Origin of the sequence: Legionella santicrucis (assembly GCF_001468135.1) — a bacterium.
Classification (GTDB): Bacteria; Pseudomonadota; Gammaproteobacteria; order Legionellales; family Legionellaceae; genus Legionella; species Legionella santicrucis.
The window spans coordinates 1-57,671 of sequence record NZ_LNYU01000006.1; the positions used below are offsets into that span (position 1 = coordinate 1).

The following is a 57,671-nucleotide window of genomic DNA, read 5'->3' on the forward strand; positions in this document are numbered from 1 at the left end:
ATGCCTTTGATGTTTGCTCGCAGATTTTGATGGATCATTTCTCCGGGAAAAAATCTTTGGTTTTTGCTAATCACCAGTGACCTATTACGAACGTAATTGTCCCCTGTTTCAAATAATCATTGAAACCTTGTTAGGATATTAAGCGGTTATACGTTTTTTATAATTTATCTTTTTCTTCCAAGGTGATAATTCGAGCTTCATGCTCCAACAGTACAGGAATATCATCATGAATAGGAAAAGCCAACCGATCAAACTTACATATTAGTTCTTGTTTTTTTAACTGTAATTTTCCTTTACATAAAGGACAAACTAATATTTCCAATAATTTTTTATCCATGGAAGACTCCTAAGTGACTTTATTTCGGATGTATATAGGGTGTGCCGCAGCTGCCGAAACAGATTTTAATGCAGAAAATTGAGCAAATTGAATCATAGCAGCGGCAGAAGGATTGAGAAACAATTTGTTACTGACTAGTGATTTAGTCTTGGGGGTAAAATCTTCCCAATATAAATCCACTCCTACTCCCGCAAGAATTACAGATTGCTCTTCAGGTATACTTATTTCATGTACTGGATTGACCTTTTCCTCTGCCATCCATTGATCTTTGGCAAAATACGCCCAATACATTTCATGCATGCGCGCGTCTAATACTGTTAATACAGGTAGATGTACCCCCTGAGTTTGTTGACGAGCTAACCAAGCTATAGCAGCTAAATTACTTACTGGAATTAATTCCAAGTCATGAGCATAAGCTAATCCTTTTGCAACACTGCAAGCAATACGCAAGCCAGTGAAACTCCCAGGCCCACGTCCAAATACAATGCCATCAAGCTGATTCATTTGCAAACCAACATTTACCATTAATTTATCAATCATAGGTAAAATAAATTGTGCATGTGTTTTAGGGTTGCTTTGTTCTTCACAAAGTAACTCTTTTCCAGTCAGCAATGCTATACTGGCTATTTCAGTCGATGTATCAATCGCTAATAGCTTCATTGGTCAACTCTAATTCTCTAATAAATTGAAGTACTTTCTGCTCATCTCGGGTTTTTGGTAATTGTGGTAAACTTGCTAATATTCGCCTACCATACTCTCTACCAGTAAGTCGTGGGTCGGCGATCATCAATACCCCTTTATCGGTGTTATCCCGAATTAAACGTCCCACTCCTTGTTTTAAAGCAATCACTGCACTTGGTAAAGATAACTCATCAAAACCAGATAATCCTTTTTCCTTCAAATAAGTCATTTTACCACGAATTACAGGATCTACAGGGCTAGAAAAAGGTATTTTATCAATAATAACGCAAGATAATGCCTCTCCTTTTACATCAACTCCTTCCCAAAATGTTGAAGTTCCTAACAAAACGGCATTTCCTAATTGTCTAAAACGTTCTAATAAAATAGGTTTTGCCTCTGTTCCTTGGATAAGTAAGGGATAATTCAAATTGTTGGATATAATTTGCGCAACTTGTTTTAAAGACCTGTGACTGGTAAATAAAAAAAAGCTGCGTCCACCTAATGCTTCGATAAGTGGAATAGCACGTTTGATTAATAATTCATTATAAGTAGCACTCTTAGGATCAGGCAATCCTCTTGGAAAATATAATAATGCTTGTTGCTGGTAATTAAAGGGACTAGGCAATACTAAAGTCTGAGCTCCATGTAGCCCTAAAGGCTTACAAAAGCAATCAAAAGAATCCGCCATGGTTAAGGTTGCAGATGTAAATATATAAGTACAAGATTGTCTTTTTAGTAATTCGCTAAACGACTTAGCAACATCATAGGGTGTAGCATGAAAAACTAAAGTATGTTTAAAACGTTCCAACCATCTAATTTTATCGTTAGTTTCTTCAGTGAAAATCAATAAAATCCTGGCAAAATCGACTAATCGCTCTTTACAACGTCCAAGGCCAGGAAACTCAGAAAGAGAGATCTTATTGAAACATTCCATTAACTCATCTTTCAATGCCAACCAACGAGACCATATGTTCATAAATGTTTTATTTCGCTTTATTTCCTCCCAGCTTACTCGCTCCTCCGAAGGTAAACTTGTTAATAATTCATCCATCAACTTATCTGCTTTATGGCTTAAAACTTTTAAGGGTTGATTTGCAAGATCTAAAACAGGCCATTCTCTAATAAGATCATCCAATAAATCATGAAATTGTCGCGTACCAACTCGCTCTCCATTAAAATGAGTCGCTATTTCAGCAAGTTGATGTGCCTCATCAAAAATAATGACATCAACTCCTGGTAATAACTCACCAAATCCCTCTTCTTTTAGACGTGAGTCAGCAAAAAAAAGATGATGATTAATCACTACTACATCTGCCTCTAGCGCTCTCTTACGTGCTTTAACCAGAAAGCATGTTTCATGATTAGGGCATTCAACACCTAAGCAATTATCTATTGTTGATGTTACATAGGGCCAAACTGGAGAGTCCTCACTAAGCTCGGGTAATTCAGAACGATCACCATTTTTCATTTGAGAGAGTTTGCTTCGGACATGGGCCACTTCATGCGCACACTGCGGGCTTTGAAATTGCCCTTCTTCAGAATAGAGCTCAAGACGATATTCACAGATGTAATTTGCTCTACCTTTAAGATTTTGTACGTGCACTGATAATCCTAATGCCCTGACTAAGGTCGGTAAATCTTTTTGATAGAGTTGATCTTGTAACGTTTTAGTGGCAGTAGAAATGAGTGTTTTTTTTCCGCTTAATAAACTGGGTAACAAATAAGCGAATGTTTTACCTGTTCCAGTTCCTGCTTCAGCTACCAGAGTAGATTTTTCCTCTATTGCTGCAGCAATCGCCACAGCCAAATCGGATTGTGGCGCACGCGCTATAAATCCAGGGATCGCTGTAGAAAGTCGACCTTTCTCTCCTAGAGCTCGCTGACATGATTGAATAAGTGAAGTGATTTCTACCACTCTTCTTGTAGATATTGAAGTTTATCCTTAACCTCTTCCCAATCTTTAGCATCCGAAGGAGCATCTTTTTTAGATGTAATATTAGGCCAGTTTCTAACAAGCTTCGCATTTAACTCTTTAAATTGCTGCTGTTCGGGCGTTAAATCATCTTCGGAAACGATTGCATTCACAGGGCATTCCGGTTCACACAAAGCACAATCAATACATTCTTCAGGATGAATAACCAAAAAATTAGGCCCTTCATAAAAACAGTCAACAGGACAAACTTCAACACAATCAGTATACTTACATTTAATGCAACTTTCTGTTACTACAAAAGTCATGACGAACCTTTTTGAGCTGGTAATAATAGCTATTAAAGCATAAAACAAGCTGTTTAAGTAGTAATTTTCTCAGTAATTAACTAAAACCATTGCTCCTTTATTTTTTATGTTGTAATAAATCTTAATCTTAAAGCAATTTTTAATTCTTTTTGACCAAAAGCATCAAAATTGTCTATATTTATAAGCAAGTTGGATTAATTTTTTCACAAGGATACAGGCAAATGGAGTTGGGGCAAAAAAATAGGATTATAAAACGCTTTTTAACCGAAAAAAGCGAAAATCCTGTTACAACAGATCTAAAAGATCAAGATTTAGCAAATTACGCTGATCTGAATGTTTTATTAGAACATATTGAACGCTATCAAAATGGCCTATTTAATTTTGAAACGCTCGAAACAGATCCAAACCAATGGCGAGAATTTTGTGGCATCATTAAATACTCCACTACTTTTAAACCAGGCTTTCCTCCTATATTAAAAAGAATTAGTCTTAAAAAAGCTGAAGAAGGTATACGTTACACATTAAATGCACATGATATCGTTGCATTACCAAATGATAATTATTATGCGCGATCAGCTAAAGTGCTTACTGAAATAGAGCCAGAATTAAATAAATTAATTTTAAACAGCAGGGCAAAATTATATACTTTAGTACAAGATTTTCCTGAAACGATAACTTTTGATGCATCAAGCACCTCGCAAATCAGCGTACACATGTCACAATTACAAGCAGAAATACTCTTACTTGATAACAACTCAAAAAAAGAACAAATACGAAAAAAATTAACAGTGCTACACGATCTGAAGAACATTAATGAATTAAAACAAATGTGTATCTCTCGAGACGATGGCTCTATGCTCAATTACTGTACGCTAGCAGAAGATATAGGTGGCGTTACAGAAAAAATCCCTTTAGTCAGCTTAAAGAGAGTAAAAAAGCAATTACGCAATCTCTGTGAATGCTCAGAGCACTTTCTTATAGAGAATTATTATGCTGAAAGAGAGCGATATAAGCTTTGTACTGAGGCTATAATCAAATTGCCTAAGCGCGATGATATTAGAGAGGTTCAACATGAAGCCATAGCACTTAATATTTCTCGCCTATTGGGACTAGACACGGCTATTACGACATCAATTAGTTATAATAATTATCCAGCACTATTTATTCTTTTTTCCGATATACGCTTATTAAGCGATTTCGCTTCAGGAAAAACATTTACATCGTGGCTAAGTGGTAAAACTTACACCCATTATTCAACGATTAAACCTATAGGTGAGGGACTAGAGGCTGATTGTTTCGTTGATGACTTCAGCAAAGCACTCCCCTTATTTTATATATGTAGTGATCCTGATACGATAGGCGGTAATTGTCAAAACAAAGCATTAAAGGAAGGAAAATCCCTTTTTATTTTTGATCAATCAGTGATGAGTACTGACAAATTCATTCTTGATTCACGCCTTTGCTTAATACCAGGCGAATTTCTTCGCAAACATACCCGCCATGGCATAGGGCGTAATCGTACTCTTATCGAAGATTCATCATTCAATTCCAAATTTGAAAGCATCATGCAACTCAAAAATCTAAAGGACAAACTCATTCAGTATGTGAATCATGTTGCATGGCAACATCATCAGAAAATAACTAAAATTCAATGCAAACTTAAAAAAAATCTGAATTATGAAAAAAATAACCAACTCACTACTCAGTTAAACAATTTAATAATTCTTGAAAAAGATGCTGAGATACTTAAAGAAAGAATACAAGAACGTATAAAAACAATTGAAAATTTGTTTCCTCAAACAACCGGAGAAGTGAGTTCTATAGAGATAAGACAAGCATTAATTTTCGAAAAACTGATACATAATCCAATCTTATTTAGCGATGATGGGCGTCCCTATAAAAACCCATGGACATACAGACAATTCAACACGCTTAAAAAAGTAGATGATTTGGACAATGGCTATATTCAACTTACTTTTGATGACAAAATTCCTACAGCTATGGTTGAGTTTATTAAACGCCGAAGCAAAAGTGACTCGCTAGTTCTTAATTCAGTTAAAAGCATACTGATTAGTAAAGAACAATTGATGGGTTTAACTGAAAGTCTACTTCATCCTGAACATCAATTAGCTCTAGATTCATCCACTAACTACATAGATCTTATGGATTTAACCCTCATTAAAGAAGCTTATAATGCGGGAAACAGAACTCGCGTGATAAATGCTATTACTTCCTATAGTACAAAAATGAATTGTGGCACGAGTTCTAAGGATGAAAAAATAGTACTCATTACTGAAACAGAAAATCAACTCAAAACATACCTCGCAACAGCTTATGATAAAGGATTTTGCAAACACGTACTAAAAAAATTCTACTTTGACGCCCAACAACAATTGCAGAAACTTATGCCTGTATTAGAAATTCCAGCTCAATTAAATGATGCATTTATTGCTGCATTGCAATTGGATAGAGTATCGGGATTTAATGCTGTAGTTATAGAAGCAATAAAACATGACAAGATTAGTGATTCTCAATTTATATGCTTTCTGGATGAGTGCATTCAAAGAATCAATAACACAAAAAATTATATTGAAGCATTACAAGAAAGTCGCGAATTATCAAATACAGTAGAAAAAACAATATATAAATTACGTACCCCTAAATCTTTTACAGTTTTATTAGCACTACAAATACAATATGGTGAATTAAATCAAGTTGATCCTATAATTATTAATAAACCTGAAAAAGGACTTGATACTTTTATAAAAGAACCGTTTGTAGCCAATACTGAGGAAATTAATGAACAAGAACAAATTATGCTCTCTCTTTAGTTTAAGTAAGCTAATTTGTACTTTAAAAGGTAGTAAATGGAGCTATTATGCCTATACATGAAAGACGTCAGCATTTCCGGGTAGAAGATCATATCTACTTTAATTATCAAATTATGGAGCCGGGAGAGTTATGTCCCGATCGAGCAGTTGTGGAGCAACTCTTAGGGAAAAATGGACAACGGTACCTAGAAGCAGCCCATTATTTTCAAGAAATTGATTATGAAATGGCAGAGCTAACCCAAATTATAGCGCTCAAAGAGCCAACCATAGCTCATTATCTTAATCTACTCAATGCAAAAATCGATTATTTATCGCGACAAATGCTCATGACAAATACAATTCATTTACGTAAAGTCAATATAAGTTTAGGAGGGATGGCATTTAAAACTCCTGATCTTATTAAAGAGAAAACACGTTTAAAATTAGTGATTTATACCAAACCTAAAATGATACCCATCATTATTGAAAGCACTGTAGTTTACAGTCAATATCAAACTGAACATACCTACCGTACTGCAGTATCATTTAATGAGTTAACAAGTGAGCAGGAACAAATTCTTTCACAACATATTTTATTAGCCCAGGCGAAACATCGTTCTGACTAAAAATAAAAAGTAATTTTCAGTACAAAATTGCCAAATAACACGTAAACTATAACACGTTGTTATGAACAAGAGACAAATATGAGCAGAATAGTGCATTGTTGTAAATTGAAACAAGATGCTGAAGGCATGTTAAAACCTCCCTTCCCAGGACCATTAGGAGAACGAATTTATAATGAGGTATCAAAACAAGCCTGGAATATGTGGCTAAGTCATCAAACCATGCTTATTAATGAATATCGCTTGAATTTAATGGAAGCCAAGGCACGTGATTTTTTAAAAGAAGAAATGCAAAAATACTTTTTTGGAGAAGGTTCAGAAACGCCTGCAGGCTATACGCCTAAATCATCATCTTAAAAACGACCATGAAGCGCTCAATGATCCCGTAAAATCCCTTATCAAAGATAGGGATATATCGCAGTAAGCGTTCACGCCCCATGCACCGAAAGGCTGAATCTCGCGCAATATGCGCCAAATAAAGCCTTTCACCAAATGCCCTGAACAAATACATATTGCATTGGTATAAGGGTATGGGATCAGTGCTCAATAAAACAGTTCGACATAAAAAATATCATTATTTATATCGAATCCACATTAACTACCGAAACCCTAAAGCCAAAAGTGTACCACCTATTCCAAGGGCAGTAATTGTTGCACCTACGAAAAAAGTACACCAAGATGATGATTTTTGTTTAGAACTTGAACCCTCATGTCCCATCTCAGATTTTATACTAAGCTCTCTTCCAGGTGTTGTTTTAACCTTATTTTCTATGAAAAAAGTATTTCTATTTTTACTTGGTGCATTGTACGCTCTTTGCTTCGCTTTAAGATATGGACAAACAAACAATTTAGGAGTTACAGGTTTTTTGTCTATTTCTAGATCGGTTTTAAGAGCTAAGCTCACCGCGTGAATTTCATTAATCTTGAGCGACTTTGCCAGCTCAGGGAAAAGTTTTGCAATAATTAACGACGTTCCCAAAACCGCTCCTCCTGAACCTACCTTGGCAGCAGATATCCCTGATAAGTTCTGTAAGTCTGAACATATTATATGCAATTTTTCTAAGCTTTTTATCAGCGCGTCTTGAACATGAAGAGGAATATTTTCCACTATTTTTTCTGGGGTTGAATGTCCTTCTGTACCTAGTTGTGATGCCAAATCAATTAAAATATCTGTTCCTATATAAGAACGTAGCGCGGTGATTAATTCAGCACAATGCTCATATTGTAATCCCAACAGTGGCATACCTTCATCTGTCTTTTTGCATTTGGATGCTAGGCAATATAAATTTTCATAAGCATTCAGACTATTTTCGCCTTGACATGTCTTAAGTAACGATTTAAGGGCCTGAGCATATTCCTCATTACCCTCTTGGAAAAGAGAAGTGAGTAATTTGCTCAGCAACAAGTATTGCAGTAGAAAGTAATGCAGCGCAGTGTCTACTGTCTGTTAAACTTGGTGCTAATAACTCCCCTTTGATTCCTAAATCAGGAAGCTCTTTATCCTGATAAAAACACTCTTTTTCATTAGGATGCAGAACAGGTACTCCATTTCCATCTTTCATATTAAATGCATAGGCCAGCGCTTTAGCATTATTTTCAATTGTCTTGAAACTTAACTGAGACGCCACAGGAAGTTCTGTTCTTTTACTTTTTCCTTGAGTGACTACTAAATGTTGAATCATAGCTGTCTGTATAATACCAGTGAGAAAATCATCCAGGACATTTGTTTCTTCAATGGATTTCCGAGTAGCTTTTGCAATTTGTTTCAAAACATTGCTCATTAACGAAGTTGGATCAAAATCAAATTCTTTTTCTAAGGTAGCAAAGATTGAGAGCATGACGTTGAGTTGGCGATTTTGGATCACACGCACACGCTCATTATCTTCTAATCGCCCAGACATTAATATCTTTTGCTGGAAAGGAGTAAGTTGATGAAACTTGCCTTCAGCTAAACGAATAAGCTTCATCAAGTCTTCCGTATCAACCTGTGTTAATGCCTTTTTGCTGGGAAAATGAACTATCCATCCAAGTGGGGCAGACTCTGCTTTGGATTTTTTAGAAGTCACTAATAATCCATTATTTTGAAAAGTTAATCCCTCCTCCAATTGAGGCTGAATTTTAATATCTGAAAGAGAGCTAAGATCAATAGTACGCTTTTTTACAATGAGTTTTGTGTTACCTTCATCCAATGAAAAATCACCTTTTTGAAGAGCCTCTGAAATTTCTTTGTATTCTGTTGGACTTATATCTAGTAAACAAGGAACATAGACAAAACTATTTTTTGTCAACAAACCTGGTAATGATAGAACTGGCTGCCAAACTGCTGTATGAATGGTACCAAATAATCCCTGCTCCCCACAAATCATGGAATTTCGCTCATAAACCGCCTGAGTTAAACGGTTAAGTATTTTGGCTTCGCCCAAAGGGTAAGAAGAAAGTTGATGAAGTTTTAAATTATCTTTTATAACCTTAGAAACATCTTTAGGGACATCAAAAAAATCAGTTTGATCAGCCCCTTCTCCTACTTTATCAATTGCATAATCTTTATAATTACTACGAACTACTTGAGTCAAGGAAGCACTACGTTGTGATTGACCAAAATGAAAACGCATGATTAATGCACCTACATTATTAAAATCTTCACAAAATTGGAACGTTTTTGGTGGTATCCCGTCTTCATGCTCTATTATTTTACTTAAAGGTTTATCACTATATTGAATTCCTTCCTCCGTAAATTGCACCCCCTCATAAGTTAAAGTAAATCCAGTACCATATTCTACTTTCGTTTTCATAATAACCACCAAGAAAAATGAATTCTTATTTTACGAATTAATTATTAAGAAAACATTAAGCAAAAATAATGTTCTTTATGGGGTATTATTAACAATAGAATATTCATTTTTCTTATTAGAAATAAATGTAAACGAAATAATTTTTATCTTTATTCACATTTACGCGTAGACTAAAAAATCGGTTTCTTTTGATTATCAAAATAAATATTTTATTTTCTTCAATACTTTTCTTTAATTTTTTAAATTATTCATATAATAATAGAAACTTGACGATGTCATTTTTGTCAATTTAATTTATTATTTTAAATATACATACCGTAAAAGAAGATACTAAATGAAATTTTTTAAAGGTTTATTATTTTTACTCTTTTATTTCAGTGCTACCGTTCAAGCACAAGATCAACCTTTGAGAGTAGGAATAGGACATTTTTATCCTCCTTTCATCATGCAAGGAGCGGATAATGATCTCTTTGGTTTTGATATCGAAACAGCAACAGCACTCTGTAATATCATGCATCGCACTTGCACTTTTCATGCCATGAGATTCAATGAATTACTTCCAGCAATAAATAAACAAGAGATTGATATGGCAATTAATGCGATTTCGATCACTCCGGAACGTTTAAAATTGGTTAATTTCAGTAATCCCTACTTATTAAGCTATTCTAGATTTCTTACAAACCATATTTATGCTCATCAACCATTTCGTTTAGCTCTTTTAAATAGTAAACGGATTGGAGTAGATGCTGATTCTATCTTTGAAAGCGAATTGAAAGAAATGGATATAAAAGATCCCACCATTGTTCCATTTTACGGTGTTCATAGCACTGAAGAGATGTTAGAAGCATTGGAGAATGAAAAAATTGATTTTGTGATTATGGATAATCCTTCCGCACTTTACTGGGCAGCAAACTCATCAAGTGAAGTCCAAACTGTAGGTAGCCCTATACCCTATGGCTATGGTTTGGGCATCGCGGTGAATCTAAATAACAATACATTATTACAGTCAATTAATCACGCCTTATTGCAATATGAACTCTCGAATCAATACATCAAAAATTATAATAAATATATCTTACAGTTTTAATATTACTACCGTTATAAACATCCTCGCCTATACCAAAAGGATGCATCTGACGTTTTTACACTCAAATCATCAAGAATCGAGCTACAATAGAGACAGCGCTCACGCAGGACGGCATTCTTTCGAACACTGAGAATTATTCCCAAAACTTCACCCCTACCTCCGCTACCATTGTCTGAGCAGATACAAAGGAGATCCTGGATATATGGCAAAGACGAGGTATTTATAAGTACGCCACAAATTCAAGAAATCCTTAGTCGTAAACTCCAGAATGACTCGATTAATTTACCTAGTATTCTGTATTATAACAAAAAGAGTACTATTCATGCTTATTGCTGATACACTTCATTAATGGGTTGGGCGCTGGTTTGGTTTTGACTGACCTTGAGCGCAACTTCATCATCTTCAGTCATCAATTGAGTTTCCTTACATAATTTGACGTATTCTTTATGTGTAATCAGTGCATAAAAAAGAGCTGATGTTAATAGAATGTAATAAATATTTTGATAAAAATAAATTAACCACAAATAAGTCAGAAATGGTGTTGATAATACTAATAATGTGGTTACTTTCATTCTCCTTGTGATCTGTATTATTCCGTAAATTACCATCAAAACAGAGATAGATAGATTCATTTTTAGAAAATCAGCAGCAGGCAAAGTACTCATCATGAGCCCAAGGATACAAAAGACGATTATCCCAAATATTCTGGTATTGGGTTTTATAGCCCCCATGCTAATTGGTGCTGCCATATATCCAATTAGATGATAACCTGTAACAATTACCATTAATGAAGCCCAACTGTCTGAATTCCAAAGAAAGATTGCCGTTAAAGTAAAATTGATCAGTAACGAGCGACGACATAGATTATATCGCGGATGTAATTTAGTAATCGTTCTTTTGGGCATTTGACCTTCTTTGGCCATAGCGTAGAACATTCGAGAAGCCCCACCTAAATAAGAATACCCTGTACCTGATGGACTCACTATACTATCTGCGATTAGGATCATTGCTAAAAAGTTCACGCCTAATAGCATTGCTAAATTAATCAGGGGCGAATGAAAATTCAGGCTGCTCCAGCCACTAGCTAACACATCATGAGGCACAGCCCCCATAAAAGCTAATTGCAATAGCATATAAACAAACATCACAATAACAATTGAAAGTACAATTGATAAAGGAATATTCCGTTTGGGGTTCTCTATTTCACTCGCAAAAGCCACCGCTAATTGGAAGCCATTATAAGAATAAATTAAACCCGCTGAAATGATCGCAGTAATTGCAGAACCTACTCCATATTGGGAATTTGTATCCAAACTAAAGTTACTCGTATCAAAACGCATAATTAAAAAAACAATAATAGTAAAAATCGGACTAAGAATTTTAATTACTGTAACCGTATTATTGATTTTGGCGAGTAATTTAATACCAAAGTAATTAATTAATAAATAAATTACTAAGATACTCAATGCAAATAATTTACCGTAAAGAGTTAATGAATGTTCCGTCATTAAAACATCACTTTTGATTGCGGCAGCTAAGTATTGTGTAGTCGCTTGAGCTTCTGTACCAATAGTCACCATTAACCCAAACCAATTGGCAAAAGCAAAAGGCATGCCAAAAATATTATTATGAGACAATGCACTAGAACGAGCAGTTGCTCCACGAACTGGATAAATTGATGCAACTTGTGCAAGGCATAATCCAACCGCCATAACTAATAATGCCGCCAAAATCCATGCAACAAAAGAATAATTTCCTGCAATTTTAGCGTTTAATTGAGCGCTAAAAAGCCACCCTGATCCAACCATAGCGGTAGCAGAAAGTGCTGTTGCGCTAAACAATGAAATTTTGGCATGTTGACCCATAACAAACGACCCTTGAAAATACTTATTTTAAAATAATTGAAAATTAAATACCTATATTGCATATTATTATAACATCGTCAATAGATATGGCGCACAGTGATCTAAAAAAATATATTCTCTAGAATTAGATTCACAAAAAAGCAACCCTACTTTTTTATAAACAAATTATCAAGTAAGTTATTGTTTTTATTTTTTTTATATAAACACAATTATCCGCTAATTGCAGTATTATTGCGCTTATTTATTCTTATAAAGTCAATAATTGAAAAATTCCAAAATAAATTGTTTTTTTAAAGTAACCATAGAGTTTCTTGAAAAGGTTTCAGTAATCTCTTAGTTTTTTATTTCATTTAAAAATCGGATTTACTGAAGAAATCAGAGAAAATATAAATATGCTACAATTAAAATGAAAATTCGTTACCAATAATTGACGCTAATTTTGCTTCAAAAGGTGAAATGGGCTTTTTCCAGAATCAGCTCGAATTTTCTGTTAACATTTCATTCATGAAAACGCCGTTTTAAAGCATAGAAACAAATAGTTAACAGCTCTTAATTAATGAAAGGATTGAATCATGTTAGCACGACTCTTTATTTTTACTCTAAGCTTCATTTCTTCCTCCCCATTGTGGGCTTTTACTTGCTACTATACGTTAGTCAAGGATAATTGTTGGACTAAATATAATGTAACTGTAGAAGTAATAGATGCGGCAACAGAAAAAGTTTTATTAACACCAACCGTACCTGCTGGAAAATCTTGGGTACGTGAAACTTTTACCTGTTCGGCAGCTGAGAGTTTAATGTTTCGTGCACGGTTTTCTCCCGTTTTTTGGGAAAGTGATAAAGATAAGACATATAATTCTAAACGTTTTTGGCCTATGCCAAGTGCTATCAATCCTGGTGATTCAGCTTGGAATGTCTCAGTATGTTATTCTTCTGATTTCGCCCAAGTACCACTTCCTCCAGAATCAACGGGTGATTGTAAATGTGATTTTGACAATATTCCTGCCATACCGCCGAAACAAATAGGACAGTAGCGCATCGCTCATGATTCATATGCAAAGATGTCAAAACAGTGGCTTTTCTTTTCTAGACTTATTAAGAATTTCAAACTAAGCTTATTAAAGTGTCACTTGCTCTAGAGCCACTGTTTGAAATACTTTGGGATCCAAAGACATTAACTCCCAGCGTTTGTATTGATTAACTTACCACTAACCTATTAAGAATCTCAATGCAGAGCATATATGAAAACTTAATTCATGCGTTAGCGCCCTACTCACAATTAATATTGATTATGACAGCAATTTTATTTGCTATAATGGTTAGTCAGTTACTTTTAGCTAAGTATTTTTCAAAATCTATATACTATTGGAGAAATATACCTTGCCTGTCACTCTGGGTCTACACATTAGCACATAACCGTTTGATAAAATATCCCTTAAGTTTAGCGATTATACTTTCTGTAATGCGTTTATATCCTAGAGATTATTGGTTAATTTTTCGGAAAGCTTTGTACTTTTACCGTTTAAAAAAACTTTTCAGCAAATTAGATGATATTATAGATACTGCATCACCTGAAATGATCATCGCCTTAGGGGATGCGTCTTTGGGCATTAGCTTAAATTCCTTTTTGAAAAAACTATTAGATCAGGATGATTTATTAGTGCTTAATCAATTTATTGAGCACAGGTTAATTACAAAAAAAGAATTACATGCATTCTGCAATTTATTTGCCAATAGATTAGCATTACAAGCTCGATTAACGCTGCACTACAATTCCAAACAGAATACGAAGCTAAGAGAAAAAATTGCGGCCGCTAATATTGAGATATCCGGCGCTTACCTGGCTTTGTTAGTACATTTTATAAAAAAAGATCCAAGAATTATTGATTTTATTGCTCAAAATAAAGGGTTAACTTATTCGGCACTAAAACTCATATATCCTAAAGCCACTCAAGGTGGTGAACTTATTCAGATTGCTCATGACATCATAGATTTTCGATATGATTTAATTCAACAACCAAAAATTGGCAAAATTTGCGCAAATGTATTTTTAGCAAAACTCGCTAAAAATTACGATTCTGAGACTATATTCCCGTTAATTCTAAGTTTACCGCCTAGACCCGTTAATATTTATGAACTATCAGATACCATCAGGTTCCAATTATATATCATGGAACGTGACTTCAAGATAAAATCGTTTAAAATTAATATAATTTTTGGCCTATTTTATACCTTGTTCTGGGAATATATTAAAAGAGCAGGCTTTACTGGCGATAAGCTAAAATATCAAAAAACAACCTATAGTGTAAACAAGTCAATTACTCATGATTCACTGATCTAATTCATGCTTTTTCAGATGATAGACAAATCAAAAGAGAATTTAAGAAAACCCTTTTGGCTCCAAATGTAAGTCTTTTCAGTATCATAGCTTTGAGATCAATTTATTATTGGAATAATCATCATTAAACATCGCAACACGATTAATAATCGGAGATTTTATTGGGGTAGTAGTATACCCTATTATCTTAGATTTAGCGGTATAATGAGTTACAAGCTCTAACAGCTTAAAGGCTACATCCCTGATACTGCCTTCATAAACTCCTTTATTCGGATCAAATAACTCAAATACACCATGGCCAGTCTTTTTAATTCCCAACATATGGGTAGGATAGGGTGATTGCGGCATGGGAGCTGCAACTTTTTCAGCCCCTATTTTTAATACAACACCTTGATTCAGCTCTAACATCTTAAGTAAAGCAATTAAATTGTTCCAATCAACAGAACAATAAAATTGTCTTGGCTCTCTACCTGATAACTCATAAGTATTGTACTCCGGACTTTCAGACCCGTACTCACGATAAGCTTCACCATTGAGTTGAAAGCTAAGCCGACAAACAATAGGTAAAATCACTTTTAAATTATTTTCCTTAAGTGCAGCCCGTGTATTATCGTCTCTTAAAAATGCCAAAACAAGCGCGTGACATTCACCAGCTGCATCAAGCCCTCTATTTCCTCGTTGTTTGGCAAATTCTAATAGATCATACTGGCGAAAGGGATAAATAGTTAGCGGATTAGCAAATAAGGTTTGTGATTGATTTTTGACAGAGAACATAATAATTTATTTTCAAAGTGAGTCATTATAATGCATATCGAATCATCTGCATAATTAAAATTAAGAGATATGCCTAAAATTGTTTTATCGAATATTTAATTTTTGTTTACAGCGTTTAATGAAGAGTAGTGCAACCGTATCTTTGGGGAAAATAGCAAAACAGCGCTGAAAATGGAGCATGGCCTCCTGCCACTGATTGTTTGTATAAGCAGTAAATCCTTGAGCAAATTCTGCTTGATACGCTTTTACATCAAATGGAATAGAAACAAAATCATCCCCCAATAACTCATAAATAAAAATAGCAGTAGTACGTCCTTTTACCACCACACGATCTAGCATTCGCAAAACAAATCTATCTTTGATTTCTTCATAAACAACATCACTCACAATAATATGGGTTTGATAAACTTTGTTAATATTCTCAAGACGACTACTAATGTTGATTGTATCTCCTACCGCAGTATAGTTTAACCGTTCTAACGAACCTAAATTGCCTACAATAGCTTCACCTTTATGAATACCAATGCGCGTAACAAATTTAGACTTGCCTTGTTGTACCCATTTAGCATTCAACTCCGCTATTTTTGCTTGACATTGTAACGCGGCCAGAGCTGCATGCTCACAAGGCGCTTCCTCGGGAAAGGGTGCCCCCCAGAATGCCATAATAGAATCACCAATATATTTATCAATCGTACCTTTTTGCGAAAGAATCACTTGAGTTAATACTTCAAAATATTCGCATATTTGTGCCATCAATTCGGTCGGATCCATTTTTTCTGCGATGGAAGTAAAGTTTTCTATATCTGAGAACAGTACAACTAATTGCTTCCTAACCCCCCCTATACGAATATCTTCACCCGATTCAATTAATTGCCGTACTAATAATTTCGGCACATAGCGTTGAAATTGTCGTAATCCTCGCTTCATAGAGATAATTGCATTACGCAGAACAACCACTTCTCTCAAGCGTGAAGATAAGTTAATAGGACCCTCTAGTTCAAATTGACGAATTTTTTCTGTTTCACGTACAAGATAGTCAATTGGCTTAACAATTCGTGTGCTTAAGCGCGACACAATTACAATACTTAACAGCAAGGCGACTATACTAATCAGTAAAGTTACAAAATTAATTTGTTGCAAAAACCCCACAAAATCGCTTTTGGGTGCGATGATACCAATGAGCCAGCCTTGTTCGGCAAATCTAAAAATGGGTTCGTAATTAATGAGATAAGTATCATCTTTGTAGGTTAAATTAAATTGTTTTAAGTGAGCCTTATTGTAAAATCTCATGGATTTATCAATTAACGGTCGTGAAATAACAGGTATATTCATTAATGGCTGCAAACTGGATGAAGGCTGTTTAACAAGTGATGACAACGGATAAGCGACAAAATCCCCCGATTTTGTAATGATGAATGCATAACCATGTTTGCTTACTTTTTGATGGGTAATAAACTGCGTTAAATACCCTAGACTCATATCCAAACCAAATACACCCATTAATTTTCCATCTTTATTATAGGCTGGTGCAGCAACTGAAATGCCCTTCTCATGAGCAGAATAATAGTGCTTGTCAGGATAATACATATAAATATCTGTCCATATTGATTCGTGCCGCTGCTTCGCTTTTAAATACCAGGGCCTTGTACGTGGATCATAAGAGGTAGGAGGTAATGTTATTTGTTTCACAATACGACCTTGTATATCCCGATATATCATCGTATGTAACATTGGTTTATGATGTCGAAGAACAAATTCAGTGCTAATAGTTCCATCAGGCTGTCGTTGTGAATAAATAAAATCGCCTTGTTCATTTCCCCAATAAGCACTTGGCACTAACTTAGTTGTGCTAACAATATAATAAATATAAGGGACAAGTTGTGTTGTATCATCTTTTAACACACCCCCTTCAAGCAGCTTCGCAGAAAACCGCCCTGCATGTTCTACAGGCCTGAACTCTACATCTACTTCACGCGAAACAACGTTTGAAATCTTCTGCATCAGTGAAAAGGAGGTATAAGTCAACTCATCTGAAAATGCAATAGAACGCACTACTGCAATAACAATAGTAGTAATGACAAATAACATAATGAAAATAAAAAGAATACTAAATCGAAGGCTAAAAAGGATGCGTTTATTTCTTTTAAGAAAAAATTTAATCATACCATTCCTTTGTGCGTTCATGTATAACTATAGAACAGCTCTATTTATTGAACAAGTTAAAGGCTTAGAAGTAAAATCGCCAGAAAGGATCCTTTGTCCCAATAAACAAATTAATATTAGCGAATTTTGCCTAAACTTTAATAAAAAGACAGTGATTCATCCCTAGACGTTTACAAGCTCAAGGAAAACTACTTAATGCGTCATTCAGCCCAAGAAACAATTCAAAAATTAATTAATGAACGTTACTCTGAAGCTCTGGCTGTTTTTTGGGCCGGCTCCGTTTCTCGAAGAGAGGGAACGCAATTTTCGGATTTAGATTTGGTTATCATCTATGAAAAACTTCCCAATGCTTATCGTGAAGCTTTTATTTATGAAGATTGGCCCATTGATGCATTTGTACATGATCGAGAATCTATCCGCTATTTTTTTGAAGAATCAAGAAAAAATTCCGGTATTTCGGGCACAATTCAGATGATTTTATCTGGGAAAGAGATGATGCCAAGCTCTGATTTTTCAAATGGAATTAGAAAAGAAGCCTATCATTACTTAAAACAAGGTCCAGCTGCTTGGGATAAAAGTCAGATTGATAAGGAGCGTTTTTTAATGACTGATGCCTTAGAAGATATTTTATATCCTAAATCTTACGAGGAACAAATCGCCTCCGCATCCTGGCTTTTTGAAGCATTGTCACAGTTTTATTTTAGAGCTCAAAATAAATGGTGTGCCAGCGGTAAATCAATCATTCATTATTTGCATCAAGCCAATCCTGATTTAGCACGAGAGTTTTCCGAAAGCTTTAAACATGTCTTTAAAGGAGGAGATGCAGCTCATTTGAAAAGATTAGTTGAAAAAATACTACAGCCTTATGGAGGATTTTTGTGGGAAGGCTATTATTCGGATGCATCACAAGATGCAAAAATGCCAGAGCCCATAACCTTAGCAGAAAATAATGACTATATGATATGTTTAGGAGAGCACACGCATTCTGAAATCACGGCTATTTTACCTGATAGGCAAAAGGATAAGGAACAAATGAAAAAACTGGATACTTATCAAAATCTCTGCACTGAAGTGTACGATTTAAGTAAGCCCAACGCACCTCAAAATGAATATGAATTTTACCGAAGTTATGTTATTGAAGCTAAAGGGGCAATTTTAGAACCTATGTGTGGTACTGGTCGATTTTTATTACCTTTAATTGAAGAAGGCTTTGATGTGCATGGATTTGATGCAAGTCAATCTATGCTCCAAAAATTGTATGCGAAAGCAAGAGCTAAAAATCTTAAGCCAAACGTGTGGTATGATTTTATTGAAAATTTGAATCAATCCGATCGATATCAATTGATTTTTATACCTACCGGTTCTTTTGGTCTCATTACAGAAAAAAAGAATATACAAAAGGCATTGAAAACCATTTATGCACACTTGGGAGATAAAGGACTTTTTGTATTCGAAACAGAAACACTCCATGCGGTTCCTAAAGAATTAGGGATCTGGAGAGGCTCTAGATGGCCAAAAGAAGATGGAACACTCCTATTACTAAGCCAATTAGCAATCCTTAATGAAGAAGTGTGTTACTCAATAGGCAAATACGAACTCATTGACAACAATAGTGTTCTGCAAACAGAGGTTGAGGAATACAAAATTCGTATTTATCAAGACCCTTCTTTTCTGCTCCACTTGCTCGCTGAAGTTGGTTTTAGTGAAGTTCGTTTGATTAAAGCATTTAACAGACAGGCATCACCTGATGAAACTGATGCAAGCATCGTTTTTGAATGCAGAAAATAATTAAAAATTTAAGATCTGTTAACAATTGGTTTCCATTGGCAAACTCCAAATGAATATAAAAAAACCACCTAAAATTCATCAGCCGCCTTAGACAATCAACCTAAAGTCGCTGATTGTTGTATCCAAGTTCTTAATTTGGAACTAAATCTCCCTTGACGGCAAAGAGATTCTGCTGCTGTAGATGCAATACTTTTAATTAAGCGATACTCTCCTAGCACTGCATGTATCGTCCAACATTGATTAATAATGGCGATAATCTTAAATAGATGAACTGACGACTCTATGGAAAGCCAATTTTTAAAACAAGCCTTTTGTAACTGTTGGTATTGAGTCACTGGAAGTTTTAGATGTTCTGTGGCTCGATATAAGCAGTTAACGAATGAGAAAAAAGGATGAGTAACGACAACTTCTCCTAAATCAATTAGAGTTGTTTGCTGCGTGTGTGGATTAACTAAGATATTTTTATCATGGAAATCTGCATGACCAAACGTATCAGGAATTTTAAAACAGGCTAATTGTTCACAAAGAAATTGTAATTTTCCATCTAAACTTTTTAAGTGTTTTAATTCCTGTTGAGTTAATCCATCTCCAACCAATAATTCCTCTTCAGCCATTAATTGGTGATAAAGTTTTGGCAATTTTGCCAAGCGCCAATCAGGGACACCTAAGTCAATAAATAAATGTACTTTATCAGCTGAGTTCAATTGAAGCAGTGTGTAATCGTGCATAGTATTAATTAAAAGATTAGACCTAAACTCCTGTTTAAAAACGTCATGCAAAGGGATGCCTGCATCTTGCATTAAAAAACAGTTAAGCTCCTGATTATGAGCCAGTATATGGGGAACAGGAGCATTAAATTGCTCCTGGAGTAATCGAATCACATTCACTTCTAATGACAATGCAGCTGGGACCTCTTTCAAATAAACCGACCCAAACTTCGTTTGAAAACGACACACCTGTGACCATGCTGTATCAAGTATTATTTCAGTTTTTATGGGTTCATGAGCATATCCTAAATCGTTTAAGATACCGATAGCCCATTCTATATGAGAATTTTTCATATCAAATACCGATGATCCACGATGATTTTTAATTAATAGTCCACAATGCTCTTTTTGTCTCAAAATTATATCGGTTTGTTAACAAGATACATCACCGCTGCAATAGACCAACCAATTTTATTCATGGTCATTTTTTTGAAAAAAAGCGAATGCGATGACCATCTGGATCACAGGTTACAAAAGTGTAACCAAAATCCATATGTGTTGGTGCTTGTATTATCGTAAAATCTTTATTTTGATAGTGTACAAACAGTTCATCAATAGTTGGCTCAGAATCAACCAAAAATGCAAGCTCGCTACCTCCACCAAGCATCGTAGGTTTTGGTTCAGCAGAAGTTTGAGACCATAAACCCAGTCGTAATCCAGATTTTAATAAAAACATAACATAATCGGACTCGGTATGTATAGGATGTGTATTGAGTAACTCCGAATAAAAATTCGTACTACTCTCTACACTGCGCACATAAAATAGAACTAAATTTGGGTCAAACAACATGATTTCTCCTGGTTATTATTCTTTAAACTCCTGGAGAATATAAAGCAGAGACATGTCAGTTTTTGTCAGCATCATTCAATAAGCTTGAGAAATATGATGGATAGTACGCCATTTTTTTAAAAGGGATTGCCTGCGTTCTGGATATTTTTGGTCTGTAATCGACAATCGAAGTATCCTATCCGTTCTGAAATGACGAAAATCTTGCCTTAACTCACACCATGCAACCATAAGCCGCAGCTCATCAAAAAAGCCTATAGCGACAGGCCACAGTATTCGTAACGAATAATTATTTTGTAAATCCTGGTATTCTAATTCTACTTTTCGCTCTAACCGAATGGCTTTACGAATGAGAATAAGATCAACATCTTTACTTTCAATACATTTTCCCGGAGGGACTAAGAGTCCCGAAGTTTCCAGTTGTCGTTTTAACTCATCAGGAAGAATGGCTGAAATTTTCGCAAGCACATTTTGGGCAGCAAGTTTAAGTTGTGTATCAGCACGTTGGACAACCCACCGTGCTCCTAATACCATTGCTTCAATCTCATCATCTGAAAACATTAAGGGCGGTAACATAAACCCTGGTTTAAGCACGTAACCAATACCAGGTTCTCCTTCAATCGGTGCACCAAAGGATTGCAAAGTAACAATATCTCTGTAAAGAGTACGCAGGCTAATACCTAATTCTTCAGAAAGACTCTTACCACTAACTGGCAGTCGATGGCGTCGTAATATTTGAATTAAATCGAATAGGCGTTCTGTTCGTGACATTATTGCGCTACATACTACTGCTAAATTATGGCGGTAGTATAACATAAGAACTCATTTTAATTTTTTGGTAAACCATAAAATAAGCTCATCATCTAAAGGATAAACTTCCCCAGGCACAGTTGGTTTATAGCCATAAGTAACTCCTAAACCATCGGGACAATAGCCGCATTTCACATAAAGCCGCTGTGCCTGCCCGTATCCTCCATCAAAACCCGCATATAAACCAACCCCAATACCTACGATGTCATGTTGTACAGCAGCTTTTTCTTCAGCTACTTTTAGCAAAGTACTCCCTACACCTTGTTTCCTAAAAGAAGGCAATACATTTAAATCCATAATTTCAGGAATTTTTTGATGAGCAAACGGTTCATATTGAGACATCCATTTTAGAGTCACGTACCCCCCAATTTGGTCTTGAAAATAAGCTAACCATATTACCCGTTCAGACCGCTGCTGTTCTTGATAATAAGTTTCAAACAGTGACGCATGTTTTTGCCAGTTTGCTTTCTGAAACGCATCGACAAGAATGGGAATATCAATTAATTCTAATGACTTAATAACTATTTCATGCTGAATCATAATCTTTTCCCCACAGCGGTATCTCGATCATCACCTTTATAGCCATCAGGATCATCAAATGGCATATCAATATATCCATTATTTCTATAAAATTTAAGCGCATCAGGCGAGGATTCTACATGCACACTTTGATAACCTTGATTTTTGAGCCATTTTTCGCATAAAGATAAAAATTGGCTACCGTATAAATGATTTCTTTTTACCTTATCAATAACAATAATGCGTAAAGCAGCCCGCTCTTTTGACCATAATTGCACATGGGCGTAACCTATGATTTCAATCCCTTGATATAAAACAAAATGAACATGAGCATCATGTGTAAAAGTCCAAGTATAAGGATCAGAAAGCCCTGCTTTATCAAAAAAATAAAATTGTCTTAAATGGCGTGCCGTATTCCATTCGCGCGTTGTTAACGCCTGAACCATTCTTAATCCATTAAAACCTGCTTTTTCATCTATTGTTGTAATAAAATCCTCTTTACCCAAACAATAGGCGGTGATGTCATTAGGATATTGGTGTGCCAAATCTTGTTTTAAACACGCATAGGCATTCCTATCCTCTGGATGTGTCCTCATCCAATCCCTAAATTTTAAATGCCGTTCGATTTCAGGATTGCCAAGCTCAAAAACATGGGCGTGATGTGTTCTTTGATTGCCTCCTTTTTGGAAATAACGGCGAAAAGGAATACCGTATTCTCCCTTTGCTTCATAGCCAAGCATTTCCATACTGGGATTGGCACTATCCACTTTGTTAATATCCAAAACAACAGGAATCATATCGATGACTGGTTTTGCAGCTAAACCAGGCACTGATGTTGACCCTATATGATAAATTTCAATACAATTATCACCTAAAACTTTTTTAATCCGCTCTGCTTCCTGTAAAAAATGCATAGGCCAATGAGCATCATAAGAACGCACTTCGATGAGTCGTTGCTCTTGCTTATCTGACATAGTTTACTCTCTCTTGAATAGGCTGAACTATTTCATGAACAAATTACAGTGAGTTCTTAATAGGTATCGTCAATGAATACATTGTTTTCCAAGTTCAGCTTTAGTTAGTGTTCACTCCCCATTACTTAAAGATTCTTTATCATCATCCTCTTTATCCGGCAAAAAACCACCTACCTGGGCATCCCATAAAGTTTTGTATAAACCACCAAGCTTTAGTAATTCAGTATGTGTACCGTCTTCAACAATATGTCCCTTATCAAATACTAAAATACGATCCATATGGAGAAGGGTTGATAAACGATGAGCAATAACCAAAGTTGTTTTTCCCTGCATTAACTCCCAAAGACTCTCTTGAATATTAGATTCAGTGATGGAATCCAGCTGTGAGGTAGCTTCATCCAACATTAAAATCGGAGCATTTTTTAATAGTGCGCGAGCAATTGCAATGCGTTGGCGCTGCCCCCCTGAAAGCTTAATTCCGCGCTCGCCGACCAAAGTATCATAACCTTCTGACAAAAGACTTATGAACTCATGAGCATGTGCTTTTTGGGAAGCAATAATCACTTCTTCATCAGCAGCCTCCAATCTTCCATAACGTAGATTATCCATTAAGCTGCGATGAAAAAGCGTTGGGTCTTGTGGAATCATCGCAATGGTTCGTCTTAGACTTTCTTGAGTCACTGCGGATATGTCTTGATCATCAATCAGAATTTGACCGTCCACGACATCATAAAGTCGTAAAATCAAATTCACAAACGTTGATTTGCCACTCCCTGAATACCCTACCAAACCAACCTTCTGACCTGCTTCAATCGTCACGGACTTATTTTGAAAAAGAGAATACCCACCGTGGTAATGAAATTTAACCTTGGAAAACTCAATTTTCCCCTGAGTCACTATTAATTGAGAAGCCTTATTGTTATCTTTAATTTCATGGGGTATCACTAATGCCTTTAAACTTTGTCTAGCCTTACCCAATGCTTGGTTAAACTGATCTACTTGATACATGGTGTACCACATCATATGGCCTAACTCCATAGACAGCCCAAGAATCAAAGCAAAATCACCTATACTCACAAGACCTTTGCCATACAAGTGGATTAAAGCAAAAGAAGCAAACCCCATCATCACCGCAATCATTCCACCTTGTGCACAACATAACAAAACAATAAAAAGTTCCTTTTTTTGAAATGCCTGTTGCACCAAATGAAAAAAGCGATTCATCCGCCCTATTTCATATTTTCTTTGGGAAAAAATACGTACGTTGGACTGGTTAGCTAAGCTATCTACTAATTGTCCAGATAGCTGGGATTCAGAACTTGCATGGTCATCAGACAATTGGACTAACCGTGCTGACATCCAAATACTAAATGAAGCAAAAGTAATAAACCAAAATAATAAAATATAAAAGAACCATGCATTCACAGAATAAGCTGTAATAAATGACACAACCAACAGTGAGGCGCCACGAAGAAAATCCACAGACACTCGATGCAAAATAATCTCGAGATTCTCAGCAAGTGTTTTAATTTGATCAGCGATCCGTCCTGATAAATTATCTTGAAAAAATTGCGTACTTCCTCCCAACACATACTCAAAAGTTTGGCTAATAATTTGGTTTTTAATACGTGCTTCATATTTATAGTTCAAAAAACCAAGCGTTCGCCAGGTCACGTTGTCAAAAACAATAAAGTTCAACACCAATAATCCTGCTATCCAATATAAAGAAGACATGTCTGTATTCGTTTTTACTGCTAAAGTATTGATGAACGATTTAATTAACAAGCTATTAAATGGCCCCCAAAATCCCGCGAATAAGGCAACCAAGATAAATAAAATAACTACAGCTTTATACGGTCTTAAAAAATGCCAAATAAAACTGCCTAAATGATTTGGCAAATAATTAGTATTCATAGTTCATTACCTCTATGTGTATCATTAAAACGATGTATTTTGCCTTGATAAATTTGATACTTAGTTTCAATGTGAATGGATTCTAAAAAGTCATGATCATGGGATATAACGAGCATTGCCCCTGGGAAGTCATGTAATACCTCAATAATATGAGTGCGTGTTTCTAGATCTACATTGTTAGTAATCTCATCTAAAATAAGTAATTTAGGAGGACTTGCAGCAATTAATGCCAAAGAGAGCCTTGCCTTTTCACCTCCTGAAAGATTTTTGACCTTGATTTCTACCTCTTCATTTTTGCGAAATAAAAAATCATTTAAATGTACCCGAATTTCAGTATGAGAAGCATGCGGCATTTTGCATCTCGTTAAATCTAATACAGTTTCTTCGGAATTTAAATGCTGATAATGCTGATCGAGGTATCCTAAAATTGTGCAGTTAGGCACAACCCACTCACCCGTTCTATTAATTTGAGGAGATCCCAATATCGCTTTGACAAAAGTTGACTTACCTGACGCATTATCCCCATACAATGCAACCCGTTCACAGCCACTAAGATGAAAATTAATATCATCCAGAATCCTATTCCCATCCTCATAGCCAATAGAAGCGTCTTGGATTCTTATTAAAGGTTTATGATACTCCAAACCGTTTAATTTAAATTTGTGCTTAATCAGCTCAGGTTGATAAAGTGAGGAACGTTCTTCTAGCAAGTGTTGTTTCTTATGGTTAATATGACTTAGCCTTTTATCTCCAGTCGTAATGGCCTTAGCTAATTTAGTATGAGAACGAATCGTTGGCCATTTACGTTGCGCTATTTTCTTTTCACCTTGAATACGCGAACGTTTAGTACGTTCTTGTTCTTTCATTAATGCAAGATGCATTTCCTTCTTTTGGCACACAAGTTTTGCTAATTCTTGATCGATGGATGTTTTTCGCTCAGTAAGCAAGCGCTGATAATCCAAATAATCGCCTTTAAAGGCAGTGATTTTTCCTGGCTCAATATGCCATAGGGTATTTGTAACCGCATTGATTAACTCTATATCATGAGAAGCAATAATGAGTGTTCCAGGATAATGTGCGAGCATGCGCATTAAAGAGCGACGATTGCGATAATCAAGATGATTTGTGGGTTCATCTAACAAAAGTACATTAGCATTTTCGGATAAAATTCTTGTCAATAACTGGTTTAGCTTTTGGCCGCCACTTAAGGTTGGAAAACTTTCAATCACTTGCGGTAAATAGCCGAAATGAACATCTTGTGGCACCTTAATGTCACCTTGAGAAGGCAAACAAAGACCACAAAGCATCTTTAATAATGTTGATTTCCCTGATCCATTACGACCAATCAATGTAATGCGATCACCAAAATGGATTTCATCACTAAAGGCTTCAAAACAGGTTTTGTGTGGATAGATAAGACTTATGTCTTTAAGTTGAATCGATTTATGGTGCATGATTTACTCTTAAGCATGTCTTTTAGGACAGTAAAAAAAACAGAAAGTCAAAAATGACTTAGTGCACTTTGCCCTATAGATGGGCTACTTAAGATGTAATTTTCATGACGTTATAACCTACTTTTATGATGGGTAAAAAAATACAATTATTATTTTAAATTAAAACAATACAAAATATCAAGATTATAATCCAATTTTTTTATCTCGACTTACTCTTTACATCACAAAAATTTAATTACAAAAATTATTTGTTATTGATGCGATAAAATTTGCACATAACGCCATGACCTAATTCCTCCTTATAATAAGTCATATTACATTTTTCCATGACTCGTTGAGACGCTTTATGCTCTAAAGGTGCAAATGCGATAATATATTCTGAATCAATATGATTCTTGCTCCAATCAAGTAAGGCATTCAGTACTTCAGAAGCATATCCCTTCCCCCAAAACTTGCGGGCAAGCAAATAACCTACTTCTATTTCTCCCGTTTCCAGGGGACCAAAACCACATCTTCCCATAAACTCTTGGGTTAATTTATTCCAAATCACAAAGCATGGAAGTCCATGTTCCCGATAAAAAGCCATAAACTCTTTGATTCTTCGTTGCGATTGTTCCCGAGTTTGTACACCATCTGGGAAAAATTTTCGCACTTCTGCATCCATATTAAGTGCAGCGATGTGATCGAGATCCGTTTCGTTCATTAAACGTAAAATCATTCTTGGTGTTTCAAGTTGAAGTTGTATCTGCTCGTAATAACGATTAATGAACAACTCTTTAAACCCAATTCTTTGATAGATGCTTAATCCTGTCATTGAGGCTTCTAAAAAGCACTTGGTTATATGGAGTGTTTTAGCAAAGTCTATTGCCGCATGAATCAGTTGTGTTGCATAACCTTTCTTTTGATAAGCTGGAATTGTAGCAAGATCATCAATGCGTGCATGCTGACCACAGAGAGATAAAGAAAGAGAGCATACGGGTTCATCCTCTATAAAACCTGAAAAATGATATAATTTTGCACTGGAGGCAGCTGCAAGCTCATGTTTTTTTCTATAAGCATCGGTTATCTCCATTGTTGATTCAAAACCATAAAGCAATGGAAGGCTCCAGACACTTAAATCACTAACCATTTCTTTAATCACTAACGAGGACTCAAACTTTGGAAATACCATCGAATCGATTAAAGCCTCCATAGCAACCCCTTTTTCAGTGTACTCAAAATGAAGCGATTGCAAAGGCTTTTCCAGTTCAGGCTGATACAAATACTCTGGAAGTACTAAAGACCACGATAATTGTTTTGGGGTATAGAAAGAATGACACTGAAATAAAGTCTTTAAAAATTGCTCGTCTATTTCCTTCACAATGACAGGATTCAAATGCGAAGTAGGCACCCCCGTAGCGAACGCAACCATTTGACCATAATCAGCTTGAGCATCACTAATCAAGGAAAAAAAATGATGCTCGGCCTGACGAAATTCATGAAACTTAACCATCATCACTTTGCTTGGACGTAATTATAATGAAATTTGATTATATATCCTTTATCAAATTAATAATATTTTTGTTTTCGTAGATAAATCCCACTGTGTCAATTACTTGATTATTGTCATAATGACAACGCTCAATGGATCTCTATTTAAAAATAACAGATGCAACCCGTGCTGTAGGAATATTATCAATGAGCTCTTTTCAGATAAGCGCTTTCGCATGATCACTATCAAAAACCTCCTTGAGATCCATAATTTTTCCAGCTGGAATATGTTCACGATGTAAAATTTTGAGAAGTTTCTCGCTTTGGAACTTCTCAGCTTGTGCCGCAATGAGTGAAGCAAGTCGCTCTCGATTTTTTACTCTATTTTGATTGTTGCTAAACTCCTCTTTTTCCGGAAGATCTTTGAGGCCTAAAACCGTACATAATTTTTTAAAATGCCGATCAGAACCTATTGCAAAGATTATATGAGCTCCATCTGCGGTACGGAACAATTCACCATATGGGGCAATGTTTGGATGTAGGGAACCGATACGTTTTGGTATCTGTCCCCTCATTAAGTAATTAGATGCTTGATTCATGAGACTACTAATGGCTGCATCATAAAGAGAAATAGTAACCACTTTACCTTTCCCGTTTTTTTCTCGCGCATAGAGTGCAAGAAGAATAGCTTCTTTCAAATGATGAGCAGCAAGCACATCAATTAGAGCAACCGGCATCTTAACTGGACCACTATCATAAGTACCATTCATCGACATAAAACCACATTCGCCTTGAAGAACAAGATCATAGGCTACGCGATCACTGTCATCACCGTAACCATTTATTTTTCCAATGATAAGACGCGGGTTAATATCAAGCAGATGCTCGTCTTGTAGTCTCAGCTTTATTTCATCTCCTTTTTTAAAATTCATAATTAAAATATCGGCTTCTAAAATCAGATTAAGAAAACAGATATAGTCTTCTTCTTTTGTGAGATCTAAAAACAGGTACTCCTTCCTAAAATTAACGCTTGCAAAATAAGCTGAAATTTCAGAATTAGGATCTTCATCCGGAAGCTTCCATGTTCTAGTAATATCTTTATAAACGGGATGTTCGATTTTAACAACAGAAGCACCTAACTCAGCAAAAAAAGTGGCTACAGATGGGCCAGCGAGAACCGAACTCAGATCAATTACTTTTAAGCCCTTTAGCATAGATTTAATTTTCCAAACAAGACATCAATTATATTACGGTTTTTTTATCATGAATTTTATTGAATTTAAAATAGAATAATTAGCTTAAATAACTTAATATTATAAAATTGATGTAGAAAAATATATTATTAAAAATTAATCGCTAATTCTGAAGCTCATTGAGAGTTCTAAATGTCTATATCTCTATTTTTAGTGGTACAAATTATATGCATAGTAACGGGCATTATCTTTCTTTTCATTGCGTTTAATATGCTTAGGCCCAGAGAAAAAGAACAAAAGCTCATTCAAGATCAATTTTTATTTTATTTAATCCTAGGACTGTTTCTCATCTTCTTTACTTTTTTACTAGAGTATATTGGATGAAAAATTCACTACCTTTTCAACATTTATTTGATGAGCAAATTACTATGAAACAGGTCGTATCATGAGAACAATAACCTACCTCAAACACCATTCAGACACTATTCCAGATCTTGCCCAAATTTGGCATGAAGAACTAGGACAAATTTGGATCCCTGATGTACCTATTTCAGATGTAGAAGATAATTTACACAATCATTTAAACACAGAACAATTACCAATTACTTTCGTTGCTTTTGATGAACAGAAGCCTATTGGCATGTGTTCATTACGAGTCAACGATGGTATTCGTCCTGAGTTAACGCCATGGCTCGGTTCTTTAGTGGTTTCGAAAGCGTACCAAAAACAAGGTATTGCAAAACAGCTTATTGATAAAACCAAAGAGAAAGCACAAACATTAGGTTTCAAAAATCTATATCTTTTCGCTCTTGATCCAACGATCCCTGAATATTACACGCGTCTTGGTTGGCGCAAAATTGGAACGGATAAATTTAAAGAACATTCTGTAACGGTTATGGAAATAATACTGTAAAAATTTATCACGAAGTCAACCCCTCGAATCAGACATACATAGAAAATCAGAATCTTATTTTCGGATAACTGCTAAGGTTTAATTAATATTTTTGCATTATAATTATTCAACCAACCGTTTATTAGAAAAAGAAATATTTCCAATTAAGACATTGGGCAAAAACCCGCATACTCACCATTTTTCTTGCTATATGTCATTAAGTACGGAAGAAGCAATGAAGCTTCACATTCCTGACAAAATAGATCCCTTGCTCCAGGCCAGGCAATTATGCCAATTACGACAAAAATATGGCTGGCCAAATTTTTCATTTCCGGTTGTTGATATACGTTCCGCTAAGAATGAGAAAGGGGAAGTCAATTATTTTATTTATTATGAAGTACCCGATGATTTGAAAGAGAAAGACAAGAGCCTGCAAATTGAATTTCTTCAAGATTTACTCAAATTAAAATATGGTTTTAAAGACATTGAGTTTACGATTCATTCTTTTGGACATTTTCCAGTTTGTCCTAAATACGTCGATAGACCATTTTATCTAAGCAAAGACTTACCGACTATTCTACCAGGTGGCGATTGTCAAATTGAACCCGATTATCGTAAAGGAATTGGAATAGAAAGTGGTATCGAGCGTGCCAATTTTTTATTTAATACTGCTCATCTTATCAACAAAGGAATTGAGTTTTCCTTTGAAAATTACTACATGCAAGTAGCTCGGTATGTCAGTTATCATGGTAACCTGATTGAAAAATTTTATTTGCAAAGACAAGAGAACATTACTCACTCTTCGCTTGAACAAGCAAAGAAAATCCTTTGCTCAGCCTCAGAAACCGCTGAAAAAATGGAAGATATAACATCTATCGCAAGCGAATTAAAACTTTTAGGCAATGAGCTTTTTAAAAAACCTAATTATCAAAGTGCCTTAGAGTGTTATCTTGCGGCCATCCAGTTGCATCAGAAAACAAAGACACTGACGATGGATTTTATCACGTTACATTCCAATGCTTGTCAAGCCTGTTTAAAGTTAAATGACAATGAGAAATGTATTATCTTAGCCAATGAAGGGATTAAAGCTTATACAGAAATGAAAGGCGAAGAAAAAGATGTTCTTTTCAAATTATTATTCCGTAAAGCCTCTGCACTCAATGAAATCATTAAGGGTCTTGATGTCAAGACTCAAAGGAAAGAGCTGGATGAGCTATTGAAAGATCTGACCGAGACATGCGACTTTATGCAGAAAAATTTAAGTGAAAATAATGCAATTTTTGTGAAACAAATTCAATCTAAAATTGAAAACATCTCCAAAAAGCTTCCTCCAGAAGAAGTGAGCAAAATTGAATATATTTAGCTTTAAATTGGTAGTATTCTGCCAGATTTTACCTGGATCCGCTCGGGCTGAAGAGGCGTTTACGCGTCTCAGCTTGAACGGATCGTAATAGAAACTGGTTGTAATTACATCCTTATCCCAAACCCACGTTAATTTTTAAGAATCCAAAATACTTTTAAGCCAGACTTTTGCTTGAAAACTGACCTTATCATCATTTAAAGCAATTTCGTATATAGCATTTTTGCGCGAAATATCTTCACCATACATATCCACAAGCATTTCATTCCAAAGAGCTAATACGGTTGAAGAGGATTTTTTTCCTACTTGCTCAAGAATCCCATAAATCCGATCGCTCCAGTATGCATCCATCGCTTTATCCATCCATGATACAATTTCTGATGTCAATCCAACCTCATCAAGACCTTTTCCTTCTCCAAAACCCTTTTCAAATTTCTTGGTTCTTAAATGGGCATATTTTTTTCCATATACTCCATTAACCCAATCCATAATCTTTTTTCCCAACTCAATACCTAACGTTGAACCAGGATCTTGTTTCAGATTATTTTTCACCGCCTCTACTAACTGATGCCAATTGTTTTCAAAAGCTTCTTTTTGCTCAAGCGTTGTATTCGCTTTTAGTTCTTTTTCAAACTCAACGTACTGTTTTAGTTCATCAGGAGTAAATATTTCCTTAACCCAATTATGTTCCATATGCTCCGTCATTTTATACACCTCTATCAATTGAATAATGGTTTCCCATGGAATGGATTGATTGGCATCAACAGAATCAATAATGCATCTCAAAGTCTTGGCTCCCTCAAGTAAAACAGCTGCTTTTTGTTCCAGTACTTGAATTTGACTGTTAAAATGCTTGAACGCCCTACTTTCTTCAATAAGTAGGGTTTTAATTTGTGACAACTCAAAACCAAAAAACTTCAACGCAATAATCTGTTGTAATTTCAATAAATCCTTCTCAGAGTAAACACGATACCCATTAGCGCGTCGCAATGAAGGCGTAAGTAGACCTATACGATCATAGTGATGCAGTGTCTGCACTGAAACACCAGTTAATTTACTTAAGTCCTTTACGAACCATTGAGTCATCATGCTCCCTCCTTAAATATAAAGTTAAGGTATATAGCCACAATAGGGTCAAGCATCTTTCACGCTTTTTGTGTCGAACTCGTGTTAATTATTTTTCCAATTCATTAATCAAGTAAAATAATTGAATCAGTGCTTCATTTCGCGCTTTTAAACCCGCAAAGCTCTCTTTGCAGTCTGTAATATGGTTGACAAATGTAACTTTGCGATTATCTTTTTCAATCCACCCCACAAACCACCCTTGTCGTAAAGATAGTTTTTGATTTTTGTCTTTTGTTAACTGTTCACCAGTTCCAGTTTTTCCATACAGTTTCCAACCACCAGCTAATTCTTGGATGTACAGAATGTCTTTGGTCATGTCAAAAGCCCTTTGACTCACAGGTAATTTTCCAGTGATCATTTTTTGCAGAAATTGCATCTGTTCCGTGGGCGAGATGACAAGCGAACTTGAAAGCCAGGCATGAGTTAATCCATTATTCTGACCTTTGTCACCCGAAACATCCTCATTTCCATAATGAAAAGCATCAACATATTCCTTAAATCGTTTCATGCCTAATTGTTGCGTGAGCACTTGAGAATACCAAACGCAAGAATCTCTCATCCAATTATGTGGATTTTGAGGATATTTCCATACATTGAGATAAAGTTCATACTCTTTTTTGTAGGGCCATTCAGGATGAAAAGCATCTTTTAATATTCCTGCATCAAAACCCATAAGGCTCAAGGCAATTTTAAAAGTTGATTGTGGTGCATAGCGTTGATCACAATCATCCCCTTTTTGTTTTAATACAGTTTGATTTTCTCTTGCTAAAAAACAGGTTTTTTGCGCCCAAGCACTGACACAAAATAACAGTGTCATACCTAGAAGTACACTTATTTTTTTCATAACAACTCCAACACTATTTTCAATTCATAGTGATATGGATACAGCAAAAATACCGTACCCATAAACAGCTTCTCGATTCATCCTATTTCAGACCGTTAATCGCGACTTTACGAAAAACAGGGGCTGCCAATTCACCACCAGAAGTCAATAGCTCCCCGTTTTTATTCAAGTGACCTTCTTCAATCACAACCACCATAGCATAACGTGGGGAATCAGCAGGTACATACCCAGCAAACAAAGCAAAATGTTTCTCATTATTTTCGATCACTGTTCCGGTCTTCCCTGCTACAGCAATCCCAGGAATTAGCGCAAATTTCCCAGTACCATTGGCAACAGCGTTTTCAAGCATATGATTAATTGATTTTGTGGTCGACTCTGAAATTACAGGTGTATCTGCTTTATTAAATGGATAACCGTTATGAGCAAGAATGGCATAGGATTTTGTTAACGATTCAATTGTGACAGGTATATTTTCTCCGAGTGACGCCATGGCAAGTTGTAAGTCATCACTTTGATTTGCTTGCCACCAACTGTCCATGTCAAAACCGAATTCAGTGAGTTTTTGACGGATTACTGGTGCTCCAGCCTCTTGAGAAACTTTGATAAGACAAACATTAATCGATTTTTCAATTGCTTCCGTCAATGAAGCAGAATTCACATTAGGATTATAGTTGGTGAATTTTTTATCTTCTATATAATAAGGTGAGTGACAATCGTAACTCTTTGTTTCAGAACTTACACCTGCATCAATGGCTGCGGCTGCAATAAATGGTTTTATAGTTGAACCGGGTGAAAAAATACGAGACATCCAACTTTTATTTTTATTATTGCTTGATTCAGCAAATGCGATGATAGCGCCGGTTTTTGGATCAGCTATTGCAATAACTCCAGATTTAGCGTGATATTGTTTGACTGCTGCGTTAATCTCTTTCATTGCAATTTTTTGCATTTTAGGATCTAAATGAGAAGTATCCACTGCCTTTACCTTGGTACTGGTCAAAGAGCCTGCTGCTGAATAGGCGACACATATAGGTGCTAAAATAGAAAACCCTGCAAATGCTATTCCTACTAATAAAGATTTAGATGCATTGGGCGGATAAGACGATAACATTGAAATTCTCCTTATGATAAAAGTACAGTCTTCGTTTTTTTTGTCCAAAGCCATACCCACCGTGCATGCAATTTTTCGGTTAGAAGACAAAGAACATTGAGATGCTGTCTGCACTACATCAAACAGACAGTGGCCATAGTCATATGGTGAAATTTTTGGGTGGCCAACCAATACTTCATCACATGAAAATTCTTGTAATTCGCATAAAACCCTGCGCCATCGCGTAACACCTGGATTTGCAAAGAAAATAATAGATAAGACCTCAATAAAATAGGCCCATAAGCAATCACCATTACGATGGTGTTGTCCCTCATGAGCGATCGCAATTTGCACATTTTTAGAAGAGGAAAATAAGGATACTGGTAATACTATATAAGCTTTATTTAATAAAAATACTGAAAAAGGAATGTGACAGCAGTGAGAGACTTTAATAACCAGATTGCCAGAGGTTCGATAAGGTATTGCCTCGGCTATCATGACTCTTAAATGATATAAACCTAACCATAGGCGATAGCCCCGAATAAAAATGAGCAAACAAAATATTATCAAAAAAAGTTGGAGATAATTGATGTTGCCCATTGTAAAAGCAGATGCTGACTCCCGAATAACGTTTGAGGATTTTGCCTTTAATATAGGTTGCTTTACGTATTCTTGCACCGCATCAAATGATACATAGTTAAATCGTTCCATTTTTTGAGTAGTATTTATACATTGAACAATAAAGGGGGAAACGACACAACTTACTAATAAAAAACGCGCCAGTTTCAATTTAAAGGAGGGTTGATTCGTTAACCAACGAGTTCCAATGATCCATGAACTAACCCAAAGTAAGCAATGGATACTCAATAAGATTTCAATGAATAACATTACTGTTCCTCTGTTTGTTTTTCAGCAGTAATTAATTGTTTCAGCGCTTCTTCTATAGCGTGAATGTCATTGTCTTGTAACTTCTTGGCCATCAATAGTCTTTGCACAAGCGCTACTGGCTCACCATCAAAAACATTAGCGACCATATGTTCAATACATCTGCTTTCATACTCAGACTTCGTCACAATAGGGACAAAAATATGAGCATAAGAGTTTTTTTGGCATTCCAAAAACCCTTTTTGTTCAAGTACTTTTACTACTGTTGCTACAGTGGTATATGCTAAAGGCCTTTCTTTAGATAAATGTGAAACAACTTCTTTAATCGTTACTTTATTAAGACTCCAAATGATATTCATTAATTCAAGTTCTACCTCGGTAAGGAGACGATCATGAGCAAAAGTGTGTGGTCCTTTTTTTGGGGACATTATTTTCTCCAGAAAATAAAATACAGATACTCTACTATTTTTCTAGTAGATCCTACTATAAAAATAGTAGGATTGAAATAGATTTATAGAAGAAATAATGGAGTCTTCTAGTTTAGTAACTTCCTCTCACACCCTTGTTGCAGCAATGCAATACCAATTCAATACAGTCCCAAGCTTTGGTTAAAATGAAACAAATGATCATTTATTTAACAACTAGGTTTGACGATGATCAGCTTATGAACCACACTTAAAAAATATGAAACGTTATCAAATCACGGTTTCAAATTATGACTAACAATAAAGAAATTAATAATATGCAAACCAAGGTAGATTATTGCGAATTTGATCAAAGACTATTGGCTGAAACTGTGCTACTGGAAAATTGGTTTATTGACAAGTTTTTCATTGAACGAGGATTAGAAATTGGTGCCGAAATTGAGTTTTTTCTTCTCGATAAGAACTATGATCCAGCACCAGAAAATTTAAAGTTTATTAATTTAGTTGCAGAACCTTATTTAATTTGCGAAGTAGGCTCGGCGCAGCTTGAAATTAATTCTGACCATTTCAATTTTGGCTCTGATTGTTTAACTCGCCTGCATGAAAATATTCTTAAATATTGGCAAAAATGTTGTGAGCTCGCAAGACAAAATAACTATCATTTGGCCTTGATAGGATCTTTACCCACAGCAAATGAGAAACATCATCAACTGAACTTCATGACGAATAAAAAACGCTATCATCTCCTTGATTCTTGTATGGCTGAACAACGAGGTGGCAGGCCAATTAATATTAATATCGAGGGTGTTGAACGACTTATATTACAGCCAAAATCAGTAGCGATGAATGGACTTGTTTCAGCTTTTCAGATGCATATGCAAATTGGTTTGAGTCAATCTGTACGTTATTACAATGTAGCCCAAGCCATAGCAGCACCTGTTCTAGCGCTTTCTTGTAATAGTCCTTTTTTCTTTGGTAAACAGGTTTGGAGCGATACAAGAATTGCTACCTTTGATCAGGTGATGACCCTGCAGCATTTTGACAAAGCGCGAGGGTTTAAATGTTGCTTATTTGGTTTAAACTATCTCAAAGACTCATATTTTGAATTATTTGAGCAAAATTATCAGTTTTTTCCACGTTTGCTACCGGAGATTGCACCAGATTTTCCTCCAGAATTAATGTTTCATGTAAAGCGACAGAATGGTGTGATCTACAGATGGAATCGGCCCGTCATCGATTTTAATGTACAAAATCAACCTCATTTGCGTATTGAGCACCGTGGGCCAGCAACTGGACCTACAGTAATTGATATGGTTGCTAATGCAGCTTTCTTCTATGGGCTTTTAAATTACTTTGTTGTACAGGATACCCCTATTGATTACTTACTCCCGTTCCATTTTGCCAGGAAAAATTTTTTTAATGTGGCGCGCTATGGACTGGATACACAGCTCAAATGGTTTTTAGGAAAGGATATTTCCGTATGTGAATTAATAAAGGGACTTATCCCTCTGGCAAAAAAAGGGTTACAAATTTTTGATATACAGGCTACTGATATTGATTTATACCTCGACTTAATTGAGAGAAGAGTGAGTGCAAAGGTCAATGGCTGTAATTGGCAGTGTCAGTTTATTAATAAATACGGAATGAATTTCCATAACATGATGTCCGTTTATTTAGAAAATCAATATCAGGAAATCCCTATTTCAGAATGGAAAATTTAGGATCAAAGAATGGAAATTAAGCACAACATAAATTTTAAAAAAATACCTTTTTTTAAAGGATTAACTTCTGAAGAGGTTGCATTTATTCTTCCATTTATGGAAGAAAAGAAATTTGCTCAAGGAAAAGTTATTTTACCACAGGGAAGTCATGGAGGAGATTTATATTTAGTTATATCCGGTTTTGTTGCGATTGATATTATTCTTCCTGGTGATTATCAAAAACGTTTAGCAACTCTAGGACATAATGAACTTTTTGGAGAAGTCACTTTTCTTTCTAATGCTTTGGTGACGGCAAGTGTGATTGCGATGGAGCCTTGTTCATGCATTATTTTTCATCATGATTTGCTCGAGATGCTACGTACTTCAAAGCCCGAGATTGCCTTTAAAATTGAGAAAAAAATCGCTTATCAATTAGCAAATAAAATAATATCAAATATTAATAATATTCTGAAGATATTAAACACGATACCGCAAGACTTACAAGTACTATCGGAACATTCGCTTTATTTAGAGGCCCCCTCAGCAAGTCTAAAAGAACTTGAAATTAACAGTTTGGATTTTAAACATCTCAGAAAATTAAGTTTTTTTAGGCATATGTCTAAAAAACAAATCTTGAAATTACTGCCTTTAATGAAAGCTCAAAGCTACGATCGAGGCTACCGCTTTTTATCAAATGAGAGCAATCTCAATAAATTAGGGATTATTTATTCCGGAGCAGCCATGCTCTTTATTAAAGAAAATAACCAATTAAAAAAGTCTATCGCTATTTCAGGAATAGGTGAGATGTTTTTACAAAATTTTATTTTTACTGAGTTTCGTCAAGTAGCTGATTATGTGACCTGTGAAAAAAGCATCATTTTAGAGCTGGATATGGATGTTTATAAGGAGCTTAAGCATTTTCACCCAGATATATTTTATATTATTAGTGAAACGATAAATCGAGAAATTGCTGGTTCTGTTTATATTACTAATCGTCAGTTCGTAAGAATTAATAGTGAGTACAATAACATACTTTCTTGAGGATGTTCGAGTAGGTTATTAAGGAGAAACTATGTGCAGAGTGCTAATGTACTTGGGAAAACAAGAAGTCGCAATTTATGATCTGATTTATGGTCCAGATAATTCCTTGGCTCATCAAAGTTATGCACCACTATTGATGCATCATATTCAAAATCTTGCAGGCCTTGGTTTTTGCGCTTGGGCTCCTAATTCACCTGAACCCCAAAAGCCTTTTTATTATAAAACGGCTCAATTACCATTTTTTGATAAAAATCTGTATCGATTATCACAAAAAATAAATACTAATTGTCTATTGGCTCATGTTCGCGGCGTACAATACAGTACAAAAGAAACTGTTTCAGAACAAAACGTTCATCCCTTTATGCTTGATAATGCGAAAATCGCCTTGGCACATAATGGTAGTCTTGAACAAATGTCCTTAATGAAATTAACACTTACTGACATTGTTAAGCCAGAAATTTTAGCTCAGATTAAAGGGACAACAGACAGTGAGTGGGTTTATTCGCTTTTTTTAAGCTATTTATCTGATTACACTAAAGAAATTTCCCTGAATGAAGCTGCTGAAGCTCTTATTAATACGATTAAAACCCTAAGAGAAATACGTCAAAAACTTGGCATTGAAGAAGCTTCTCCACTCAATCTTTTTGTAACAAATGGCAACTATTTGATTGTTACCCGTTTTGTGTTTGACTTTGGTTGTAATACAAGCCTCATTCACAAAGCATTTCTTGAGTATCATAGTCTTTGGGTTACTTTTGGAGAAGTCTATGGAGTATATGATGGGATGTATAAAATGCATGGTTCAGAAAAGCGAAATAATATTTTATTTGCTTCAGAACCTCTGACTAACAACCGCACAACTTGGATAGAACTACCCGAATATTCACTCACAAAAGCCTGGATTGAAGATGATGAAATTAAATTTAGAACTAGTGATTTGTATCTATAATGCCGTCCAGGAGAATAGCAATGTCCTTGCTCAAATTAGAGAATGAATGCAGGAATCTTAAAGAAACAATTATTGAGTTGCGTCTGAGACTAGAGGCTATCGATTTAGAAGCGAAAAAAGAGCTTGAACGCCAACGCATTAAACAACACCAAGTAATTAATCAATTGGAAAAAACGATTATTGAGCTTCGAATGCAGTTGGAGAATCTTTCTTTGCAAAATTTAAGAAAAACAGAAGAAATTGTGAAAATAAAAAATGATGAAATTCACCAATTACAAAAAACAATTAGAGAAATGAGAGTCTTATTAGAGAAAAACTTCATTAAATAAGTATTCTTAGTCTACAGCTAAGAAAATGCTTGAGATGACTCCTATTTTTCTGGAGAAATAGCATGGATAATACTTTGTCGATTAAAAATATGAAATCAAAAAAATTCTATAAATTGCTATTTCAAATTTATCGAGATACAGCACACACTTCCAATCTTAAAGAGATCTTAACCATGCTCATTGATGTAACTTCCTGTGTTATTGGTTGTGAACGAGGCACGATTTTTCTAAATGATCAACAAACGGGTGAGCTTTATTCTTTTATAGCCCAAGGAGATCTGAATTTTGAGATACGAATCCTGAATAATTCAGGTTTGGCAGGTTGGTCGTTTACACATAATGAATCGCTCTGTGTTGCTCATCCTGAACTTGATGAAAGACATAATAAAAATATTGATAAAATTACGGGTTTTCAAACTAAAAGCGTCTTATGTGTCCCCTTAAAAAGTATGGAAGGAAAATTACTTGGTGTGACGCAAATGCTGAATAAGATTGATTCGGAGTTTAATGATTCTGATGTGCGAATTGTCGAAGCTTTGACGGAACATGCAGCTATGGCGATTCAAAATAAATTAACAATAGAACAAATTGAAGAGTCACACAAACGTGATATGCATTTATTAGAAACCATATCCACTGTTTCTACAGAAATTAATCTTTCGGCACTCTTAGAAAAAATAATTGACACTATAACCTTAGCTCTGAATGCCGAACGAGCTACCTTATTTATTAATGATGATAAAACAGCTGAATTATATACAGAAGCAAGTATTGGTTTAAAAAAGATGGAAATTCGTTTTCCTAATCATTTAGGAATAGCAGGTTCTACATTTATAACAGGTAAAATAATAAACATTCCTCATGCTTATGTGGATCTGCGTTTTAACCCTTCTTTTGATAGAAAAACCGGTTTTTTTACGCGATCAATACTCTCTGCTCCAGTTAGAAATAAGAGTGGAAAAATAATTGGTGTTACTCAGGTTTTAAATAAAAAACACGGGGAATTTACTGTTGACGATGAATATCAACTTGTTGCTATCAACTCGCAAATTTCAATTGCTATAGAAAATGCTAAGTTATTTGAAGAAGTTCAAAATATAAAAACCTACAACGAAAGTATCTTGGAAAGTATGACAAGTACAGTTATTACTCTTAATGAGACGAACCAGATTGTCACTTGTAATAAAGCAGGGATGAAATTATTACATTTATCTAATATTGAGGAACTGATTCTTAAGCATGTTTCCATTCTTTTTCAGGATGATAAAAATAATTTAATTGAGCGAATTATGGCGATAAATAGTCATGATTCGCAATTAAATCATGATACCTTAATGGATATAGAATTGAATATTCTAGGAATTAAAATTACAGCTAATGTCAATATAGTGCCACTAATCAGCGTGAATAAAGAACGTTTAGGTGTGATTATGATTATTGAAGACATCAGCTCAGAAAAACGTATGAAGGCAACGATGTCACGTTATATGAGTTCTGATCTGGCAGAAAAGTTACTACAATCCAATGAATTTTCTCTTGGTGGGACAAATACTCTTGCGACCATTTTATTCTCAGATATAAGAGATTTTACCTCTATATCTGAATCACTCGGAGCTGAGGAAACAGTTAAGGTATTGAATAAATATTTTTCACTAATGGTCGATTGTATTCATGAAGAAAGCGGCATCTTGGATAAATTTATTGGTGATGCCATCATGGCCGTTTTTGGCAACCCTTTCCCTCATGAAGATGACCCTGATCGTGCTGTTCGGGCTGCTATTGCTATGATGAAAGCGTTAAATCATTTCAATCAGAAACGAAATAAAAAAGGGTTAGTACCAATTAAACATGGCATTGGTATTAATACGGATATGATTGTTGCAGGAAATATTGGTTCCGAAAAACGAATGGATTTTACTGTAATTGGGGATGGGGTTAACCTCGCTTCACGAGTAGAAAGTTTATGTAAATACTACGGCGCTCATATTTTAATTAGTGAATTCACTTACCAACAACTAAAGTCTACTTATAGAACAAGACAAATTGACAAGGTTATTGTTAAAGGGAAGGTAAATCCAGTTTCAATTTATGAAATTATTGATTTTCACGATAAGCACTCATTCCCAAATCAGATTGATGTTTTGAATCATTTCAACAATGGGATTGAATTTTATAATGAGGCTTTATGGGACAAGGCCATTTTATCGTTCCAGAACGCTTTAATATTATATCCTGAAGACAAACCATCCCAGCTCTATATCAAGCGTTGCAAGATACTCAAAGAGCACCCTCCTGAGCCTAACTGGCAAGGGATATGGAAAATGAAGAATAAATAGAATTCTCATTTCAAAAAGTTTGTCAAAAACTAGATACTCCCAAAAGAGATTTATTTTCTTTTGGTTCATTAGTAGCAAATTTTTCTTGTACAAACTTAACCTCTTTTTTAAACCCACTCAATTTGGCATGTAGGGATTTATCATAGCCCTCCTCACCTGCTTTATTTCTTGGTGAGAATCGGCTAAGGCCATAATTTATCTTTTGCAACAATTTCTTAGTGTCATTCTCACAAGAGCTTTCTTGATATACCTGCACAGAAGTTTGCAGTTCATCAAGGTAGTTTTGTCTAAGCTGCGCCTCAGTTTTATAACCAATACAACCTAGTGCAAAAGCAGCAATGGAGCTTAAAAAATCCTTAAACCAGAATGTATTTGCCCGCTCCTGTAGATAATTATCAAAAATAGATTTTGTCCCAAAGTATTTTGCTCCTAGGCTTGAGCGAGCGCTATCAAACTCGATTTCTTTCTTGATTTCCTTCTCATTATAATTTGTCTTAAACTCATCAAGATTAGACTCTAAGCTTATAATGCGATTCATTTTTCCCTGGATTTCAGAATCGTCACTGTTACGGAGTTCTTCTAGAGTAGTAACGAGTTCACTGCTCTGAAAGTTTATAATATCAATGTAAAGTGCTTGTTTTACTTTGACTGCTTTCTGTGGCAATTCATTATATCTTTGGATGAGTATTTTATATTCATCGATTACTTGGTTTAATTGCTTAAAGATATTTTGTTTATCTTCTTCTTTCTCCATTTCTTCAAAAAGAGAATTAGGGGCGTAAAGGCAGCTAAAGAAATCAATTTTGTTATGCATTTTGAGTATTAGTGCAAGCTCTTTTTGTACAGTAGAATCATTGTTATTACGAATCTCGATTAAAGAGGTTCCCAACTCTCCATTTGTAAAGGCCTCAATCTCTCGCAGTAACTTCTTTCGCACTAATACCATGTCCGGCTTGCAGGCTTCAATCCTCTTAACAAATCCTGAGTAGATATCATTAATTTTTAGCAATTTTTCTAAATGTTCTAGGATATTTCTTATTCGAGTAAGCTCTTGAAGCATTTGAGCAGTTGCAGCAAATTTTTCGTTCACAATAACATTTTGGAACTCACTAATTGCAGTCATGCGTCCCTCTATCTGAGCTTGGAATTGATTAATTTCTTCATACAATTGATTTCTATCGATAGAACTGGAACTTGCGATTAAAGCTGCCTTATCTAACAATCTAGCGCTATTAATCTGAATTTCTACAAGTTCTTTGATTATCAGCAGCGCCATTTGTTGGTCCGTAATTTTAGCGTTCAACATTGTGTATGTTGCGTTGAGCCCTTTCTCTTCCAAAGAGGCATACATCTGTCTTTTTAACATTTGAAGCTCTTGATACTGCTCTGGATTAATTTCTGTAGGAGGTACTGTGCTCAGAGCAAAAGAAAAAACTTTTTCCCATTCCTTTTCTAAATAGAGAATACTAGATTCTACGTGTTTCACCAATTCATTAACTGATTTTTCCTTGTGAGGTGCTTGGCTTATGGAGTCACTAATCTTTTTAAGTTCCTCTTCACTATCTTTTATTTGTGCGATGAGATCTTCATTTTTAAACTGAGAAAACTCTTTTAGTGCCTTATTAAAACTTATTTCTTTTTCCTCAATATCAGTAAGCGCATAATCAAGCTTAAGAATATCTAGTGCAAAAACCGCTTGACTATTAGCTAATTGAGAGAGCTGATGAGCCAATTTTGCTTTCTCAAACAACTGTTTTGATGGGGCATATTCAGTATTCAAGCGCTCTAATTTTTCATTTTTTTCAGCTTCTAATTTTCTTTGCTCAGTTTGCAGCTGTGATAATCGACTTTCATCTTGATGTTTTTGAGAAATAATAGTTTCATAAGACTTTTGTAGATTCCAAAGGTTATTCTCCGGAATCCATACGCTCTCTGGCTTATTCTCCGTGCCAGCAAGTTCTTTTTCAATAAATTGAATTTTGCCTTCAATGTATTCTGAGGTTGTCGATAAATCATATTCCAAATCGCTTTCTGCCAGAAAAGAGGTATTATGATTCCAGTAATCCTTGAAACGGGTAAAGTTCCAACCACCCCATGAATTTGCATTTTCTTCATGTGTATATAGTTGATCAAAAAATTGCATTAACTCTGTTGAAGAGGAGCATTCCAAACAATTAATTAACTCATTTTTAGGAATCTTAGCAGAGGGAATATAAAGTTCTGGGCTTTCATCCAAATCTTTCTTAAATTGTATTAATTTGTCCTTAGCAGCTTTTAAAAATTTCTCGCGCTCCTTTTGCTTTTCTATAAGGTTTTCGCTTGAACTTGTTTCATGCTCGATTTCCTTTTGAATTTCACTCATGTTTTTTGTCATAAATTTAAAGTGAGAATCATAGGTTTGAGTAATACTAGAAGTATCTTTAAAGTGTTTCTGGTAGTGTAGTGTATCTGCACACTCAGCATTACTCAGCTTAATTTGGGAGTCTTCTAACCCTAGAAGTGTTTCTTGGATACGACGAGTGGAGATAGTTAAAGCCTCGTCTCGGTTTAATTTGATCAAACCTCGTTCCAAGCCTTTTACTTCAAGTGTTGCTTTTTGTATTAATTCTTTAACAGCATTAATTTGGTACCCCAGTTCTTGAATTTGAGGTAATAATTTTTCTTGTTCATTCCTACGAACTTCTATAAAAATTCCTTTAAAGCGGGAATCATTAGCCTCAGAGGGCAAAGGGTTTCCTTTGTGATACCGAAATTCTAAGTCTTCTTTTTGTTGAAGCAATTGTTGTTGATACGCATCAAGCTCTTTGATTGCAAGAGTATAAGACTCTTTATCTGCTGCTAATCGCTTACTTGGTACGTCTTCCTGCGATAAAATAATGTTTAAGCTTATTGCAGGATATTCACCCCCAAGAGAAGAGGGCTTTTCAATAGTGGGTAATGCCACATCGCCTTTTTTTAATTGTTCAATATATTGTTGCAACAAAATTACCTCTTTAATCTGTGTGTAAAGTGCTCCGCTTTCCTCATTAATAAAATCTAAGATCATTTCCCTACAGAAATCGGTTTCATTGAGAAGTTTACCACCTACTTCAAAATCTGCTAATAGAGCATCCCCAATACGCTCATTGTATAATTCACTTTCTACCTTTATATCATTAAACAATCGGGTCCATTCCCGTTTGGCTTCAATTTCATCGTTAAAAGCTAAAGCTCGAATAAATGGCGACGTCTTAATCATTTTAGGAAGCTTCATTTTTTCATTATCTTCTTTCCATCCCTGATTAAATGTATCAAACTCTTGCTTTGCTACTTTTAATTCTTCAAGCTTTTTCTTCATAGCCTGGCGCATTTCTTCAAGTTTTTGATGATATTCTTCTAACTGATCTGTTTCAGTAGGCAACATTTGATTTATCGTCGTACTAACATTCAAGAAAAGCTGCTGAGCTTCGGAGTTATTATTCGACAAAACTGTCGCTTGCTGTCTCCAAAGCGTCCTTCTTTCATTTTTAATTTGTAAGTAACCTACATTTTCTTTAATTTTTTCAGAACTGGAATGGAGCTCATAAATAGTTAATCGTTTGCCCAGGATTTCTTTCAAGCCCGTCAAAAGCTGTTTAGCAGGCTCCCTTACTTCCACGGTTTTCACCATCCAAACGCTTTGAGGAACTTGGCTTAGTAGTTCTTCACTCAATGCTTTCTTTAAAAATTTTTGTAAGGCTTTTCCTATTTGATAGGTTTGATTATCAACAATTTTTGGAACCCAGGTATATTTATCCAACGAGTTAAAAGATTTAATGAGCATTTTAATATTTGTTATCGCAGTAACATACCCGTCTTTGCTTGCATTGGCAATATTAAAAACTGCCTGTAAAACTTGATTTGAATATTCTTGTAGTTGCTCTGGGGTTGCAACAGATTTAGATTTCGATGGATGATCTGGCCAAAGATCCAAATTTACAAACCACTGTTCTGAAAGCTCTTCTCTGAAAAGTTGGGTGTTGATGACTAATGAGCTTCCCTTATTAATCTCTATTAATTTAGTTTCAAGATCCTTTATTGCATCGAAGATATCACTCATTTTACCACCTTTCGTATTTAATCAACGGATGCTCCCTGCCTCCCCAAGTTTCATTTGTTTAATATTCTAACATCAAACACTATTAGAATTGCGAGTAATTTATGAATCATTCGGATTAAAAAAAAGCACCCGTGTACTGCACATATAGGCAGGGTGAATGACAATAATTTTTGTCCCTACACTTTTAGCACTGAAGATTTCTAGAAATAAACACCAATTTTGGCTGATACAGTATCAGAGGTTCCACCTGTACCCAATGTTGGTGCATTTACAAGACCCGGAGGAGCTGCTCCATTAGCAAATTGATCAACTCCATAATCAATTTCATGCCTATATTCAATACTTTCAACAGTATCTTTCCAAAGAGAAATGCTAAATACACCGATAAAACGATGTTGAGGTAAATTTAAGGCGAGTGCCTCTTTAGTCCACTGGTAGCCCACACCTACAGATGAAGGTTTGTTGAAGGTTTTAAAGGTCATATCTATTTCTGTTTGCAGTGCCTGTGGTTTTGCACCACGTCCATTAAAACTTAGATCCTGCGCTCTAAATGCTTGTGTGGTACCAACCCATTCTGCAGCAAAATTGAAGCGGTCATAAGCCATATTTCCATAAACATCCACAGCTTGGGTTTTTCGTACGGATTCATTTCCATTAAGCAAGGAACCAAAACCACCAAAGGTGCCTGGATTAGCTGCCGTACTTTGCATTCCGGCTGCATCATCAATAGAGCTAATATAACTTGTTCCTACTTCACCTCTAATTTTATTAAATGCAAAACTATAGCCCGCGTTTACCCCACCTACTCCAGTTCGTCCTAGAGTCGTATCACTTCTATAAATATAAGTTGCAGCAAAAGGTCCCGTATCTCCTTGAGACTTATAACCTAAGATGAAAGGCCTTGTTTTAGTTCGTGCTAGATTTAACGTTAATGGAGCGCTGATCATAGAACTAGAGTAACGTCCAAAAGGTACATATAATTGCCCAGCTGTAAAATAAAAAGGAGTCTTATCTAAGTTTCCAATGTTCACAAAACCCATATTCAGATTAAATGCCGAATTATTGACTCTAGGCCCTACCTCTGGTGGGCTTTGATCATAGGCAATTGCAATATATGCCTCCACATTTTGGTTAAGAGCGGCCGCAACATCTACCTCACTTGAGCCTAAAGTCAAATCAACATTGCTATCGCCAACATAGTTACTATTGAGCATTCCTACCGGTTCTGCTTTACCACTGAGTGCAATTATAGGTCTTTCCGGAATAGGATAGCCCATGTTTTGATAGTATCGATACATACGTCGACGTTGTTGCATTAAACGAACATCACGATTAATACTTGAAATATTCACTATATAGTCTGATCCATCAAATGCAGGTCTAGATCCTAGGTAAGGGGATGCAACGACTGGAGTCCCTGCAATGTAACTAACTACTCGCTCATCTGCGACTAACGCTGTCGGATACAATCCAATGAACTCAGGATGTTCTTCTGGGGTATGTACTGTTATATTAGATGAATGATACTTAATCATTTTATGATTTTGAGGCTGTTTTTTATTTTTCTGTTTAGCAACACTTGATGAAAATTGTTGTTTGTTGATTGTCTTTTTATTTTTTTTAGCCAAATTATGATCCTCTTGCGCAACTAATTGCTTTTGCAATGCATTAAGTTGAGTTTGTAATTCTTGGGTTTGCTTTTGTAATTGCATGATTTGATGCTGTAACTTTTGCTCTTGTCCTGCATAAAGTGTTTTTGACAAACAAACCAAAGCCAATATCATTTTTTTATACATCATTAGGGTACCTCTACTTATTATTTTTACTTCTACCTCACGACACATGAAGTTATTTATTTGTCATAACAAGATGATGTGTCACATGCCCTCAAAAATCTAATTGACCAACTCATTAATTAAAAAACGCTCTATTGGAGATCACTTCAAAGTAACGAATCCTAACACAAATGAAATTGATAATCATTCTCATTTAGAAAAAAATATTATTTTTTGTTCCTAAAGAAAACTAGGTTTTATAATGAACATTAAAAGACAACACAGGCTCTCAGAGCTACATCTCAAAAAGAAATTTTCCTCACCAGCATTCTAAATTTTGCTATAACTATAATAGGACTTGATAGACACTTAGATACTAAAGCCAGGAGCAGTTATGGAAAGCCCAGAATTAATAAATCGCTATAAAATTGATATCATGGATGCTCTGTATAATCGCAGAGCGGTACGTCATTATTTATCTAAGAAAGTAGATTCAGAAATTATTCATCAGCTTTTAGATGCAGCAGTACATGCTCCTTCAGCACTTCACGAAGAATCCAGGGGATTTGTAGTCATTCAGAATAAGTCTTTATTAGATCGTATTTCAGAAAGCGCAAAGCAATTAACGATGGATGAAAAAAAGAAAAAATTTGACTTACAAGAAGAGCATATTTTGCAGGTAGTGCAACAAGAGGAATTCAATGTCTTTTATAATGCACCTACTTTAATTGTTATATGCAGCACTTTTAAAGGAACATTTGTTAACGCTGACTGCTGGCTAGCTGCTGAAAATTTAATGCTTGCGGCCCTTACTTATGGTCTTGCTACTTGCGTTATTGGTTTTTCAGTGCCAGCACTAAATTTACCAGAATGGAAAAAAGAGTTGGGAATACCTAAAAAAATGACCGCCGTAGTTCCAATTATTCTTGGCTGGCCATCAAGCCATACATTACCTACCTCTCATAAGCCCCCTCTAATTTTAAACTGGAAATAGCATCAACGGTCATAGGATGCAATGAAATGTAGTATGGCATTGATTTAAAAATGAAAATAAAGGATTAAATAATAATTCAAATGTACCTCTTTTAATGCAAAAAATGAACGTACTTTGTTTATTTTTATATTAAATGATGCATATAATGGTTCATTGTGTCAATATGAGGCAACTACTATGGACAGTAAAATTGAAAAACAATCATTCACACTGACAATGCTAGGAACACTCACTGACTTTTTTCCTGACTTAAAAAAGACCCCCAAACCCACTCCTTATACAAAAGGAGCCAAAGTAAAAGATTATCCTAAAGGAGAAACGTTAAGTGTGGTTTCTGCTTTAATTAAAACAAATACACCTGCTAAAACAACAAAAGTAGACGCCAAGAATCCTTATCCCTTTCAAGCAGATGAAATTACTGTAATTAATGGACCAAAAACTGATGGGGCCAATGTAGGAGAGAAAATTGCCTTGGGTCTTGCTGCAACTCTACATGCAATCAGCCGCGGACAGACACAAATCAATATAATCGCTCATAGTAGAGGTGCTGTTGAATCAATTTTAATAGCTCATGAATTAGAAGCCATACAAAAAATTATTGATACATGCGCTACTTTGGATGAAGTATTAAAGCAATTAACCGAACAACAAACCAAAAGACGCAAAGGAACTCCGACCAATAATACGCCAGATATTATTGAACCGCTAAAAGCCCAAATTAATCTAATCCCCAAAGACGAGCAAGTACAGTGGTTTAATAAACTAAAAACATCGCTACCTAATACCTCAATAAATCTTTTTGGTATAGATCCTGTTCCAGGAGACTGTTTCCCTATTACTTGGTATGACGAGCGATTTTTTATATTACCTGAAATTATCAAAAATACTGAATTAATTTATTATACAAACGAACACTCTGATTGGGGATTTACTCCGATTTTTCCTGAAATAGTCACTAAAGAAAAACAAAATTTTGTTCGTTATTCTATGCCAGGACATCATGGAACAGGTTCAAGCGGAAATAATGGCTCCCAACTGGGAATAATAGTTTCCCCTGATGGCTATAAAACCACCCATGTCCAAAAATTAATGATTTATAAGCTACTTCATTTCTTAAGAAAACAGGGTGTCGAATTTAATGATGGCATTCAGATTTTTAATCAACATAGCGCTTTAGGCAGAAAATATTTGGGCAGCCCTATTGAAATGGATCTAATCAATATATCCGCACTCGATTTTCCTACTATTCTACGAACACTTTATGCAGCAATTGCCAAAAATCAAATAGGTTATGATGCTTATAACTCAACCCATTATTCCTACATGGGGCTCATCAATCAACGTAGAGCCCTGCTCAAAGGACATATCTATGGTCTTTTCAATGATATCTTTGTCACATACTCAGGTTATGTTAATGAAGAACATGCATTATTAATGCAGACACATTTTTTTAAAATTTTTGGTCTTGATACTGAAAGAAAAAATCCTGCTGAGATGATTAATACTGCAAGCTTAATCTTAGAAGAAAATATAAAAAAAATAGATCATAAAGAAGCATCTATTCTAGATTATGAAATTACTCGCAAAAATGTGTTGGAAACATTTGGTATAGTGATTCGTCAAGTAAGCCAACAATACTTAACTGAAGATTGGTGTCCCATTGAAAAGCAAAAAGAAAAAGAAACTCTGTATGAAGCTATTATTAATATTTTGACTAAATTTAAAGAGCTCTCTGCATCGGATAATTCAACGATTCAACAGTTTGTAGCGGAACTTCTACTCTTAAGTTTCACCAGTATAAACCATACCCTGATTACCCAATCTCAAGGTTTAGAAAAAGACTTTAATTACCTACAAGAATCAATGGATAATCACTTAACTCATTTTTTTAGTGCATTATTGATGCAATTAAATCACGTCGAAAATAGCTCATTAATAGCTCTAAATGAAATTATAAATTCCGAAGAATATAAAACACTCCCCAACTATCCTTCCGAAATTAAAATAACCCATATCTATAATAAACTGACAGGGAATGGCCTGGAAAAATACAGCCTAGAGCAACTCATCCAAAGCTATGAAGAACAATTCGCTGATGCTATTGAAGATTTTGCAAAGCTATACCAACAAATTCAGACGTTTATCCATGACTTGGCAGCCTTACGAAGTATAGTTCCTAGTGATAAAATTGAAGTTGATGAACTGGATTTGTTAAAACTCGCTAATGGATTAATCGTAACCGCTGCGGAGCGTTTTTATAAAGACAGACCTCAAGCTCTTCCTCCTATTGGTGAAATAGGTTCATTCTTACAATTAGCAGAACAACATGCTATTGAACATTTTGGTGTCATTGATCGCAGCAAAAAAAATCAAGGTTCAGAAACAGTAGCAGCAGAAACAAGTAGCGCATTTTCAAGAACCTTTTCTTTTTTCTGGAGCCCCGTATCAAGAATGATATATGGTACTCAACAAGCTACTCCCCCTTCCCATGGAGAAATCACTACCAAGACAGATATTACTCCTAGTCCTACATAAGGCAGAGGATGAGAATGAATGTATATGCTTAAGCAAACCCTGGTTTGAAATAGGGTTCGCTCATATTGAGGATTATTTTAATTTACTTTGGAGACAATTGTTCAGACAAATCATTTTGCATTTTCTCTACCTCAGGAACAAAAGGAGCTTTAGTGAGTGCAAAGAGTGTAAATTGAGATTGAAAACCAAATGATTTTCTTACCGAATTAGTAGCACTAATAAATACATTAGCAAATGATTTTGAAAGATTGGTGAGATAATCCCCCCATCCTAATTCTTTTTCTAATAAATACTCGGCATTATTTATTGCAGTGGTTGTTATATCCATAAATACTATTTTTGCTTGCTTTTTTGTCATCGTTGCATTTGCTTTATTGATTTTATAAGTATCAGTCGCCTCAGCTAACTGAATTCTTAATTGTTCAGCTACGTTTAACGCATTCTGATTTTTTTTAGGAGCATTTCGCAATTCAGCCACTTTTTGGGCAAAATTGTCATAAATTTTCACTAATAAATCATGTTCATTAATTGGTAATGATTGCACAGGCTCTTCTGTATGAATCAATCGAATTGAAGGCAATGGTTGATTTTTTTCTAATAGATCAATCATATTCGAATCAAGTTTGAAATCTTCAGAACTTACTCCTCCACGCCTATTTCTGTACTCAACTACTTGAGTGACTAATTCATTAAAAGTCTTAGTTTCTCTAGGTATTACCACAGGTAAAATCTCATTGCGTCGCTCTCTAAGAGACGCTAATTGTTCTTTGATATGGCTCAATGTTTCTGAAGATGGCTCATCTATCTCAAGTTTGGGTATTACTATTTCCTCTAAATATCGTAAACAATTCAATCCCCACTTGATTGAGTCTTCTAATGGTCTAAAATGTCCTGCAAATACAGCATTAGTCATATGTGCTAAACTGACTAAGTGGCCCTTTGCTGCAGCTTTTTGCATATAATCAAACCTTCGTTGCGAAAGGATTGGATCATTCTTAGAAATTAAATTAAGTGCGTAAAATTCGCCTCCAGTTGTGGCTTGCTCTTCAATCTGAGAAAATAGATGGGATTGTTTGTTGATAACATCTACTGTTACAAAAGAACCTTTATAAATTTTACTCAAGTCCAGAGCTATTTGTTCCAAACTATCATGAACTTCTAAAAAACGTACGCTACTGGGGTCTAAAGAAGGTGCTGGTCTATTTAGTCTATCTAATCGATTAATTAATCCATCTAGTTGATTGCTTTTTATATTGAGATCTGCCAGCAAAATATCAATATCTGAATAAACAAAATTGACATCAAAAGTAAATTCTACTTTTTTATCCAATAAGTAGCGTTGACGTTTAATGGGATCTGATAAAACTTCGTAAGCTTGCTGTATTCTTTGAAATACTATCCCAGCACGCTGACTATCGCCATTTTTATCTGGGTGAAACTCTGTCGCTAATTTTCTCCATTGGCTTTTTAAACCATCTAGACCCAATTCATTAAAAGAATGCTCACTTATTTGCAAAGCAGCAAAATGATCCATGCTTTTAACTTCATTATTGTCTTCCAAGTAGTAACTAAATTTATCTGTCATATTTAGGCTTTTAAAGTTAAATGAGCATCAATTATACCCTTGCTGATCACTAATTACAAATTATGTATTATTTTAGATCCAAAAACTAAGAAACTACGTCAATAACATGTCCAATTGTGCTTTGAGTCTGTACTCGCTTTACTTAGAATTACACATATTGTCTAAAGCATTATGTTTGTTATTAGGCTTTATAGGGATTTATTTGATAACACAGTCCGATAATAGAAGAAATTTTTAGTACAACAAGTTCTCAATGAAATACAAAAAGATAAGCAAAACTTTAAAATATTTTAATTTAAAAGCAATCTTTGTCCATTAACCTGCTCAATTTCAACATCTTGTTTTGATTGACTAATTTGACCTATAACACCCAGCGACGCTTTAGTTAAATTCTCGACTTCTTTAAGACCATTTACTGTATGAATTGCCCATTTCCCTGTTACCCCAAGCGTTACAAGTTGGTTGGCAACCCTACTCAGTCCTGTTGTCAGTAAGTTAGTTGCAATAAAAGCGGCTCCAATTAACTCTCCTGTCGATGGAGCCGCTCCAAATCGAAAAAGGTTATAAAGTATCGTTCCCAAATTTTTTAACGCAAGAGGAAAACTAACAACTAAAGACACATAGGATGAAGCTAAAGCAATAGGAGTCATAATAGGAGCTAATGGGGGAATAAACGATAACGCAGTTGCGCCTATGGCAATAACGGTTGCGGTAACAGCTACTTTAGAACCCCAATTTTGCAATGTATTCACTAATGTAGAGAAACTTCTTGAGGGTTTTTGTGCGTATTTAAAGTTCAAGTCATTAATTTGATAGTAAAAAATTTTAGTCTTGGCCAAACTTTCCTGCAATCTAGAAACATCGACTTGCTTATTTGATTCAGTGTTTACCGTAATTTTGATTTGTTGATAAATTTCAGAAAAAAGTTCATCAAATTTTTTTCGACGACTCAATACATCGAATCGAGAGGACTCTATTGTCAAACCTTCTTGTTCGATCAATTTGTTAATATCAGTAAGTATCTTTGTAATTTTTGGATTAATTGATGTATTTTTACATTCTCTTAAAAAATACAAACATGCTGATTGTGAAAATAATAATTGACCAAAAAGAATAATACTTTCTAACTGTTGCAGCTTTTGATCACGAACTGTTTTGTCTTTTTCTTGTTTCATTTTTTCCCGAAGTTGGGCAAGAGCTTTCTTCTCAGTCTCTTCAAAATCCACTTTGGTTTTTAGTGTAGAAATTCTTAATGGTTGAGCAAGAACTTCTGGACCAAAAACAGAATGAATTACGTGAGGGTCTACTTGAGGAAAAAGTGTGTGCAGCTGCAAAGCAACTTCTTTTGCAATGGCATTATATTCATTTCTGTTCAATTTTTCGTGCATTTTGGTAGGAAAAATTAAAATTTATTTAATATTAATCAACTTGATCAATATAATACAGGTTACTCTGCATGACAAGTTAATTCCATGAAGTGACAATTTGAGAAATTATTACGCTATATGGAATGATTTTAGTATCGATTTTTTAAGAAAAATCCGTGACTAATTAGGGTGTGGAACTCAATGGTCAACGTGCCCTAATCGTCAAGAATATTTACTCGCTATTCATATTGCCAATTTTTTCTCAATACCGTGCTTTTAACAAGTTCAATTCTACGACGAACTTTTTGTTCAGGACGGGCTCTATATGAAATCCCTTTGAAAAAATAATCTTCGCCTTCAGGAGATTGCTCAGAAAAAAAATAGTTAAACACACAACATCGAGGTTCGTCACTCGTCACTGTATTTACCGCATGCCAAGAGGAGCGATTTGTTTCCATAACAAGCATTCGATTAAAAAAATTAGGGACAACAATACGATTTTTGATAGTGCAGTCCCATAATTCATAATTTCCACCATTTTCAACCTGCCAATTAGGAGATACATAATAAAGGACATTCACTGTTCGATAGTATTTATTATCCACATCATGCGAGAGATCCAAGTGAGGATTAATGTAATATCCTTTGAGTAGTGTGCTAATTCCACCAGCATAGGGTGAAGGATCAGGAATTTGGTTTTTAATCTCTGTTATATCTTCAATGACAGCAACAACTCTAGGATCTTGCATCGCTAAGTTAATATCTTGTAATATACTAGGAACATCCCTTAAGTGACTGTATTTCAACTTTAATTTCCCAGAAATACTTAATAAACGCATTTGCGCTGATTGGGGAAAGTTAGCATATATTGTCTCAGCCATTTCAGTTGGAAGTAGATTATCAAGAACAAAATGTCGGGCAACCTTTATATGATGCTCAAGAAAAAATTGTTGTTTTAGATGCTCCTTAGTTTCATTTAATCTCTTTAAAATCAGATCTGTTAATTCATTTCTTATATTACTTACCATGTTTAATTCTCTATGTCTTGACACATATTGATTATAGCCAGCAATTCCAGAATTATTTAAAATAGACTTTCATATTGATAAGAAATTATCGCAGCTTTATAATTTACTTTTAATAAAATAGGAAAATAAAATGGAGCAGTTAAAATCCTATTTCCTTCAAAATACGACACTTAAAACTGAAATCATCGCTGGTATTACTACTTTTTTAACAATGGTGTATATAGCATTTATTAATCCAGCGATACTCCATGATGCCGGTATGGACCAGGGTGCCGTGTTTACTGCTACTTGTCTTATCACCGCTTTTGCATGTTTACTCACAGGAATAATTGCTAATACCCCCATTGGTATTGCTCCAGGTATGGCATTAAATGTCTTTTTTTCTTATACAGTAGTAAAAGGAATGGGGATACAATGGGAACATGCCCTAGCCATTGTCTTTCTTTCAGGAGTCTTATTTATTTTCGTATCACTCACAAGCCTAAGACGTCTGCTTATAGAGGCGATTCCTTATAATTTACAAATCGCTATCTTAATTGGTATTAGTTTATTGATCGCTCTTATTACCTTAAAAAACAACCAAATCATCGTTACTGATCCCCATCATTTGATGCATCTTGGTGCAATGAATCGCCCTGAGAGCGGATTATTTTTTTTGGGATTTTTGCTCATACTCACCTTAGACTATTTTCAGATACCAGGTGCAATTATTATTGGTATTCTTAGCATCACGACTTTGAGTTTATTAACAGGATTATCAACCTGGGAAGGATTAATGGCCATGCCCCCTTCGATAATGCCCACATTTTTAAAACTTGATTTTTCTGGACTAAACACTATTTTAGCAATGAAGGCGATGTTTACCTTTTTTTTAATTGCTGTATTTGATGCTACAGGAACTTTAATTGGTTTATTAAATCCTACATTATTTAAACAACAAAAAAACTATGCCAAACGTTTAAGTAATTGTTTGACTGCCGATGCAGTGGCCTCTGCAATGGCGGGCTTGTTAGGCTCCGCAAGTACTTCTCCCTACATCGAATCTGCAGCAGGAATAGAAGCAGGTGGACGCGGTGGATTAACAGCAATAATCATAGGAATAGGTTTTATTCTCATGCTATTTTTCTCCCCTTTAGCAAAGATGATTCCTAATTTTGCTGTAGGCCCTGCACTCTTGTACGTAGCTTGTTGTATGATGAAACATTTAACTGATATGAAGTTGCCAGATATTAGTGAAACAGCTCCTTGTATGGTTACTATCATGATGATTCCATTTACTGCATCTATAGCTGATGGAATTGGCGGAGGTATTATTCTTTATACCCTATTAAAGTTGTTAACTCGGCAAAAAATTAATTTTTTACTTTTTATATTAAGTTTTGTGTTCATAATCTTTTTTCTTATCAGTTAGGCCAATACTATGACCATCAAATGTTCCGTATTTATTGCTACCAGCTTAGACGGATTTATTGCACGAGAAGATGGATCTATAGATTGGTTGCTCAATGCGAATTCTCTTGCGCCTGAAGGAGAGGATGGCGGTTATAAAGCGTTTATTGCTACAGTTGATGCATTAGTGATGGGAAGAAAGTCGTTTGAGAAGGTATTATCATTTAATGAATGGCCATATGGTGCTCTTCCCGTGGTCGTCATGAGCAGTAAAAATATTCAGATACCAAAGCATTTACAAAATTCTGTTTCTTCTTCGTCGGAAGCCCCTACTGTTTTAGTGCAGCGTTTAGAAAACCAGGGATTCAAACACCTTTACATTGATGGCGGTATTACTATTCAAAATTTTATCGCAAATCATCTTATTCACGAGTTAACAATAACTTTAATCCCTATTTTATTAGGTTCTGGCTGCCCGTTATTCGGTCCTCTGACTCAGGATATTGAATTGGATCTCCTTAAAACAACGAATTTCGGCCAGTTTGTTCAAACAAAATATC

At 35.2% G+C, this 57,671-nt stretch carries 45 protein-coding genes (1 of these 45 running past the window's edge); 18 read left to right on the forward strand and 27 right to left on the reverse strand.

Annotation, left to right across the window (positions count from 1 at the left end):
* Nucleotides 1-157: 157 nt before the first annotated feature.
* Genes Lsan_RS01205 through fdxA form a run of 4 tightly spaced genes read right to left on the reverse strand, consistent with a single transcriptional unit; the run spans nt 158 to nt 3,256 of the window.
* Nucleotides 158-337: a Trm112 family protein gene (locus Lsan_RS01205; RefSeq protein WP_058512722.1), complete on the reverse strand. Its 180-nt coding sequence runs from the start codon at nt 335-337 to the stop codon at nt 158-160.
* Between the two features lie 9 nt (nt 338-346).
* Nucleotides 347-997: a tRNA (adenosine(37)-N6)-threonylcarbamoyltransferase complex dimerization subunit type 1 TsaB gene (gene tsaB, locus Lsan_RS01210; RefSeq protein WP_058512723.1), complete on the reverse strand. Its 651-nt coding sequence runs from the start codon at nt 995-997 to the stop codon at nt 347-349.
* Nucleotides 978-2,933 carry a DNA repair helicase YoaA gene (locus Lsan_RS01215; RefSeq protein ID WP_058512724.1) on the reverse strand — a complete coding sequence of 652 codons (1,956 nt, stop codon included), beginning with the start codon at nt 2,931-2,933 and terminating at the stop codon, nt 978-980. The genes tsaB and Lsan_RS01215 overlap by 20 nt, the downstream gene beginning before the upstream one ends.
* Nucleotides 2,927-3,256, reverse strand: a complete 330-nt coding sequence (gene fdxA / locus Lsan_RS01220) for a ferredoxin FdxA (RefSeq protein WP_058512725.1) — start codon at nt 3,254-3,256, stop codon at nt 2,927-2,929. Before fdxA ends, Lsan_RS01215 begins: the two co-directional genes overlap by 7 nt.
* Nucleotides 3,257-3,477: 221 nt before the next feature.
* Here fdxA and Lsan_RS01225 point away from each other — a divergent pair, with 221 nt between their 5' ends.
* The 3 genes from Lsan_RS01225 to Lsan_RS01235 all read left to right on the forward strand — a co-directional run bounded on the left by Lsan_RS01225 (nt 3,478) and on the right by Lsan_RS01235 (nt 7,046).
* The gene (locus tag Lsan_RS01225) at nt 3,478-6,087 is read left to right on the forward strand and encodes a hypothetical protein (RefSeq protein WP_058512726.1); all 2,610 of its coding nucleotides are present in this window, start codon (nt 3,478-3,480) and stop codon (nt 6,085-6,087) included.
* A gap of 47 nt (nt 6,088-6,134) precedes the next feature.
* Entirely contained in the window at nt 6,135-6,692 is a 558-nt protein-coding gene (locus tag Lsan_RS01230; protein ID WP_058512727.1) for a PilZ domain-containing protein, read from the forward strand.
* A 78-nt stretch (nt 6,693-6,770) separates the two neighbouring features.
* Nucleotides 6,771-7,046 (forward strand): oxidative damage protection protein, encoded by a 276-nt coding sequence (locus tag Lsan_RS01235; protein ID WP_058512728.1) that lies wholly within the window; start codon nt 6,771-6,773, stop codon nt 7,044-7,046.
* A gap of 241 nt (nt 7,047-7,287) precedes the next feature.
* Here Lsan_RS01235 and Lsan_RS22795 read toward each other — a convergent pair whose 3' ends face one another.
* Both Lsan_RS22795 and Lsan_RS01240 read right to left on the reverse strand, forming a co-directional pair.
* Nucleotides 7,288-8,091, reverse strand: coding sequence for a hypothetical protein (locus tag Lsan_RS22795; protein ID WP_237762003.1), 804 nt, complete (start codon nt 8,089-8,091; stop codon nt 7,288-7,290).
* A complete protein-coding gene (locus Lsan_RS01240; RefSeq protein ID WP_237762004.1) occupies nt 8,051-9,481 on the reverse strand; it encodes a hypothetical protein in 1,431 nt (476 codons plus the stop codon). Before Lsan_RS01240 ends, Lsan_RS22795 begins: the two co-directional genes overlap by 41 nt.
* Before the next feature lie 334 nt (nt 9,482-9,815).
* Between Lsan_RS01240 and Lsan_RS01245 the strand changes: the two genes are divergently transcribed.
* The gene (locus tag Lsan_RS01245) at nt 9,816-10,568 is read left to right on the forward strand and encodes a transporter substrate-binding domain-containing protein (protein ID WP_058512729.1); all 753 of its coding nucleotides are present in this window, start codon (nt 9,816-9,818) and stop codon (nt 10,566-10,568) included.
* A gap of 326 nt (nt 10,569-10,894) precedes the next feature.
* Here the strand turns inward: Lsan_RS01245 and Lsan_RS01250 are convergent, their stop codons facing one another.
* The gene (locus Lsan_RS01250) at nt 10,895-12,433 is read right to left on the reverse strand and encodes an APC family permease (protein WP_058512730.1); all 1,539 of its coding nucleotides are present in this window, start codon (nt 12,431-12,433) and stop codon (nt 10,895-10,897) included.
* Nucleotides 12,434-13,005: 572 nt separating this feature from the next.
* Here Lsan_RS01250 and Lsan_RS01255 point away from each other — a divergent pair.
* Together Lsan_RS01255 and Lsan_RS01260 are read left to right on the forward strand one after the other, a co-directional pair.
* Nucleotides 13,006-13,467, forward strand: a complete 462-nt coding sequence (locus tag Lsan_RS01255; RefSeq protein ID WP_058512731.1) for a hypothetical protein — start codon at nt 13,006-13,008, stop codon at nt 13,465-13,467.
* A 194-nt stretch (nt 13,468-13,661) separates the two neighbouring features.
* The gene (locus Lsan_RS01260; RefSeq protein ID WP_058512732.1) at nt 13,662-14,774 is read left to right on the forward strand and encodes a hypothetical protein; all 1,113 of its coding nucleotides are present in this window, start codon (nt 13,662-13,664) and stop codon (nt 14,772-14,774) included.
* Between the two features lie 81 nt (nt 14,775-14,855).
* Here the strand turns inward: Lsan_RS01260 and Lsan_RS01265 are convergent, their stop codons facing one another.
* A complete protein-coding gene (locus tag Lsan_RS01265) occupies nt 14,856-15,545 on the reverse strand; it encodes a hypothetical protein (RefSeq protein ID WP_058512733.1) in 690 nt (229 codons plus the stop codon).
* A gap of 84 nt (nt 15,546-15,629) precedes the next feature.
* Nucleotides 15,630-17,708, reverse strand: coding sequence for an adenylate/guanylate cyclase domain-containing protein (locus tag Lsan_RS01270; protein ID WP_058512734.1), 2,079 nt, complete (start codon nt 17,706-17,708; stop codon nt 15,630-15,632).
* Between the two features lie 1,032 nt (nt 17,709-18,740).
* Between Lsan_RS01270 and Lsan_RS01280 the strand changes: the two genes are divergently transcribed.
* On the forward strand, nt 18,741-19,496 hold the full coding sequence (locus Lsan_RS01280) for a class I SAM-dependent DNA methyltransferase (protein ID WP_058512808.1): 756 nt from the start codon (nt 18,741-18,743) through the stop codon (nt 19,494-19,496).
* A gap of 95 nt (nt 19,497-19,591) precedes the next feature.
* Here Lsan_RS01280 and Lsan_RS01285 read toward each other — a convergent pair whose 3' ends face one another.
* The 9 genes from Lsan_RS01285 to Lsan_RS01325 all read right to left on the reverse strand — a co-directional run bounded on the left by Lsan_RS01285 (nt 19,592) and on the right by Lsan_RS01325 (nt 29,405).
* Nucleotides 19,592-20,557, reverse strand: a complete 966-nt coding sequence (locus Lsan_RS01285) for an aminoglycoside phosphotransferase family protein (protein WP_058512736.1) — start codon at nt 20,555-20,557, stop codon at nt 19,592-19,594.
* A 127-nt stretch (nt 20,558-20,684) separates the two neighbouring features.
* Nucleotides 20,685-21,053 carry a VOC family protein gene (locus tag Lsan_RS01290; protein ID WP_058512737.1) on the reverse strand — a complete coding sequence of 123 codons (369 nt, stop codon included), beginning with the start codon at nt 21,051-21,053 and terminating at the stop codon, nt 20,685-20,687.
* 75 nt (nt 21,054-21,128) lie between these two features.
* A complete protein-coding gene (locus tag Lsan_RS01295; RefSeq protein WP_058512809.1) occupies nt 21,129-21,821 on the reverse strand; it encodes a helix-turn-helix transcriptional regulator in 693 nt (230 codons plus the stop codon).
* Between the two features lie 51 nt (nt 21,822-21,872).
* Nucleotides 21,873-22,400 carry a GNAT family N-acetyltransferase gene (locus Lsan_RS01300; RefSeq protein ID WP_058512738.1) on the reverse strand — a complete coding sequence of 176 codons (528 nt, stop codon included), beginning with the start codon at nt 22,398-22,400 and terminating at the stop codon, nt 21,873-21,875.
* Complete coding sequence (locus Lsan_RS01305; RefSeq protein ID WP_058512739.1) at nt 22,397-23,353, reverse strand: bifunctional GrpB family protein/GNAT family N-acetyltransferase; 957 nt, start codon at nt 23,351-23,353, stop codon at nt 22,397-22,399. The genes Lsan_RS01300 and Lsan_RS01305 overlap by 4 nt, the downstream gene beginning before the upstream one ends.
* Before the next feature lie 111 nt (nt 23,354-23,464).
* Nucleotides 23,465-25,267: an ABC transporter ATP-binding protein gene (locus Lsan_RS01310; protein WP_058512740.1), complete on the reverse strand. Its 1,803-nt coding sequence runs from the start codon at nt 25,265-25,267 to the stop codon at nt 23,465-23,467.
* Nucleotides 25,264-26,721 carry an ATP-binding cassette domain-containing protein gene (locus Lsan_RS01315; RefSeq protein ID WP_058512741.1) on the reverse strand — a complete coding sequence of 486 codons (1,458 nt, stop codon included), beginning with the start codon at nt 26,719-26,721 and terminating at the stop codon, nt 25,264-25,266. The genes Lsan_RS01310 and Lsan_RS01315 overlap by 4 nt, the downstream gene beginning before the upstream one ends.
* A gap of 244 nt (nt 26,722-26,965) precedes the next feature.
* Nucleotides 26,966-28,216, reverse strand: coding sequence for a GNAT family N-acetyltransferase (locus Lsan_RS01320; protein ID WP_058512742.1), 1,251 nt, complete (start codon nt 28,214-28,216; stop codon nt 26,966-26,968).
* A gap of 193 nt (nt 28,217-28,409) precedes the next feature.
* The gene (locus tag Lsan_RS01325; protein WP_058512743.1) at nt 28,410-29,405 is read right to left on the reverse strand and encodes a CaiB/BaiF CoA transferase family protein; all 996 of its coding nucleotides are present in this window, start codon (nt 29,403-29,405) and stop codon (nt 28,410-28,412) included.
* Nucleotides 29,406-29,829: 424 nt separating this feature from the next.
* Between Lsan_RS01325 and Lsan_RS01335 the strand changes: the two genes are divergently transcribed.
* A complete protein-coding gene (locus Lsan_RS01335; RefSeq protein WP_058512745.1) occupies nt 29,830-30,297 on the forward strand; it encodes a GNAT family N-acetyltransferase in 468 nt (155 codons plus the stop codon).
* A 214-nt stretch (nt 30,298-30,511) separates the two neighbouring features.
* The gene (locus tag Lsan_RS01340) at nt 30,512-31,639 is read left to right on the forward strand and encodes a hypothetical protein (protein WP_237762005.1); all 1,128 of its coding nucleotides are present in this window, start codon (nt 30,512-30,514) and stop codon (nt 31,637-31,639) included.
* Between the two features lie 135 nt (nt 31,640-31,774).
* Here the strand turns inward: Lsan_RS01340 and Lsan_RS01345 are convergent, their stop codons facing one another.
* The 4 genes from Lsan_RS01345 to Lsan_RS01360 all read right to left on the reverse strand — a co-directional run bounded on the left by Lsan_RS01345 (nt 31,775) and on the right by Lsan_RS01360 (nt 36,008).
* Nucleotides 31,775-32,722, reverse strand: coding sequence for a MerR family transcriptional regulator (locus tag Lsan_RS01345; protein ID WP_058512811.1), 948 nt, complete (start codon nt 32,720-32,722; stop codon nt 31,775-31,777).
* Between the two features lie 88 nt (nt 32,723-32,810).
* A complete protein-coding gene (gene blaOXA / locus Lsan_RS01350) occupies nt 32,811-33,605 on the reverse strand; it encodes a class D beta-lactamase (RefSeq protein ID WP_058512746.1) in 795 nt (264 codons plus the stop codon).
* Nucleotides 33,606-33,687: 82 nt separating this feature from the next.
* Entirely contained in the window at nt 33,688-35,583 is a 1,896-nt protein-coding gene (locus Lsan_RS01355) for a M56 family metallopeptidase (RefSeq protein WP_058512747.1), read from the reverse strand.
* Nucleotides 35,583-36,008 (reverse strand): BlaI/MecI/CopY family transcriptional regulator, encoded by a 426-nt coding sequence (locus Lsan_RS01360; protein WP_058512748.1) that lies wholly within the window; start codon nt 36,006-36,008, stop codon nt 35,583-35,585. The genes Lsan_RS01355 and Lsan_RS01360 overlap by 1 nt, the downstream gene beginning before the upstream one ends.
* Nucleotides 36,009-36,295: 287 nt before the next feature.
* Here Lsan_RS01360 and Lsan_RS01365 point away from each other — a divergent pair, with 287 nt between their 5' ends.
* The 5 genes from Lsan_RS01365 to Lsan_RS01385 all read left to right on the forward strand — a co-directional run bounded on the left by Lsan_RS01365 (nt 36,296) and on the right by Lsan_RS01385 (nt 42,360).
* Entirely contained in the window at nt 36,296-37,726 is a 1,431-nt protein-coding gene (locus tag Lsan_RS01365; RefSeq protein WP_058512749.1) for a glutamate-cysteine ligase family protein, read from the forward strand.
* Between the two features lie 9 nt (nt 37,727-37,735).
* Nucleotides 37,736-38,746, forward strand: a complete 1,011-nt coding sequence (locus Lsan_RS01370; RefSeq protein WP_058512750.1) for a cyclic nucleotide-binding domain-containing protein — start codon at nt 37,736-37,738, stop codon at nt 38,744-38,746.
* 31 nt (nt 38,747-38,777) lie between these two features.
* On the forward strand, nt 38,778-39,695 hold the full coding sequence (locus tag Lsan_RS01375) for a class II glutamine amidotransferase (protein ID WP_058512751.1): 918 nt from the start codon (nt 38,778-38,780) through the stop codon (nt 39,693-39,695).
* 20 nt (nt 39,696-39,715) lie between these two features.
* Complete coding sequence (locus Lsan_RS01380; protein WP_058512752.1) at nt 39,716-40,024, forward strand: hypothetical protein; 309 nt, start codon at nt 39,716-39,718, stop codon at nt 40,022-40,024.
* Between the two features lie 62 nt (nt 40,025-40,086).
* Entirely contained in the window at nt 40,087-42,360 is a 2,274-nt protein-coding gene (locus tag Lsan_RS01385; protein ID WP_058512753.1) for an adenylate/guanylate cyclase domain-containing protein, read from the forward strand.
* A 22-nt stretch (nt 42,361-42,382) separates the two neighbouring features.
* On the opposite strand, the gene Lsan_RS22800 is transcribed toward Lsan_RS01385, so the two are convergent.
* Together Lsan_RS22800 and Lsan_RS01395 are read right to left on the reverse strand one after the other, a co-directional pair.
* Nucleotides 42,383-46,438, reverse strand: a complete 4,056-nt coding sequence (locus Lsan_RS22800; protein WP_237762006.1) for a coiled-coil domain-containing protein — start codon at nt 46,436-46,438, stop codon at nt 42,383-42,385.
* 200 nt (nt 46,439-46,638) lie between these two features.
* Nucleotides 46,639-48,237, reverse strand: a complete 1,599-nt coding sequence (locus Lsan_RS01395) for an LbtU family siderophore porin (RefSeq protein WP_058512754.1) — start codon at nt 48,235-48,237, stop codon at nt 46,639-46,641.
* Nucleotides 48,238-48,607: 370 nt separating this feature from the next.
* On the opposite strand from Lsan_RS01395, the gene Lsan_RS01400 reads away from it, so the two are divergent.
* Together Lsan_RS01400 and Lsan_RS01405 are read left to right on the forward strand one after the other, a co-directional pair.
* The gene (locus tag Lsan_RS01400; protein WP_058512755.1) at nt 48,608-49,207 is read left to right on the forward strand and encodes a nitroreductase family protein; all 600 of its coding nucleotides are present in this window, start codon (nt 48,608-48,610) and stop codon (nt 49,205-49,207) included.
* Between the two features lie 177 nt (nt 49,208-49,384).
* The gene (locus tag Lsan_RS01405) at nt 49,385-51,742 is read left to right on the forward strand and encodes a hypothetical protein (protein ID WP_058512813.1); all 2,358 of its coding nucleotides are present in this window, start codon (nt 49,385-49,387) and stop codon (nt 51,740-51,742) included.
* An 82-nt stretch (nt 51,743-51,824) separates the two neighbouring features.
* On the opposite strand, the gene Lsan_RS01410 is transcribed toward Lsan_RS01405, so the two are convergent.
* The 3 genes from Lsan_RS01410 to Lsan_RS01420 all read right to left on the reverse strand — a co-directional run bounded on the left by Lsan_RS01410 (nt 51,825) and on the right by Lsan_RS01420 (nt 55,722).
* Nucleotides 51,825-53,327, reverse strand: coding sequence for a J domain-containing protein (locus tag Lsan_RS01410; protein WP_058512756.1), 1,503 nt, complete (start codon nt 53,325-53,327; stop codon nt 51,825-51,827).
* Between the two features lie 290 nt (nt 53,328-53,617).
* A complete protein-coding gene (locus tag Lsan_RS01415) occupies nt 53,618-54,703 on the reverse strand; it encodes a hypothetical protein (RefSeq protein ID WP_237762007.1) in 1,086 nt (361 codons plus the stop codon).
* 230 nt (nt 54,704-54,933) lie between these two features.
* The gene (locus Lsan_RS01420; RefSeq protein WP_058512758.1) at nt 54,934-55,722 is read right to left on the reverse strand and encodes a 2OG-Fe(II) oxygenase; all 789 of its coding nucleotides are present in this window, start codon (nt 55,720-55,722) and stop codon (nt 54,934-54,936) included.
* 130 nt (nt 55,723-55,852) lie between these two features.
* Between Lsan_RS01420 and Lsan_RS01425 the strand changes: the two genes are divergently transcribed.
* Entirely contained in the window at nt 55,853-57,133 is a 1,281-nt protein-coding gene (locus Lsan_RS01425; RefSeq protein ID WP_058512759.1) for an NCS2 family permease, read from the forward strand.
* Between the two features lie 9 nt (nt 57,134-57,142).
* On the forward strand, nt 57,143-57,671 hold the 5' portion of the coding sequence (locus Lsan_RS01430) for a dihydrofolate reductase family protein (protein ID WP_058512760.1). 14 nt of this gene lie beyond the right edge of the window; only the first 529 of its 543 coding nucleotides appear in the window; it begins with the start codon at nt 57,143-57,145; its stop codon lies off the right edge, out of view.

Coding starts and splice junctions, on each gene's coding strand:
- Lsan_RS01420 (WP_058512758.1), bottom strand. CDS start 55,722: ATGGTAAGTAATATAAGAAATGAATTAACAGATCTGATTTTAAAGAGA.
- Lsan_RS01405 (WP_058512813.1), top strand. CDS start 49,385: ATGGACAGTAAAATTGAAAAACAATCATTCACACTGACAATGCTAGGA.
- Lsan_RS01260 (WP_058512732.1), top strand. CDS start 13,662: ATGCAGAGCATATATGAAAACTTAATTCATGCGTTAGCGCCCTACTCA.
- Lsan_RS01240 (WP_237762004.1), bottom strand. CDS start 9,481: ATGAAAACGAAAGTAGAATATGGTACTGGATTTACTTTAACTTATGAG.
- Lsan_RS01335 (WP_058512745.1), top strand. CDS start 29,830: ATGAGAACAATAACCTACCTCAAACACCATTCAGACACTATTCCAGAT.
- Lsan_RS01340 (WP_237762005.1), top strand. CDS start 30,512: ATGAAGCTTCACATTCCTGACAAAATAGATCCCTTGCTCCAGGCCAGG.
- Lsan_RS01250 (WP_058512730.1), bottom strand. CDS start 12,433: ATGGGTCAACATGCCAAAATTTCATTGTTTAGCGCAACAGCACTTTCT.
- Lsan_RS01395 (WP_058512754.1), bottom strand. CDS start 48,237: ATGATGTATAAAAAAATGATATTGGCTTTGGTTTGTTTGTCAAAAACA.
- Lsan_RS01370 (WP_058512750.1), top strand. CDS start 37,736: ATGGAAATTAAGCACAACATAAATTTTAAAAAAATACCTTTTTTTAAA.
- Lsan_RS01225 (WP_058512726.1), top strand. CDS start 3,478: ATGGAGTTGGGGCAAAAAAATAGGATTATAAAACGCTTTTTAACCGAA.
- Lsan_RS01385 (WP_058512753.1), top strand. CDS start 40,087: ATGGATAATACTTTGTCGATTAAAAATATGAAATCAAAAAAATTCTAT.
- Lsan_RS01235 (WP_058512728.1), top strand. CDS start 6,771: ATGAGCAGAATAGTGCATTGTTGTAAATTGAAACAAGATGCTGAAGGC.
- Lsan_RS01255 (WP_058512731.1), top strand. CDS start 13,006: ATGTTAGCACGACTCTTTATTTTTACTCTAAGCTTCATTTCTTCCTCC.
- Lsan_RS01410 (WP_058512756.1), bottom strand. CDS start 53,327: ATGACAGATAAATTTAGTTACTACTTGGAAGACAATAATGAAGTTAAA.
- Lsan_RS01365 (WP_058512749.1), top strand. CDS start 36,296: ATGACTAACAATAAAGAAATTAATAATATGCAAACCAAGGTAGATTAT.
- Lsan_RS01400 (WP_058512755.1), top strand. CDS start 48,608: ATGGAAAGCCCAGAATTAATAAATCGCTATAAAATTGATATCATGGAT.
- Lsan_RS22800 (WP_237762006.1), bottom strand. CDS start 46,438: ATGAGTGATATCTTCGATGCAATAAAGGATCTTGAAACTAAATTAATA.
- Lsan_RS01270 (WP_058512734.1), bottom strand. CDS start 17,708: ATGATTAAATTTTTTCTTAAAAGAAATAAACGCATCCTTTTTAGCCTT.
- Lsan_RS01360 (WP_058512748.1), bottom strand. CDS start 36,008: ATGTCCCCAAAAAAAGGACCACACACTTTTGCTCATGATCGTCTCCTT.
- Lsan_RS01290 (WP_058512737.1), bottom strand. CDS start 21,053: ATGTTGTTTGACCCAAATTTAGTTCTATTTTATGTGCGCAGTGTAGAG.
- Lsan_RS01285 (WP_058512736.1), bottom strand. CDS start 20,557: ATGAAAAATTCTCATATAGAATGGGCTATCGGTATCTTAAACGATTTA.
- Lsan_RS01315 (WP_058512741.1), bottom strand. CDS start 26,721: ATGCACCATAAATCGATTCAACTTAAAGACATAAGTCTTATCTATCCA.
- Lsan_RS01320 (WP_058512742.1), bottom strand. CDS start 28,216: ATGATGGTTAAGTTTCATGAATTTCGTCAGGCCGAGCATCATTTTTTT.
- Lsan_RS01230 (WP_058512727.1), top strand. CDS start 6,135: ATGCCTATACATGAAAGACGTCAGCATTTCCGGGTAGAAGATCATATC.
- Lsan_RS01280 (WP_058512808.1), top strand. CDS start 18,741: ATGAAAAAACTGGATACTTATCAAAATCTCTGCACTGAAGTGTACGAT.
- Lsan_RS01380 (WP_058512752.1), top strand. CDS start 39,716: ATGTCCTTGCTCAAATTAGAGAATGAATGCAGGAATCTTAAAGAAACA.
- Lsan_RS01425 (WP_058512759.1), top strand. CDS start 55,853: ATGGAGCAGTTAAAATCCTATTTCCTTCAAAATACGACACTTAAAACT.
- Lsan_RS01300 (WP_058512738.1), bottom strand. CDS start 22,400: ATGATTCAGCATGAAATAGTTATTAAGTCATTAGAATTAATTGATATT.
- Lsan_RS01355 (WP_058512747.1), bottom strand. CDS start 35,583: ATGTTATTCATTGAAATCTTATTGAGTATCCATTGCTTACTTTGGGTT.
- Lsan_RS01310 (WP_058512740.1), bottom strand. CDS start 25,267: ATGAATACTAATTATTTGCCAAATCATTTAGGCAGTTTTATTTGGCAT.
- Lsan_RS01375 (WP_058512751.1), top strand. CDS start 38,778: ATGTGCAGAGTGCTAATGTACTTGGGAAAACAAGAAGTCGCAATTTAT.
- Lsan_RS01345 (WP_058512811.1), bottom strand. CDS start 32,722: ATGACTCAATGGTTCGTAAAGGACTTAAGTAAATTAACTGGTGTTTCA.
- Lsan_RS01245 (WP_058512729.1), top strand. CDS start 9,816: ATGAAATTTTTTAAAGGTTTATTATTTTTACTCTTTTATTTCAGTGCT.
- Lsan_RS01325 (WP_058512743.1), bottom strand. CDS start 29,405: ATGCTAAAGGGCTTAAAAGTAATTGATCTGAGTTCGGTTCTCGCTGGC.
- blaOXA (WP_058512746.1), bottom strand. CDS start 33,605: ATGAAAAAAATAAGTGTACTTCTAGGTATGACACTGTTATTTTGTGTC.
- Lsan_RS01205 (WP_058512722.1), bottom strand. CDS start 337: ATGGATAAAAAATTATTGGAAATATTAGTTTGTCCTTTATGTAAAGGA.
- tsaB (WP_058512723.1), bottom strand. CDS start 997: ATGAAGCTATTAGCGATTGATACATCGACTGAAATAGCCAGTATAGCA.
- fdxA (WP_058512725.1), bottom strand. CDS start 3,256: ATGACTTTTGTAGTAACAGAAAGTTGCATTAAATGTAAGTATACTGAT.
- Lsan_RS01265 (WP_058512733.1), bottom strand. CDS start 15,545: ATGTTCTCTGTCAAAAATCAATCACAAACCTTATTTGCTAATCCGCTA.
- Lsan_RS01295 (WP_058512809.1), bottom strand. CDS start 21,821: ATGTCACGAACAGAACGCCTATTCGATTTAATTCAAATATTACGACGC.
- Lsan_RS01305 (WP_058512739.1), bottom strand. CDS start 23,353: ATGTCAGATAAGCAAGAGCAACGACTCATCGAAGTGCGTTCTTATGAT.